This is a genomic window from Streptomyces sp. NPDC053673 (assembly GCF_055585225.1).
The window spans coordinates 1-50183 of record NZ_JBVJKN010000042.1; the positions used below are offsets into that span (position 1 = coordinate 1).

Sequence of the window (50183 nt, forward strand, 5' to 3'; positions counted from 1 at the left end):
TTGCGATGCTTCCCCTCGGCCCTGCGGGCCTGGGGAGACCCCATGCACCGGACGACGCTCCTCGACGGGCAGACATTGCCGGTCGCGGCACTAGGCCCCGGACCGCCCCGCTCTCGGGGTGCCGCCGCGCCCGGACGCGGCGACCTCGCTGCCGGGCCTCCGGCCCGCGCCGCGCCCGCGCTCCCGGTCTCACCCTCCTGACCTGCGGGTTTCTTCTTTCTAGAAAAACTTCCAGCCAGGTGTGACGTTTTTCGGCTGAACGACGCAGTAGTAAGTGAGCCGACTGGTCATCGGCCGTGCCAGAGCCGGGGTTCCCCCCGTACCTACGGCTCGGCGCACACAGGCGCGGGCGGGGCACGTTCCCCCGGTCCCGCCCGCGCCTCCTCACTCGCCCTGGGTCACCAGTGGACGACGACCTTGTCGCCGACCTTCACCTGGTCGAAGACCGACGCGAGCTTGCTCTTGTCCCGGACGTTGACGCAGCCGTGCGAGGCGCCGTTGTAGCCGCGGGCTGCGAAGTCCGCGGAGTAGTGCACCGCCTGGCCGCCGCTGAAGAACATCGCGTACGGCATCGGCGTGTGATAGATCGTCGACTCCCACTTCTTGGCCTTCCAGCCCACGCTGAACGTTCCTTCACGGGTCGGCGTGTTCTCCGAGCCGAAACGCACGTCCATCGCCGCGACGACCCTGCCGTCGATCATCCAGGCGAGCGTCCTGCTCTCCTTGCTGATGCACAGCACCCGGCCCGTCATGCAGCGCGCGTCGGGCTTGTCCAGTGTGTTCGTCGTCGGCGGATGCAGCTCGGCCGCGGTCGGCCGGCTGGTCATGGCGGTGAGCGCCTGCCAGGTGACCTCGTCGACCGTGCCGGTCCTGGGCAGCCCTCGCTTCGACTGGAAGCTGCTGACCGCCTTCGACGTCATCGACCCGTAGAACGCGGTGGGGCTGCGGTGGAAGTAGCCGATCTGCCGGAGCCGTGCCTGCAATTCGCGGACCTGCTCGTTCTCCGTCCCCTCCGCCATCAGCACCTTCGGCGGCTTCGAGGGGCTGGGCTTCGCCGTGGCCGGGGAGGCGCTCGGCTTGTCGTCCGTCACCGGAGTGGCCTCGGAGCCAGGGGCCTTGGAGGACGCGCCCGAGGCGGCCGGTGACGCGGCGGCCCCGCTGCCCGTCGCCTGAGCGGTGCAGCCGGTGACCAGGGCCACGGCCACGGCGGCCATGAGCGATCTGTGCAAGACGGACGTACGGTGCATAGGTGCCCCCCGGGCGGTCGTGTGTGAGTAGGGATGCTTCCCGGGAGCGCTTGGTTGCGAACGGTGGAGCATCCTGTGAGGAAGGTCCCGGCGTGCGGTGCTCCATCGGCCGCACGGCCGCCGGTACAGTCCGTCGCGAGGGTCATTACTGGGAAGTAACTTCAGCAGCAGCTCCAGCGGGAGGCACAGCATATGGCGCGCGAGTCGGAGTCGGGACTGCCCATCGAGCCGGTTTACGGACCGGGGTCCCTGAAGGGGTGGGAACCGGCCGAGAAGCTGGGGGAGCCCGGCGCATACCCCTTTACGCGCGGTGTCTATCCGTCCATGTACACGGGCCGTCCCTGGACCATGCGTCAGTACGCCGGCTTCGGTACCGCCGTCGAGTCCAACGCCCGCTACAGGCAGCTCATCGCCAACGGCACGATGGGCCTGTCCGTCGCCTTCGACCTGCCGACCCAGATGGGCCACGACTCGGACGCCCCGATCTCGCACGGCGAGGTCGGCAAGGTCGGTGTCGCCATCGACTCGATCGACGACATGCGGGTGCTGTTCGGCGGGATCCCGCTGGACAAGGTCTCCACGTCGATGACGATCAACGCCCCCGCCGCGCTGCTGCTGCTCCTCTACCAACTCGTCGGCGAGGAACAGGGCGTCCCGGCGGACAAGCTGACCGGCACCATCCAGAACGACGTGCTCAAGGAGTACATCGCCCGCGGCACCTACATCTTCCCGCCCAAGCCCTCGCTGCGGCTGATCGCCGACATCTTCAAGTACTGCAAGGCCGAGATCCCGAAGTGGAACACGATCTCGATCTCCGGCTATCACATGGCGGAGGCCGGGGCCTCGCCCGCGCAGGAGATCGCATTCACCCTTGCGGACGGTATCGAGTACGTCCGAACGGCCGTGGCGGCGGGGATGGACGTGGATGACTTCGCGCCCCGGCTGTCCTTCTTCTTCGTCGCGCGTACGACGATCCTGGAGGAGGTTGCGAAGTTCCGTGCAGCGCGCCGGATCTGGGCGCGCGTGATGCGGGACGAGTTCGGCGCCAAGAACCCCAAGTCGCTGATGCTGCGCTTCCACACCCAGACCGCCGGCGTGCAGCTCACCGCCCAGCAGCCCGAGGTGAACCTGGTCCGCGTCGCCGTCCAGGGCCTCGCGGCCGTCCTCGGCGGCACCCAGTCGCTGCACACCAACTCCTTCGACGAGGCCATCGCGCTGCCGACCGACAAGTCGGCCCGGCTCGCCCTGCGCACCCAGCAGGTCCTCGCCTACGAGACCGACGTCACCGCGACCGTCGACCCGTTCGCCGGCTCGTACGTCGTCGAGAACATGACGGACGGCGTGGAGGCCGCGGCGCTGGAGCTGATGGCGAAGGTGGAGGAGCTGGGCGGAGCGGTCAACGCCATCGAGCGCGGCTTCCAGAAGGACGAGATCGAGCGCAACGCGTACCGCATCGCGCAGGAGACGGACAGCGGCGAGCGTGTCGTCGTCGGTGTGAACCGCTTCACCCTCGACGAGGAGGAGCCGTACGAGCCGCTCCGCGTCGACCCCGCGATCGAGGCGCAGCAGGCCGATCGGCTGACGAAGCTGCGTGCGGAGCGCGACGGGGCGGCCGTCGAAACGGCGCTCGCCGAGCTGAAGAAGGCCGCCGGGGGCGCGGACAACGTGCTCTACCCGATGAAGGAGGCGCTGCGGGCGCGGGCCACCGTCGGCGAGGTGTGCAACGCGCTGCGCGAGGTGTGGGGGACGTACGTCCCGGGCGGCGCGTTCTGAGCGCGCGCCGGTGGGTGGATACCCGTACGAGTGATCATGGGAGGAATGCGCGCGGCGGGGGATACGCTCGTGGAGAGTGCTTCCCGAAAGGAGGGTGCCGTGGCTGTGATGATGCACGAGACGTCGCTTGCTGATGCTGCCGATCGCCTCTGGGACGAGTTGCCCGGGCACCGGGTGGAGATCCTCAACGGGAGCATTGTTGTGACACCGCCGCCGGATGGGGCGCACCAGGAGACGCTGTCGTGGCTCATCGAGGAGTTCTACCGAGCCGGTGCGCGAAAGGCGGGTGTCAAGTACCTGCAGGGCATCGGCCTGTGGCTGCCCACAGGACCGGATGACTACGCGGTACCCGATCTGTCACTCGTCGACGTCGACTACAAGGACGCGCTCGTCGAGAAGAACTGCTACGCGCCGCACGTCTTCCGCCTGGTCCTGGAAGTGACGTCCACCAATTGGTCGAATGACGTGATCATCAAGGTGGAGACCTACGCCAGAGCCGAGATTCCGGTGTACGTGGTCGTGGACCGCAAGCACGACCGGGTCCTGGTGCACACCGACCCGGACGGCGACGAGTACCGCGTCTGCGCGACGTACAAACGCGGCATGTCCGTTCCCTTGCCCGACTCGGTCGGCGTCGCGCTGAAGGTGTCCGCCGACCGGCTGCTCGACGGCGACGACTAGGGCGTGTTTCAGAAGTCCCGCCTGCCCCGCGACGCCTGGCACGCACACTCGCGGTGTTGTCGGAGTCGCCCAAGTACGTCCAGTACGAGGGCGATCTCCCCCAGCTACCGCTGGGAGGTGCCCCCACCGCCTTGCGATTGCACGCACCAGACGCCGCGAGGCCCGCCCTTCGGGCGGACGGCGCTACTTCTGAAACACGCCCTAACCCGTGACCTTCGCGAGGTAGTCGCCGAGCCCCGCCCCTTGCTCGCCCGCCCAGCCGACGTAGCCGTCGGGGCGGATGAGGAAGAGGCCCTTGCCGTACGCCTCGTACGGCTCGGTCCGGTGGATGTGCACCGGGCCGGGCAGCGGCGGAAGCTCCGCGTCCGTACCCACCGCGAGCAGCGTGAAGTGCGGCCCGCGGAAGACGTCGAAGAGCCGGGAGCCGTCCGCGAGGAGGCCGTCCGGGGCGCGGTCGCCCGCCGTGAGCGCGCCCGCGGAGCCGGTGGCGAGCGGGCCGCCGCGGTAGCCGAGCCCGAGCTGACGCGTGGTGCTGCCGCGCTTCGCCTCGCCCCGGTGGATGCGGGTGGACAGGCCGAGCATGTCCGCCGCGATGGGCCTGCGCTCCTCCTCGTAGGTGTCGAGCAGTGCGGTCGGTGCACCCTCGCGCAGCACCTGGCCGAGCTTCCAGCCCAGGTTGTAGGCGTCCTGGATGCTGGTGTTGAGGCCCTGGCCGCCGGCGGGGGAGTGGACGTGGGCGGCGTCTCCGGCCAGGAAGATCCGGCCGTCGCGGAACCGCTCGGCGAGGGCCGCGCGCGGACGGAAGTCCGAGGCCCAGCGCACTTCGGTGACCTGGTCCGCCGTCAGATGGGTGCGCTCGGCGACCAGGGCGCGTACCGACTCCGCATCGGTGTCCGGTGTGCCCGTGACGAACTGCGCGACGAGCTGGAAGTCCTCGGTGCCGGGCAGCGGGCAGATCGCCGTGTAGCCGCCCTCCCCGCCGAACATGTGCCAGTTGTCCCGGTCGAGATCCGGGATGCGGACGTCCGTTACCAGCATCGGCGAGGGGTCGACGCTCTCGCCGTCCATGCCGATGCCGAGGACCGCGCGCACCGTGCTGCGACCGCCGTCCGCGGCGACGGCGTACCGCGCGCGGACGACCGTGCCGGACCGCAGCCGCGCCGTGACTCCGTCGACGTCCTGCGCGATCCCGATGACCTCCTGGCCGAAGGCCACATCGCCGCCGAGCTCGCGGAGCCGGGCGAGCAGGATCTCCTGGGTGCGCCACTGCGGCAGCAGCCACGGCTCCCCGTACGGCTCGGCGTCCGTCGGCTCGGCCCGGTCGAACATGTCGTGCTCCTCCAGGCGCTCGCCGTCCTTCCAGAGCAGGCCCAGCGGCGCCCGTCCGCCCGCCGCGAGGACCGGGCCGACGACACCGAGATCGTCGAAGACCTCCATCGTGCGGGGCTGGAGCCCCTTGCCCCGTGAGCCGGGGAACAGGCCGTCCGCCTTCTCGACGACGAGCGCGCCGACGCCGCGGCGGGCGAGGTCGACGGCGAGGGCGAGGCCAGTGGGGCCGGCGCCGACGATGAGGACGTCCATTTCCTTAACGCTGTTAAGTTCCATGTCGGGAGAGTGCCCTTAACGGCGTTAAACTGTCAAGGTGGGACCAACGAAGATCGACCGCGCGAGGGTCGCGGACACGGCGCTCCGACTGCTGAACGAGGTGGGTCTGGAAGGGCTGACGCTGCGCGCCATCGCCAACGAGCTGGACGTCAAGGCGCCAGCCCTGTACTGGCACTTCAAGGACAAACAGGCGCTGCTCGACGAGATGGCGACGGAGATGCTCAGGCGGATGTCCGCCGAGCTGACCGAGTCGCTGTCGGGGGACTGGCGCGAGAGCCTCACCTCGGCGATGCGCGGATTGCGCGCGCATCTGCTGCGCTACCGCGACGGAGCGAAGGTCTACAGCGGCACGCACTTCACCGACACAAGTTATGTGGCGCCCATGGAGGCGCATCTGCGGGCCCTGACCGAGGCGGGCTTCACGCCGGCGGCGGCCGCGCGGGCGTGGTTCACCGCGTACAGCTACACGATCGGCCATGTGATCGAGGAGCAGGCGATGGGCCCGGGGCCGGTCAATGGGCCCGAGGGCTATGACCTGGAGGCCCGGGCCGAACGTCTGGCCGGCCATCCGCTCGCCGTGGACGCCGGTTTCGAGATCTTCGCCCACCGCGACGAGGGCTTCGAGACGGGCCTGGCGGCGGTGGTGGCGGGGATCGGAGCGGTGTTTCTTCCGTAGGTCCTGTCAGGGCGGTCTTGTCGGGGCCGCGACGCTCCCCCAGGGCTTCGCCTGGGTGGAGGTGCCCCCGGTGGAGCCAGGGGGAGTACCCCCAGCTACGGCACTTTGCTGCGTTGTCGGAGGCGCCCGAGTGCGCCGGTACGAGGCGCATTCCCCCAGCTGCCGCTGGGAGGCGCCCCCACCGCCTTGCGATGCGTCCCCTCGGCCCTCCGGGCCTGGACGAGTAGGTCCTGACTCCCGTCGTCCGCCCGGAGCGCGGAGCAGGCGGGAGACAGGACCCACTCGTCCAGGGGGACCCCAGGCATCCGACGCCGCGGCCTGTTGGCGTCGAGGAGATCGCGGAGCGGGGTCCGGGGGCGGAGCCCCGGTTGCCTCAGCCCAGCGCCGCGCGCTTCAGTCGCCGCACGCGACGCGCGACCCGGCGGACCGTCGCGTTGCGGGGCACCGGGACGCCCCCCGGCAGGCCCAGCACCGTCAGACGGCGGCGCTTGAAGTAGCGCCAGGTGCCCGGCGAGAGGTGGGCCGCCAGATACGTCTCCGCCGGCTTGCGGAGATCCGCGCGGATCTTCGGCTGCATCGCGAAGCCGACCGCCCGGACGAGCCCCTGGAGCTCGTCGTCCACGGCGCGCGGCGCCCCCGACGCCCGGGCCTCCAGATCCGGCACCAGCGCGTCGACGATCGTGAGCGGTACCCGGTTGCTGTTCTGGTACGGGGTGAGCCGGTCGAGCAGCGGCTCGGTGCCGATCCTCGCCACCGGGATGCCGTAGAACGTGCTCGCCGTCAGCAGCGCCGTCGAGAAACAGCCCACCACCAGCGCGGGCTTGACCTCCTGGTACAGCACCTCGGCCAGCAACGGCTGCTCCAGCACGGTCAGTTCCGCACCCAGCCGCACCGCCTCCTGCTCCAGCGCCCGCGACCAGGCCGCCGGGGCCACCGGATGCGGTTTGAAGACGAGGCGCCGGTGGCCGAGCGCGACCGCGCCCCGCACCATCCGCAGGTGCAGCGTCTCCTCCTCCTCGGCGGTGAGGATGTCCAGCGCCGCGAGGTACTGCCCGAGCAACAGTGCCGCAGGCGCGCCGACGGCGGACCCGTTCGAGCCGCCGGGTACGGGCAACTCGCCCGTACCCTCGGCCAGTTCCTCGACGACCTTGGTGAACGCCTCCGCGGGCACCAGCCGCGGCTTCGCCCCGAACTCCGCCAGCAGCAGCGGCTCCAGTCCGGGCACCAGATCCAGATGCAGCAGCCTGCGCACCCGCTCGCCGACCAGCGGGTCGATCTTGTTCCGCGTCGGGCCGTAGCTCATCAGCCCGTCCGCGTACACATCGAGCCGCGCGTCCGGGAACAGCTGGGCGACCGCCAGTGCCGGGCTGACCTGGATGGACTCCACAGCCAGCTCGATCCGGTCGTCGCCGAGACCCCACAGCGTCCGCAGATGCCGCTCCAGCATCGGGACATCGTCCGGCCGCGGTGTCCAGCCGCTCGGGTGGAGCGGGTCGATCGCCTCGTTCCAGGACAGCACGCCGTCGAACCGTCCGCGAAGCTGCTCGAAGCCCGGCATCTCGTCGAGCGCGGGCGTCGTCTCCGGTACCGCCGCGTTGTTGCTGACCAGCAGCAGCCGTCGGTCCGCCGGCTCGAAGCAGCCACTGTCGAGCGCCGCGGCCAGCGTGGTCGCGCCGTACAGGGTGGAAGCGAAGAAGATCTGAGTCGTACGCATCAGGCCGCCGCCCCCGTCGCGCCGGAGCCGGCCGGTGCCACCATGGTCCGGCGGCGCAGCCTGCGCAGCCGGGACGCCCGCTCGGCGTCCATCGAGCCGAGCGCGTCCTTCAGAATGTCCTGCGGCATCCGCCGCAGCGCCGCCGCACTCAGCGAACGCAATTTCCGGGCCACGGCGGGTTCGTACCTCTCAGCTGATCCCAAGTGATGGGAAATAAGGGCACAGTATGTTCGGACGGCTTTTGGCAACAGTCGGTCGGAATCCGGGTCCTTTGCCGTTTCTTCGATCACCTGGTCGAAAGCCCTGATGAAATCGAGCTGCCGGATGTCGCCGATCTGTGTCAGCGACGCGGCGACACCGCGCCGGTAGAAGATCCCGAGCAGGCTCACCGCGGCGAAGGACTCCGCCCCGCGGTGCAGCCGCCAGATCCACGGCCGGTCCTCGGCCGTCCGCAGCCCGTCCGTGAAGTGCAGCAGGCCCTGGTCGAGGAGCTTGCGCCGGTAGATGCCGGCCCAGGCCATCGGATAGTCGACGGAGGTGGTGCGGTCGGCCGGCAGGATCGCGTCACGCGGCCGCAGCACCTCGCCCCGGCGGCCCACCGGCACCCGGAAGACCTTGCGGTCGCGGGCCGTGCACTGGACATGGTCGGTGCGGACGAAGTCGCAGCCCAGGTCCTCGATGGCGGAGAGCAGCCGCTCGTAGTGGCCGGGCGCCAGCCAGTCGTCGCCGTCGAGGAAGGTGAGGTACTCGCCGCGGGCCGCGTCCAGCCCGGTGTTCCGGGCGGTGGCCAGCCCGGCGTTCTGTTCGTGTCTGATCAGCACCGCGCCCGGAAGTTCGCGTTCCGCGCGCTCCAGGATCCCCGGCGTCCCGTCGGTCGAGCAGTCGTCGACGAGCAGGAATTCGAAGTCCTCACGGGCGTTCGCGCGCAGACTCCTGAGAGTGTCGGGTGCATATGACTGCACGTTGTAGAACGGCACGATGACGGAGAGCTTGACCACCCGTCGGACACTAAGCGCGAGCCCGGCATTCATTCTGGCCGCGGGAGGGACAGCGGGTGAACAGGGTGCGGCGGATTTGTTAACCGGTCCGATCCATAGGCTTTATCTCGATTCGTCGACCCGCTGTTAACCATTTGTTGCTGTCCAGTTGGGCCGCCAAACCGAATGCCTTTCTAACGTCCTCGGCGTGCCATCAAGTACCAGCCAGTCGCTGCGCGTCGCCGTGCTCGCCGACTCCGACACCCGATGGAAATGGGGTGCGCTCACCGCGCGCCGGATAGCCGCGGAGGAGGCACCGGACGGCCCGGCCGAACACGCCGTGCTGACGGGCTTTCTGCTGCGGGGCCGGGCGACGCCCACCGCGCGCCAGCTCGCCGAGGTCGGGGTCGCAGCCGACTCCCTGCGCGAAGTCACCGGCGCCGAGTTCCTGCGCGCGATACGCGACGAGGGGTACGACATGGTCGTCCTCGCCCTCGTCGGCGGCGCCGTGCAGGCGATGCTGCACGGACTGGCCGCCCTGCGGTTGCCGCGCAGGCCCGTGCTGGTCACCGGCTATGTCGGCGTCGTCTACGAGAAGCTCGCCGACGGACTGCTGCTGCGCCACGGGGCGGACATCGTCCTCGCCAACTCCCGCCACGACGCGGACCGTTTCCGTGCGGTGTACGAGGGTGTGGGCGCCGATGCCTCCTCGGTCACCGAGGCGGCACTGCCCTTCCTCGGCGGCGCACCGTACGAGCGGCAGGAGGGGCGGGACACGGTCGTCTTCGCCGTCCAGCCGTCCGTACCGGAGAGCCGCGCCGACCGCACGTATCTGCTGCGGCGGCTCGTCGAGCACGCCCGGCTCCACCCCTCCCGCGAGGTCCTGCTCAAGCTGCGCTCCAAGCCCGGCGAGCACACCACGCACCTGGAGGAACTGCCCTACCAGAAGCTCGCCGACAAGCTCCCCGGCGGACTTCCGCCCAACTTCAGCCTCGTGTACGGGCACATGGGAGAGGTCCTCGACCGCACCGACCTGCTGGTCACCGTCTCCTCCACGGCTGCGCTCGAGTCCCTCCACCGGCGCATCCCCACCGCGGTCCTCACCGACCTCGGGGTGCGCGAAGCACTCGGCAACCACCACTTCCTCGGCTCCGGACTGCTCACCTCCTGGGACCACCTCGACGGCGGCCACCGGCCGCAGCCGGACGAGGACTGGCTGGCCCGGCAGGGCGTCGCCGCGGACGGGGCGTACGAGACGGCCTTCGACGAGGCACGCAAGCGGGTCGCGGAGCTGCTGCGGCAGCCGGACCTCCCGCCCCTCAGCCCCTACTACACCCCCGCCACCGCGCCCGGCTATCTGCCGGGCATCCTCGCCCGCCACCACCTCGCCGCGGACGGCACCCCGCTGCCCGGCGCGGCCCCGGCGAAGGAACTCACCGGCGTGCGCCGCATGGTGCGCGACACGGTGCGGGGGGCGGCGCGCGGCGCGTACCGCCACGGCGTGCAGCGCGTCGCCCCTGTCATCCGCCGCATGGGCGAACTGTGAACCCCCTGAAGGCACCGAAGGAGCCCCACCCCATGACCACCGTCCTCGCCGTGATCCCCGCCAGGGGCGGCTCCAAGGGCGTGCCCGGCAAGAACCTCGCCGCGGTCGGCGGTATCCCGCTCGTCGCCCGCGCCGTCCGGGCCTGCACGGGCGCCCGCCTGGTCACGCACGTGGTGGTCTCCACCGACGACGCGGCGATCGCGGACGCGGCCCGCGCTGCGGGAGCCGCCGTCGGCGCAGCCGACAGAGTGCAGTGTGTGCAGCGGCCGGCGGCCATCGCCGGCGACACCGCGACCAGTGAGTCCGCCGTGCTCCACGCGATGGACGTCCACGAGGCGATCCACGGCCGCCCGGTCGACGTGGTCCTCCTCGTCCAGTGCACCAGCCCCTTCATCACCAGCGACGACATCGACGGGGTCGCCTCCGCGGTCGTGGAGGACGGCGCGGACACGGCGGTGACCGTCGCCCCCTTCCACGCCTTCGTCTGGCGCCGCACCCCCGCCGCGCTGCCCGTCGGGGTCCCGGCCCAGCCGCATCCGGCGGAGCAGGCCGCCGCGGCCCCCGTCGAGGACGGCCAGGGCGTCAACCACGACAAGTCGTACCGCCCCCGCCGCCAGGACCGGCCCGAGGACTTCGTCGAGACCGGTGCCGCGTACGCGATGGAGGCCGGCGGCTTCCGTACGCACGGACACCGCTTCTTCGGGCGGACCGCGCTCGTCGAGACCGACCCCGCACGGGTCCTGGAGATCGACGATCCGCACGATCTCGCCCGGGCCCGCGCGCTCGCGCCGCTGCTCGACCCTTTCCGGCCGGTCGGGCCGGATCAGGGAGCGGGGTCTGGTGCGTGCAGCTGCAAGGCGGAGGAGGCTGTGACATCAGCGGCTGACGCCGCGGGCGACGCGGTGGGGGTACCTCCCGTGCCCGAAGGGCTACGGGGGAGTCGGCGACCGACGACTGGGGGCACCTCCCGGGCCCACAGGGCCCAGGGGGAGCAGCAGATGTGCGTGCCAGGGCACGCGAGCCCGGCAGGATCGGCCGGACAGGGGCGAGACCCGGCGCCCGTACCCACCAGGGAGGACGTCGACGCCGTCGTCCTCGACTTCGACGGCACCCAGACCGACGACCGCGTCCTCATCGACGCGGACGGCCGCGAACTGGTCGCCGTCCACCGCGGCGACGGCCTCGGCATCGCGGCGCTGCGCCGCTCCGGGCTGAAGCTGCTGATCCTCTCCACCGAACAGAACCCCGTTGTCGCGGCACGCGCGCGCAAGCTGAACATCCCCGTGCTGCACGGCATCGACCGCAAGGACCTCGCCCTCAAGCAGTGGTGCGAGGAGCACGCGGTCGCGCCCGAGCGGGTCCTCTACGCCGGTAACGACGTCAACGACCTGCCCTGCTTCGGGCTCGTCGGCTGGCCCGTCGCCGTCGCGAGCGCGCACGACTCGGTGCGCGCCGCCGCCCGCGCCGTCACCGCCACACCCGGTGGCGCCGGCGCGATCCGGGAGATCGCCACCTGGCTTCTCGGTCCCACCCTCACCACCCCCGCCCTGTAAGCCGAACCCGTAAGGAACCCCACATGAACTCCCGTCTGCGCACCCTCGGCAGCAAGACCGCGGGCCCCGGCCACCCCGTCTACGTGACCGGCGAGATCGGCATCAACCACAACGGCGACCTGAACAACGCGTTCGCGCTGATCGACGCCGCCGCCGACGCCGGCTGTGACGCGGTCAAGTTCCAGAAGCGCACCCCGGAGATCTGCACCCCGCGCGACCAGTGGGACATCGAGCGTGACACGCCCTGGGGCCGGATGACGTACATCGACTACCGCCACCGCGTGGAGTTCGGCGAGGACGAGTACCTCCAGATCGACGAGCACTGCAAGAAGCGGGGCATCGACTGGTTCGCCTCCCCGTGGGACACCGAGGCCGTCGCCTTCCTGGAGAAGTTCGACGTCCCGGCCCACAAGGTCGCTTCCGCCTCCCTCACGGACGACGAGCTGCTGGGCGCCCTGCGCGCCACCGGCAAGACGGTCATCCTCTCCACCGGTATGTCGACGCCGAAGCAGATCCGGCACGCGGTCGAGGTGCTCGGCAGCGACAACATCCTGCTCTGCCACGCCACGTCGACGTACCCGGCCAAGGCCGAGGAGCTCAACCTTCGCGTCATCAACACCCTGCAGGCCGAGTACCCGAACGTCCCGATCGGCTACTCCGGCCACGAGACCGGCCTGCAGACCACCCTCGCCGCCGTCGCCCTCGGCGCCGCGTTCGTCGAGCGCCACATCACCCTCGACCGCGCCATGTGGGGCTCCGATCAGGCCGCCTCCGTCGAGCCGGGCGGTCTGCAGCGCCTCGTCCGCGACATCCGCACCATCGAGACCGCTCTCGGTGACGGCGTCAAGAAGGTGTACGACTCCGAGCTCGCCCCGATGAAGAAGCTCCGCCGCGTCGCGGGCGTCGTCGCCGAGGCCGGAGCCGAGCAGACCGAGCCGGTCGCGGTCTGACGACCATGGATCTCGCCTTCGTCGAGAGCCCGGTCCAGCTGCTGAACGTCCTGGAGTGGGCACACACCCCCGCGCTGTCCGGTGTCCCGGCGCAGCCGGGACCGGCGTCCACGCGCACCCGGTCGGGGCGTGCCGCCGACCTGACGGTCGTCGTCCTGTCGCCCACCGACCCCATGTCGCGGGGCCAGCTTCGCCGGATGGCAGAGCTGGCCCGCGACGAAGGGTTCGCGGTGCGCTGGCAGGAGGCCCGTGGCGGTGCGGACGCGGTCGTGCGGACGGTGCGTGATCTGGGCCCGGCGCTGCGCCGGGCCGAGCGGATCGTCATAGGCGACCCGTTCTCCCGTTACGTACAGCTCCTGCTGACCCTGGTGCGCACCCGGCAGCTGACGGTGGTCGACGACGGCACCGCGACCATGGAGTTCGTCGCGCAGCTCGCGCGCGGCGAACGGCTGGTCCGCTGGCACCGGCGTGGCCGCCGCGGCCCGCGTGAGCTCGTGCTCGCGCCGGTCTCGGCGGCCGCCCGGCGCCGGCTCACGCCGTCGCGCTCCCGTGAGGTCGAGGTCTTCACCGCGATGCCCGTGGACGCCCCGGAGGGCATCACGGTCACCGCCAACCAGTTCCGCTGGACCCGTTCCCGGTTCGGCCCGCCCCGCATCACCCGGGGCGCCGACCTCGTCGGCACCTCGCTGGTGGAGACGGGGGTGGTCGACCCGGAGCAGTACGTCGAGGCCGTCGGCGCGCTCGCCAGGACGCATGGCGCCACCCGCTACTTCGCCCACCGGCGCGAGACCCCGGACAAGCTCCACCGGCTGGCCGCCGAGACCGGCCTGGAGATCGTCCGTCCCGATCTGCCCCTGGAGCTGATCGCCCGGCGCGGCCCGATCGGGCGTACCGTGCTGAGTTTTCCTTCGACCGTCGTGCACACCCTGCCGCTCGCCCTCGCCGGGACCGGTGTGACGGTCGCGGTCTGCGACATCGCGCCGGAGTGGCTCAAGGACACCGCGTCCCCGCGCGCACAGGGGTTCCTCGCGGGGGTCACCGGCACCGCCAGGGACGTCCACCGGCTGGCGGCTCCCGCCTGACAGGCCGCCCTCCGGGCCTGTTCGGTGGACGTAGGGCCTGTCGTCCGGATCTTGCCGGGCTCGCGTGCCCTGGCGCGCGCATCTGCTGCGTTGTCGTCGGTCGCCGACGCTCCGCGTCGACTTCCTCCTCCGCCTTGCAGCTGCACGCGCCAGACCCCGCTCCCTGATCCGGCCTGATCCAAACGACAGGCCCTTGCCGGCCCCTCGTCCGGGCGTCTGAGCGCGACAGGACGCCCAGCTGTCCATATCGTGGTCAGGAAGAGGGTGAGCTTACCCACACCGACGGACAGCCATGCGTCGTCAGACGCGTTTTCTATCCCCTATCGGGCTGAACTTTTGTTGATCTCGAGTTAGTTGGGCCTTAAAGGGGCCTACTCTTCAACGGGTGAACCAGTTGATGTCCCGCGAGCCCGACGCCGGCGTACCCGGCGAAGCTGTGGTGCCTGGCGACTACGCGCTGCCCGGCACGCTGCCCGACGCCCTGCGTGCCGAACTCATCGCCTTCCGCCGGGACTTGCACATGCACCCGGAGCTCGGGAACCAGGAGTTCCGCACCACCGCCGCGCTCAACGCGCGGCTGGAGGCCGCCGGGCTGCAACCGCAGGTGCTCTCGACCGGGACCGGGCTCATCTGTGACATCGGCACCCCGGACCGGGGCCGGCCCATGCTCGCGATCCGCGCCGACATCGACGCCCTGCCCATTCCGGACACGAAGACGGGCGTGCCGTACCGCTCGACCGTGCCCGACCGGGCCCACGCCTGCGGTCATGACGTGCACACGACGACGGTGCTCGGCGCCGGACTGGTCCTCGCCGACCTCGACCGGCAGGGGCTGCTGCCCCATGCCGTCCGGCTGATCTTCCAGCCCGCCGAGGAGGTCCTGCCCGGCGGCGCGGCCGACGCCATCGAGTCCGGCGCGCTGGACGGTGTGGGCCGGATCATCGCCGTGCACTGCGATCCCCGTGTGGACGCGGGCCGGATCGGGCTGCGCCCCGGCCCCATCACCTCCGCCTGCGACCGGCTGGAGATCACCCTCGACGGCCCCGGCGGTCACACCGCCCGTCCGCATCTGACCACCGACCTCGTCACGGCCGCCGCCAAGATCGTCACCGAGGTCCCGGCGCTGCTGTCCCGCCGTGTCGACACCCGCTCCGGCCTGGCCCTGACCTGGGGGCGTATCGAATCGGGCCACGCCTGCAACGTCATCCCGCAGCACGCCGAGCTCTCCGGCACCGTCCGCTGCCTGGACCTGCCCGCCTGGCGCGACGCCCCGGACCTCGTGCACGCCGCGGTCGACGAGATCGCCACGCTGCACCGGGCCAAGTCCCAGATCAACTACATCCGCGGGGTCCCGCCGGTGGTCAACGACCTCGTGATCACCGAGCTGCTGCGGGACGCCCAGTCCGCACGCCGCGGACTGCATGCGATCGAGGACACCGAGCAGAGCCTCGGCGGCGAGGACTTCTCCTGGTATCTGGAGCACGTCCCGGGTGCCATGGCACGTCTCGGGGTACGTCCCCCGGGGTCGGGCGCGAAGCTCGATCTGCACCGCGGGGACTTCGACGTGGACGAGGAGGCCATCAAGGTTGGTGTCGAGTTGTTCACCGCGGCCGCCCTGCTGGACGACCACCGTTCGTAATCGGACAGTTCATCTTACGTTCGTCCTTCGCGACGATCCGATAACGGCTGTCGAACACGTCTTTACCTGACATCTACGCGCGTTACGATCGCCGCTAAACCAGCGCCGGAAGTGGCGCTTTCGGTCAGGTTTAAAGGAGCCCCTCCGTGCGCCGGATCACCAGGATCGCCACCGTGGGCATCGCGTCCGCGGCTCTCGCACTGTCCGCCACCGCGTGTGGCGGCAAGAAGTCGTCCGAGGCTGGCTCGGACAGCGGCACCAAGGCCGCCCTCGCCTACGACATCGGTGGCCGTGGCGACCAGTCGTTCAACGACGCCGCCTACGCCGGCCTGGAGAAGGCCAAGAAGGACCTCGATGTCAACGGCACCGAGGCCGAGCCCAGCGAGGGCGAGGGCGACCCGGACAAGGTCCAGCGCCTGACCTCGCTCGCCCGTGCCGGCAACAACCCGGTGATCGGTGTCGGCTTCGCCTACGCCCCGGCCATCGCCGAGGTCGCGCCGAAGTTCCCGAACACCACCTTCGGCCTCATCGACGACACCTCCAAGACCGGCAAGAACATCGCCAACCTGGTCTTCAACGAAGAGCAGGGCTCCTACCTGGCCGGTGTCGCCGCCGCCAAGGTGACGAAGTCCAAGACCGTCGGCTTCATCGGCGGCGTCGAGACCCCGCTGATCAAGAAGTTCGAGGCGGGCTTCGTCCAGGGCGTCAAGGACACCAACAAGAACGTCAACGTCAAGGTCCAGTACCTGACCCAGCCGCCGGACTTCGGTGGCTTCTCCAAGCCGGACCTGGGCAAGGCCGCCGCGCAGGGGCAGATCGACGCGGGCGCCGACGTGATCTACGCCGCCGCCGGTCTCGCCGGCTCGGGCTCGATCGAGGCCGCCGCCAAGGCCAAGAAGTGGGCCATCGGCGTCGACTCGGACCAGTACAACCAGAAGGGTCTCACGGCCTACAAGGAGTCCATCCTCACCTCGGTGACCAAGGACGTCACGGGCGCGGTCTACAACCTGATCAAGTCGGTCAAGGACGGCAAGCCGCAGTCCGGTGAGATCCGCTACGGCCTGGACAAGAACGGTGTGGGCCTGGCCACCTCCAACCCGGCCTACACCAAGATGACCGACGTCGTCGCGGCGGTCGAGAAGGCCAAGGCCGACATCATCGCCGGTAAGATCAAGGTCAAGCTCGCTCCGTAACCGAGCGGCGGAACCGACGGTCCACGGGGCCGGAGGAGCGGTGCGCAACCGCCCCTCCGGACCCCGGACCGGGTTTCGGCCATCGGTTTTTGTTCTTCGACATCGCTACGCGCGTAGAACCCCCTCCGGCGCGATAACTTCGCCCCACCCCCTGCCCGCGACAGCCCGCCCTCACGTCTGTCTTCTCGCTCCTTTCCCGCCAAGGAGAGTGCGTCATCAACGCGTCCAGTCCGTCATCGCCGCCGGCTGCTGCCGTAGAACTGCGCGGCATCACCAAGCGCTTCCCCGGCGTCGTCGCCAACCACGACATCGACATCACCATCCGCAAGGGCACGGTCCATGCCCTCGTCGGTGAGAACGGGGCAGGCAAGTCGACCCTGATGAAGATCCTCTACGGCATGCAGAAGCCGGACGAGGGCACCATCACCATCGATGGCAACCAGGTCAGCTTCCACAGCCCGGCAGACGCCATCGCGACCGGCATCGGCATGGTCCACCAGCACTTCATGCTGGCCGACAACCTCACCGTGCTGGAAAACGTCGTGCTCGGCGGCGAGAAGCTGTACGGCATCGGCGCCAAGGCCAGGAACAAGATCAAGGAGATCTCGGACGCGTACGGGCTGAACGTCCGCCCGGACGCCCTGGTCGAGCAGCTCGGCGTCGCCGACCGCCAGCGCGTGGAGATCCTCAAGGTCCTCTACCGGGGCGCCCGCACGCTGATCCTCGACGAGCCGACCGCCGTGCTGGTCCCGCAGGAGGTCGACGCGCTCTTCGACAACCTGCGCGAGCTCAAGGCCGAGGGCCTCACCGTCATCTTCATCTCCCACAAGCTGGGCGAAGTGCTGTCGGTCGCCGACGACATCACGGTCATCCGGCGCGGTACGACGGTGGGCACCGCCGACCCGCGCACCACCACGCCGAAGCAGCTCGCCGAGCTCATGGTCGGCAGCGAGCTGCCCTCGCCGGAGACCCGCGAGTCGACGGTCACCGACGTGCCGATGCTCGACGTCGACAAGCTGCGGCTGACCGCGACCGACCCCGACGGCGTCGTCCGCGAGGTCCTCGACGGCATCACCTTCACCATCCACAAGGGTGAGGTCATGGGCATCGCGGGCGTCGAGGGCAACGGCCAGACCGAGCTCATCGAGGCCCTGATGGGCATGCGGGACCCGGACGGCGGTGTGATCACCCTCGACGGCACCGACATCTCGCACGCGCCGACCCGCAAGCGTCGCGAGGACGGCATCGGCTACATCCCCGAGGACCGCCACCGGCACGGTCTGCTCCTGGAGTCCCCGCTCTGGGAGAACCGCATCCTCGGCCATGTCACCGAGCGGCCCAACAGCAAGCGCGGCCTGCTCGACCTCAAGGCCGCCCGCCGGGACACCGAGCGCATCGTCCGCGAGTACGACGTGCGCACCCCCGGCATCGAGGTCACCGCGGCCTCCCTCTCCGGCGGCAACCAGCAGAAGCTGATCGTCGGCCGCGAGATGAGCCACGCGCCCAAGCTGCTCATCGCCGCCCACCCCACCCGCGGTGTGGACGTCGGCGCGCAGTCGCAGATCTGGGACCAGATCCGCGAGGCACGCCGGGAGGGCCTGGCGGTGCTGCTGATCTCGGCCGACCTGGACGAGCTCATCGGGCTCTCCGACACCCTGCGGGTCATGTACCGCGGCCGGCTGGTCGCGGACGCCGACCCCGCCACGATCACCCCGGAGGAGCTGGGCTCGGCCATGACCGGCGCCGCCACCGGCCACCTTGAGCACAACGAGCACCCTGGGAACGGTGAGGGCCGATGAAGAAGTTCGACAAGGACCGGCTGCTCCTGGGCATCGCCGGCCCGGCGCTCGCCCTGATCGTCGCCTTCCTGCTCACCACGGTGGTGCTGGTTCTCTCGGGCCTCAGCCCGTTCGAGCCGTACACGCTGATGGTCGAGCAGGTCGAGTTCACCGACGTCCAGGTGCTCATCATCAACCAGACCGGCATCTACTACCTCGCCGCGCTCGCCGTTGCCATCGGCTTCCGGATGAACCTGTTCAACATCGGCGTCGACGGCCAGTACCGCCTCGCGGTCATGCTCTCGGCCGTCGTCGGTGCCGCGGTCGAGCTTCCCGGTCCGCTGCACATCCTGCTGATCGTGTTCGTGGCCATGGCCGTGGGCGCGATCTGGGCCGGTATCGCGGGCATCCTGAAGACCACCCGCGGGGTGAGCGAGGTCGTCTCCACGATCATGCTGAACGCGATCGCGACCAGCATGATCGCGTGGATGATCCTGCCCGCCAACTTCGGCGTGCAGCCGAAGGGCTCCAACGACCTGACCACCGGTGTGATCGCCGAGTCCGGCTGGTTCCCCGGTCTGGAGCTCGAAGGCGGCAGCATCTACGGCTTCACCTTCGTCGCCTTCGGGCTCGGCATCGTCTACTGGTTCGTGCTCAACCGCACCCGCTTCGGCTTCGACCTGCGGGCCACCGGCGCCAGCCAGTCCGCCGCCCAGGCGAGCGGTGTCAGTGCCAAGAAGATGGTCATGACCGCCATGCTGATCTCCGGCGCGGTCGCCGGTCTCTCGGGCATGCCGATGCTGCTGGGCCAGACCCACACCTACAGCCTGAGTTTCCCTGTCGGTGTCGGCTTCACGGCCATCACCATCGCCCTGCTGGGCCGTAACAGCCCCGTCGGCATCTTCTTCGCCGCCCTGCTCATCTCCTTCCTGGAGAAGACCGCCGAAGGCCTCGGCATCGCGGGGTACCCGAAGGAGATCGCCATCATCATGCAGGGCCTGATCGTGATCGCTGTCGTCGTGTCGTACGAACTCGTCCGCCAGTACGGGCTCCGCCGCCAGCAGCAGAAGGTCGGCGAGGAGCTTGCCGCCCAGGCCCGCAAGAACAAGGAAGGGGCCGTCCTGTGAGCGAGTCCACGAGCACTGTTTCGGCCGCGGCGACCGCGCCGAAGAAGGGCGGCGGACGCCGCAAGCTGTCACTGCCCGTGATCATGCTGATGATCGCCGGCGGCCTCGCGCTGTTCTCGCTGGTGCGTGTGATCAGCGGCGCCAACGACCTCACCTCCGTCGGGCAGGTCTCCGGCGCCCTCCAGCTGGCCGTGCCGATCGGCCTCGCCGGTCTCGGCGGTCTGTGGGCCGAGCGGGCCGGTGTGGTCAACATCGGTCTCGAGGGCATGATGATCCTGGGTACCTGGTTCGGTGCCTGGGCGGGCTACCAGTGGGGCCCGTGGACCGGTGTCCTGCTGGGCATCGTCGGCGGCGCGATCGGCGGCCTGCTGCACGCGATCATGACGGTGACGTTCAACGTCAACCACATCGTCTCCGGTGTGGCCGTCAACATCCTCGCCGTCGGCGTCACCCGTTATCTGTCGGACTTCACCTTCGCCGAGGCCGAGGGCGGCTCCTCCAAGCAGTCCCCGCGCATCGACCAGATCACCGACATCACCATCCCGGGTCTGTCGGGCGGGCTCGCCGACCTGCAGGCCAAGCACTGGTTCTTCGTCTCCGACCTCGCGGGCGTGCTCGGCGGCCTCGTCACCAACCTGTCCGTGCTGACCGTCATCGCGATCCTGCTCGTCCCCGCGACCTGGTGGGTCCTGTGGCGCACGGCCTTCGGTCTGCGGCTGCGGTCCTGCGGTGAGAACCCCGTCGCCGCCGAGTCGCTCGGCGTCAACGTCTACAAGTACAAGTACATCGCGGTGATCGTCTCCGGTGCGATGGCCGGTCTCGGCGGTGCCTTCCTGGCCATCGTCTCCACGGGCATCTACCAGGAGGGCCAGACCGGCGGCCGCGGCTACATCGGTCTCGCCGCGATGATCTTCGGTAACTGGATGCCCGGCGGACTCGCGCTCGGCGCCGGGCTCTTCGGCTTCACCGACAGCCTCAAGCTGCGCGGTGGCGCCGAGAACGTCCACGCCATGCTCCTGCTGCTGGCGATCCTGCTGGTGCTCGCGTTCGCCTGGCAGCTCTACAAGAAGAAGCACTGGCAGGCCGGTATCTGCCTGGGCGTGTCCGCCCTGCTGTTCGCCTGGTACTCGCTGACCACCACGCTGCCGAGCCAGTTCGTGGACGCCGCGCCGTACGTCACGACGCTGCTGGTCCTCGCTCTGTCGGCACAACGGCTGCGGATGCCCAAGGCGGACGGCCTGCCGTACAAGAAGGGCCAGGGCAAGTGACCTCCGGCTCCGGCGAACCGGCCGCCGACACCGCCGTCTGGGAGGCCCTGCGGGCCGCGGCGCGGGACGCGATGTCGCACGCGTACGCCCCGTACTCGGGCTACCCGGTCGGCGCGGCGGCCCTCGTCGACGACGGCCGCACGGTCAGCGGCTGCAACGTCGAGAACGCATCGTACGGGCTCTCGCTGTGCGCCGAGTGCGGGCTGGTCTCGCAGCTGCAGGCCACCGGCGGCGGCCGGCTCACGCACTTCACGTGCGTGGACGGGAACGGCGACGTCCTGATGCCGTGCGGACGCTGCCGTCAGCTGCTCTACGAGTTCGGTGGGCCCGGCCTGCGGCTGGAGACGGCGGCGGGGATCCTGCTGCTCTCCGACATGCTTCCCCTGGCCTTCGGCCCGGAGAAGCTCGGCCCGGACAAGCTCGGCTAGACCCGCGGCCCCTCCGCTCCCCCGGCGGAGGGGCCGCCCCATTTTTCGTACCTGGAAGGAACCCGGAAAGACATGGACGCCATCTCCGTCATCCGCACCAAGCGGGACCGTGGCCGGCTCAGCGACGAGCAGATCGACTGGGTCATCGACGCGTACACCCGTGGCGAGGTCGCCGACGAGCAGATGTCGGCGCTGGCGATGGCGATCCTGATCAACGGCATGAACCGTGCGGAGATCGCCCGCTGGACCGCCGCGATGATCGCCTCCGGCGAGCGCATGGACTTCTCCTCGCTGTCCCGCCCGACCGCCGACAAGCACTCCACCGGTGGCGTCGGCGACAAGATCACGCTGCCGCTGGCGCCGCTCGTGGCCGCCTGTGGCGCGGCTGTGCCGCAGCTGAGCGGCCGGGGTCTCGGCCACACCGGCGGCACGCTGGACAAGCTGGAGTCCATCCCCGGCTGGCGTGCGCTGCTGTCCAACGCGGAGATGCTGAACGTCCTCGACACGACCGGCGCCGTCATCTGCGCGGCCGGCGACGGGCTGGCCCCGGCCGACAAGAAGCTCTACGCCCTCCGGGACGTCACCGGCACGGTCGAGGCGATCCCGCTGATCGCTTCCTCGATCATGTCGAAGAAGATCGCCGAGGGTACGGGCTCGCTGGTGCTGGACGTGAAGGTCGGCTCCGGCGCCTTCATGAAGAACATCGAGGACGCCCGCGAGCTCGCCTCCACCATGGTGGGTCTCGGCACCGACCACGGGGTGAAGACCGTGGCCCTGCTCACCGACATGTCCACCCCGCTCGGCCTCACCGCGGGCAACGCCCTGGAGGTCCGTGAGTCCGTCGAGGTCCTGGCGGGCGGCGGCCCCCAGGACGTCATCGACCTCACCGTGGCGCTGGCCCAGGAGATGCTCGCCGCGGCGGGCATCAAGGACGCCGACCCCGCGAAGGCGCTCGCCGACGGCTCCGCCATGGACGTCTGGCGCCGCATGATCGCCGCGCAGGGCGGAGACCCGGACGCCGAGCTCCCCGTCGCCCGCGAGCAGCATGTGATCACCGCCCCGTCCACGGGCGTGCTCACCCGCCTCGACGCCTATGACGTCGGTGTGGCCGCCTGGCGCCTCGGCGCGGGCCGCGCCCGCAAGGAGGACCCGGTCCAGGCGGGCGCCGGCATCGAGATCCACGCCAAGCCCGGCGAGCCGGTGACCGCGGGCCAGCGTCTGCTGACCCTGCACACGGACACCCCGGAGAAGTTCGAGTACGCCGTCAAGTCCCTTGAGGGGGCGTACGACATCGCCACGACGGGCTCGGCGTTCACCTCGAACCCGATCGTTCTGGACCGCATCGCCTGACACGGACCGCAGCGGCGGCTTTGTGCATGCGGCCGCGAGCACGCCGATGAGTTCTCGGCGTGCTCACGGTCTGTTCCATGTGGACAGCATGCGGCAGCCGATCGTTCTCGAACTCATCGGCCGGGTCACCCCGGCCGATGTGCCACTGCTGTGCACCCGGCTGGAGGCGCGGATCACCGACGCCGACGCCGGCGGCGGTGAGGTGATCTGCGACGTCGGCGGACTGACCACCGCCGATCTCGGCGCCGTCAATGCCGTTGCCCGGCTGCGGCTCACCGCCCGGCGCCTCGGTAGGACCGTACGGCTGAGGAACGCCCGTCCCGAGCTCCTCGCGCTCCTCGATTTCCTCGGGCTCACCGACGACGACCCGGACGCCGACCCCGACCGGCCCCCGGACGGGGGCCGGGGCGGCCCCGACCCTGACCCGGCCCGGCCGTCGGCGCTCGACCGGGCCCGCTGACCGGCGGCGGACGGGCGGCCCTGCCCCGGCTCAGGCCTCTGCGGCGCCCTCCGGGCCGAGCCGCTGCGGCAGCTCGAAGAGCGGGAACCAGCGCTTGGTGTCCAGGAAGAAGTCCATTCCGCTGATCCGGCCGTCCGCGATCTCCAGGACGATGAGCGCCCACGGCTCGAATCCCTCGCCGCTCTGGCTCGGGTGGTAGTGCGCGAACGCCGGTGAGCCGTTCGCCACGGTCGGGACCAGCTTCGAGCCGCGGCAGACCTCGCCGACGCCGAGCATCCAGCCCACGATGTCGTCGTGGCCGCGCAGCCACAGGTCGTACGGCGGCATGGACATCGTCGCGTCCTCGTGGAGCAGCGCGGTGAGCGCCTTCATGTCGTACTCCTCGAAGGCGGCGACATAGCGCTCCAGCAGCTTCTGCTGCTCCTCGTCGAGCGGGTCCGCAGGGTCCGATGCCGCGGGCCCGGACTCGGCGAGGGTGGCGCGGGCGCGCTGCAGCGCACTGTTGACCGAGGCGACCGACGTGCCCAGCAGCTCGGCGACCTCCGCGGCCTTCCACGCCAGCACCTCGCGCAGGATCAGCACGGCGCGCTGCTTGGGCGGCAGATGCTGCAGCGCGGCGACGAACGCCAGCCGGATCGACTCCCGCTCGACCGTCGTATCGGCCGGGTCGGCCACCGACGGCAGCACCCGCCCGTCCGGAACCGGCTCCAGCCAGGTGATCTCCGGACGGGCGTTGAGCTGGGCCTGGGCGACCGGGGTGGCGGCGCTCAGATCCATCGGCCGGGCCCGGCGATTGCCCGCGTTCAGCATGTCCAGGCAGACGTTCGTCGCGATGCGGTACAGCCACGAGCGCAGCGACGATCTCCCCTCGAACTTCTCGATGCTCCGCCAGGCCCGCACCATCGTGTCCTGGACGGCGTCCTCCGCCTCGAAGGCCGAGCCCAGCATGCGGTAGCAGTAGCCGGTGAGCTCCCTGCGGAAGCCCTCCAGCCGGGATTCGAGGTCCTGCGTCGTAGCCAGATCACTCATCGGGTCCACCCCTGTCGCCCATCCGCACCAGCCCTTCGGCACCGCCATTTGAACGCTACAGGAGGGGAGTCAACCTCTCGGCCGTAAACGACCGAGCTTGCTGACTCGGTCGTTCACACCTTGTCGCGCTCCCGACTGCCCCTTACGACAGGGCGGTCACGGGTCGCATCTACCGGACCTGGTTATGCCAGGTCTGGTACGGGTGCGTTGACGAGCACCCACGCCGGGCGGGCGCGGTTGCGCACGTTGATCCCGGCGACGTGGTCGGCGGGCCCAGCGAGGCCGCATCGACGACAGAGGAAGTGGTCCCGGGTGGGGCGGTTGCCCCGCTCGGTGTGCCCGCAGCGTGGGCAGCGCTGCGAGGTATGGGCCGGGTCCACCTCGATTACCTGAACCCCTGTGCGGCGGGCCTTGTAGGCGATGAACGTGCCGAGTTGGTGGAACGGCCAGGAGGAGAGGCGCGCCCGCTGGTCGCTGGAGAGCCGGACCCGGTCGCGTATCCCACTCAGTTCTTCCAGTGCGATGCCACGACCGGTGCGTTCTGCGACGGCCACGATCTCCTTGCTGATCTTGTGATCGATGTGGCTGGCGTGCCGGGCCTCGCGGCGGACACGCTTCCTCAGCCGACGGCTTCCAGCGCCACGGCCTGCTCGGGCGTGGGCAGCAGCTTCACCTGCACGACCAGCTTCACGAGCTACCACGCTACGCGCGCGCACCTATCCGTACAGCCACGTGTCAACATGTCACCCGCGCGAGTGACATCACCCCGGGAGTGAGCATTCCGGCGCGATGCTGCGGCGCTCCGCGCTACACAGGATGCGATTGCACCCCGGCCTGAAGGCCTGGGGTTCCTAAGAACCCGCAGCTGACAACGGGCTCAGGTTCCGGGCTTGCGCCCGTAGACGAAGACGTCCTCCCCGTTCCTGAGCAGGTTCCAGTAGGCCTTCGCGTCCGCCGGACGCATATTGACGCAGCCCCCGGAGCCCGGCGGGTTGTACATCGACTTGGTGACCGAGTGGAAGGCGATCCCGCGGTCGAAGAACTGCGAGTACGGCATCCACACCCGGTAGATCGTCGACCAGTGGTTGACGCTGCGGTAGTAGATCTTCTTCGAGCCGGTACGGGTCTCCGCGCCGTCCCGCCCGGTCCGTACCGGCACCGGCCCGTACTTCAGCCGCGCGCCGTCCTGGATCCAGCTGAGCTGCCTGGTCAGGTCGACACACGCGATACGGCCCCTGTTGGTCGGACACGTACCCGCCCGGTTCGGGTTGGTGCCCGCCGCGCGCTGGGCCAGGATCGTGCTCATCGTGCGCCAGGTGACCGGCCCGGCGTAGCCGATCGTCGGGGTGATCCCGTGCCAGCGCTGGAACGTCTGGATCGCCTTGCAGTCGGCGGGCGACTGCCGCCCGTCGACCGGGCGGCCCATGAACTTCTCGACCTGCTTCTGGTACGGCCCCGTCGCCGTCGTGCAGGACGCCGCCTGTGCGGGGGCGGCGCCGAGTGCGAGGGCCAGGGGCACCACCAGACCGGTGATGCCGAGGGCTACGCCGCCCCGTCTCCGTACGTTCCTTGTGTGTCTTGCACGATCCACGGTCACCAACTCCCCAGTACGCGCAGTGCGGTTGCTCTGCACTTTGGACGCGTACGGGGGAGTGGCGGTTGTAGGCGGGAGGGCACGGATCTGCACAGTTTCGCGGGGAGATCGCCACAGCCGCCCCAGGAGCCTCAGTGGCGCGCGGCCGCCACGGTGAGCACCAGCCGGCGCTCCTGCGCACGGGCCGCGTACGACCCGTACAGGGTGATCGACACGACCCCGAGCACCGCCAGCAGCCCCAGCAGGACCGTGCCCGCCCAGCCGCCGGAGTGGAAGGCGATCGCGCCGAGCGTGCCGCCCGCGCTGCTGCCCAGGTAGTAAGCCGACTGGTACAGCGCGGAGGCCTGCGCCCGGCCGGTCTTCGCTGTGCGGCTCACCGAGGAGGAGGCGACCGCGTGGCCGGCGAAGAAGCCCGCCGTGATCAGCACCAGACCGAGCAGGACCGAGGCCAGCGAGTCCGCGAGGGAGAACAGCAGGCCCGCCGTCGTCGTCCCGACCGCGAGATACAGTGCGCCGCGCCGCCCGAGGCGGCCGACCAGCTTCCCGGCCGCCGCGGACGAGACCGTGCCGACCAGGTAGACGAGGAAGATCGAGCCGACCACGCCCTGGGGGAGGCTGAAGGGTGCCTCCACCAGCCGGTACCCGATCACCGTGTAGACCGCGCCGAACACGGTCATGAAGAGCGCGCCGATCCCGTACAGCCGCATCAGCAGCGGGTCGGAGAGGTGACCGCGGACGGTCTTCGCCAGCTCGCGCGGATCCAGCGAACCCGGAACGAAGTGACGTGCCTTCGGCACCAGCACCCGGAAGGCGACCGCGCACACGACGGCCATCAGGCCGACCGCGGCGAGCGCCGCCCGCCAGCCCCACAGCTGGGCGACCCAGCCGGTCACGATCCGGCCGCTCATGCCGCCGATGCTGTTGCCCGCCACGAACAGACCGATCGCGGCGATGAGCGCCTTCGGCCGTACCTCCTCCGCGAGGAACGCCATCGCGGAGGCCGGGATCCCGGCCAGTGCGGCGCCCTGCACCGCGCGCAGCGCGACCAGCCACTCCAGGTTCGGCGCGACCGGCACCAGCATTCCGACCACGGCCGCGACCGTGAGCGACACCGTCATCAGCCGTACCCGCCCGAACCGCTCGGACAGCGCGCTCAGCGGGAGCACGCACAGGGCCAGGGCGGCGGTCGCCGCGGAGACCGTCCAGCTGGCCGCGCTCGCGGTCGCGCCGAACTCGGCGGAGACGGCGGGCAGCAGGGCCTGGGTCGAGTAGAGGAGAGCGAAGGTCGCGACGCCCGCGGCGAAGAGCGCGAAGCTCATGCGGCGGTAACCGGGGAGGCCGGGGGCGAGCTGACGGGACGACGAGGTGAGGGCACCCACGGTGGTGGGCGCCCCGGTACTGGCGGAAGGCATACCTCGAAGGTAGGCACCCCTTCCTGATGCGTCCAATGCATGGAACGGCTTTAATCGTTCCCATGGCGCATGACTACAGCTCACAGGCTCGCGTGTCACTGAACAGTTACGAAGAAGACATGCCTCTGCTGCTTGCGCCGCGCCTCGCGTACTTCGCGGGTGTCGCCCGCCACGAGCATGTGACCCGGGCCGCGCAGGAGCTCGCCGTTCCCCAGTCGACGCTCTCGCGCGCGATGGTCCGCCTCGAACAGGACCTGGGCGTGGCACTGTTCACCCGCAAGGGCCGCACGGTGTCGCTGACGGCGGCGGGCCGTACGTTCCTCACCTCCGTCGAGCGGGCCCTCGCCGAGGTCGAACGGGCCGCGGAGTCGGTACGGGCCGACGCCGACCCGTCCGCGGGCAAGGTCGCCTTCGGCTTTCTGCACACGATGGGCTCCGAGACCGTGCCCGAGCTCATCCGCGCCTTCCGCGTCGACCATCCCCGGGTCCGCTTCACACTCGTCCAGAACTACGGCGAGGCGATGATCGAGCGACTCCGCGCCGGCGAACTCGACCTGTGTCTCACCTCGCCGGTCCCCGACGCCCCCGATCTGGTCGCCCGCCGCCTCGACGAACAGCGGCTGCGACTCGTGGTCCCCGACGACCACCGCCTCGCCACGCGCAAGCGCGTCCGTCTCGCCGAGGCCGCCGACGAGACCTTCGTGACCCTCGAACCCGGCTACGGCCTGCGCCGCATCACCGACGCCCTGTGCGCCGAAGCCGGCTTCTCCCCGCGCGTCGCCTTCGAGGGTGAGGAGGCCGAGACGCTGCGGGGCCTCGTCGCCGCGGGCCTCGGCGTCGCCCTGCTGCCGCCGCCCGCCGTACCCCGTCCGGGGGTCGTCGAACTGACGGTGACCGCGCCGCGCGCGGTGCGCGAGATCGGCGTCGCCTGGCTCGACGGCCATCCGGACACGGCGCCGGTGACGGCCTTCAAGAAGTTCCTGCTGTCACGGCGGGGGAATCTGCTGCCGGACTGAGGCGCCTGCGGTGGGCTCCTTCCTGCCCCTCCCCGGCTGTGTCGATCTGCGGCTCCGCCGCGTGGGGGGCAGGGCCCGGACCCCGTACGGCCTTCGGCCGTGTCCTCAATCGCGGACGGGCTGATTCCCGGGGCTCCGACGAAGCCCGCGCCTCAACCGCCGCCGGGGCTTCTTCGGAGCCCGTTGGGGCGCCCCCGGGGCGAAGCTCTGGAGGAGATTGAGGACGGACACCCGGGCTGCGCCGACGGGACCCGGCGCGTACCGAGCCCCGCCGGTGACCGAGGCGCGGAGTGATCGGGCTCGGGGGTGCGGGGGCGGAGCCCCCGAATCCTCAGTGCCGCATCGCTCTTCCGAAGCCCGCTGCCAGCGGCATCCGCAGTCCCAGCGGCGGTGGCGCCGCCAGCGCGTCCGCGACCGGGCGGGCGTATGCGCGGGAAAAGAGCGAGCCGAGGACGAAGTCGGCGGCCAGGGCCAGGACTTCTTCCTGGTACTGGCGCAGGGAGTGGCCGTCCGAATGGACCTCGAAGCGGCATGTGTCACGGTTGGACTTCTTCGCGCGCTCGGCCAGCCGGTACGACAGCTCCGGGTCGGTCCTGGCGTCGTTCGTGCCGTGGACGATCAGGACCTGACGCCCGGCGAGCTGTTTCACCGGTTCGGGTTGCGCCGCGACATCGTCCTCCGGCAGCCAAGGGGCCAGCGCGAGTACGGAGTTGACGGCGCCGTGCCCGGCGGCGTGCAGCGCGGCGCGGCCGCCCATGCCGTGCCCGGCCAGACACACCGGGACATCGCCGTACCGCCGCCCCGCTTCGTCCGCCGCCCAGGACGCGTCGGCCGCGAGGCGCGCGTCCGGGCCGTTCCAGCCGCGTCCGCGGTAGCGCACGACGTGTGCGACGAGACCGTCCCGGCGTCCCGCCCGGGCCAGCGAACGCGCCAGGGGCAGCGTCGCGGCGTGCGACACCGTGGACGGTCCGCGGGCCGACTCCGGCTCGCCGTCCGGCAGCAGCAGCACCACGCCGCTCACGGCGCCACCGTGCCCGCCCGCCGGCCGGACCGCGCGGCCGAGCCTGGCCAGTGCCGTAGGCATCTCCTGCCGCTCCCCTCGCGACGCGTTCGCCTCCACCCGGGTGCCCGCCGGTCCGGCCGCGCCGGCCGTACGCCCCCACCGCTGGAACAGTGCGTGGTGTGCCATGGCAGAACAGTCTCAGAAGTGCGGGTGTACTCCACCCGTCCGCACGGTCACTGTTACGTATCGACGGGCGGTTCGTGCAGATGCCCTCTACGCGCGTAGGGACTAGAGTGCGAAAATGACGAGCCAGACCACCCATGTGTCTTCCCGGAGAGCCGCCCCCGGACCCGAGGGGCCGACCGTGGACCAGATCCGCCGTGCCCCGAAGGTGCTCCTCCACGATCACCTCGACGGCGGGCTGCGCCCCGGCACGATCATCGAGCTCGCCCGCGAGACGGGCTACGACGCACTCCCCGAGGCCGAGCCCGACAAGCTCGGCATCTGGTTCCACGAGGCCGCCGACTCCGGCTCGTTGGAGCGATACCTGGAAACGTTCGCGCACACCTGCGCCGTCATGCAGACCCGCGAGGCCCTGAAGCGCGTGGCCGTCGAATGCGCCGAGGACCTCGCCGAGGACGGTGTCGTCTACGCCGAGGTGCGGTACGCGCCCGAGCAGCACCTCGAAGCGGGCCTGACCCTCGAAGAGGTCGTCGAGGCCGTCAACGACGGCTTCCGCGAAGGCGAGCGCCGGGCCCGCGAGAGCGGTCACCGCATCCGCGTCGGCGCCATGCTCACCGCGATGCGGCACGCCGCCCGCGCCCTGGAGATCGCCGAACTCGCCAACCGCTACCGGGACTCGGGCGTCGTCGGCTTCGACATCGCGGGTGCCGAGGCGGGCTTCCCGCCCACCCGCCACCTCGACGCGTTCGAGTTCCTGAAGCGGGAGAACAACCACTTCACGATTCACGCGGGAGAGGCCTTCGGCCTGCCGTCGATCTGGCAGGCCCTCCAGTGGTGCGGCGCCGACCGGCTCGGCCACGGCGTGCGCATCATCGACGACATCGAGGTCGCGGACGACGGCACGGTCAAACTCGGGCGCCTCGCCGCGTACGTACGCGACAAGCGCATTCCCCTGGAGATGTGCCCGACGTCCAATCTGCAGACGGGCGCGGCTTCCTCGTACGAGGAGCACCCCATCGGACTGCTGCGCCGGCTGCACTTCCGGACCACCGTCAACACCGACAACCGGCTGATGAGCAACACGAGCATGAGCCGTGAGTTCGAGCTGCTCACCGAGGCGTTCGGCTACACGCTCGACGACATGCAGTGGTTCACGGTCAATGCGATGAAGTCCGCGTTCATTCCTTTCGATGAACGCCTTGCGATGATCAATGACGTGATCAAGCCGGGCTATGCCGAGCTGAAATCCGAATGGCTGTTCCAGCAGACCGCCACGACCAGGGGATCCGCGCCCGACGAGGGGTGAGCAGGGGGTCGTGGAAGTGGCCGGGAGCGTCAACTCCCGGTCCCGTTCCCCGGATCCCTGATCGATTGCGGGGCGGAGGGCGCGCTTCGCGGGCCTGCCCTTCCCCGTGTGACGCCCGTGCGGGATGCACGAAAGGAAGGGGCGCACACCCGGAATCGGGTGTGCGCCCCTCTGCGCTGTTCGCGCGCCGTCACCAGGCGGTCGACGCGGTCTTCTCCTCCGGCAGCAGCAGCCACAGCGCCAGGTAGAGCAGGAACTGCGGGCCGGGCAGCAGACACGACACCAGGAAGATCACGCGCATCGTGGTCGCGGAGGTGCCGAAGCGCCGTGCCAGCGCTGCGCACACTCCGCCGATCATGCGTCCGTCACGGGGGCGGGCAAGTGCGGCCATGGAGGGCTCCTTCACGAGCGTCCTGGGGAGCCGCTCCACCGGGCTCCCGATGACTCCATACTCGCCCGGGGCAACGGGGCAAAGCGTCGCTCTACGGGGCGATCCCGACCCTGGGAATCGTCGGGGTCGGCCCCTGAGGCGCCTCATCCCGGAGCAGGGGTCCCCGCTCCTTCCTGGGACGTGCAGACCTCCCGCCGCGCCTGCGCCGCAGCCGGGCACGGCCCGCAGGGACGACCGCGAGATGGGCCAGCGCCACGCCCGCCGTGTTCAGCAGCAGCGAGTCCACGTCGACGACCTGCCCCGGCACCCCGGTCTGCAGCAGTTCGATGCCGAGTGACAGCAGCGCCCCCGCCGCGACCGTACGGGTCAGCGAGGCCCACGGGGCGACAGTGAGCCGGCCGCTCGCCATCGGCAGCAGTATGCCGATGGGAGCCAGCAGGAGGAGTCCCTCACCGATACGGCGGGCCGCCTGCACCGGGCCCAGCGCCAGATCCGCTCTGATGCCCGCCAGCGGCTCCAGATTCGCAGCCGTCACCCACGGCACATCCAACGGGCGGAGCGTCAGCCACCCCACGAGTGCCAGATGTGCGAGGAGGAGGACGGCCCCCGCCACGCGGAAGTGGATGGCGGCACTGCCGCCCGAACCTTGACGCTGCACGCCCCCCAAGACGCGTTGACCGGCAGCATCGGTTCCGCCGGATGCCGGAGGGTGTCAGGAAGGGCTCGGAGACGGCAGCGGGCCCACCGTCGGCAGCGCCGTGTCGGGGCGTTCTTTGGCCGTCCGGGTGCAGCGGTAACCGTGCGGCGCGTACTCCCCGGGGCCGCCCAGGATCACCGACCCGCCCGCGGCCGCCGCCTCGCTCTCCGCGAAGGTGCACACGATCTGCGCCAGCGCCGCCGACGGCAGATCCTCGGGCTGGCGGCTCAGCCGCAGCGTGCCCTCAGGATCGCTCTCACGCGGCGGTGAGACGGTCAGCGGGCCCCGCACAAGCGTGGTGAACCCGGCCTCCCGCTCGGTCTGCGACGGCTCCTCCAGCAGCTCCCCGAGGAGCGCCTGAGCGACCCGCACCCGGGTGCCGGCCTTCTCCTCGGCGATCGTGACCGTACGGTCCACCGCCTGCAGCGCCGACGCGCACACCAGATACACCCGCACCGGCACCTGCGGCTGCGTCTGGGTGGCCGTCTCCTTGCCGGACAGCGTGCACGGCACCCGCGACGGCGCCGGCCCGGCGTCGACCGGCACCGTGGTCGTCCGGATCCCGCAGCCCGCGGCGGCGGCCGCGACCGTGACCGCACCCACGAGCGCCAGAGCCGTGCGACGGATCCGCGACGCGGCGGAACCCCGGTCGCGTGCCACGGCCGGCCCGCCTGCCACGACCGGGCCCCCGGCCATGCCCAGGGGCGCCCGGTGCGCCTGCCCGTTCCGTACGGTCACTGCGCGTCGCCTGCCTCTCCCCGCTCGTCGTCCTGCCCCCGGCCGCCCCGGCCGCGAGCGTCCGGGGTGATGTCCGACGCGTCCCGGGGCAGCCGCAGGACGAACACCGCACCGCCGTCGCCGTCCGTGGAATTCGCCGCCGAGATCCCGCCGCCGTGGATCAGCGCGTTCTCCATCGCGATCGACAGCCCCAGGCCGCTGCCCTCGGACCGCGGCCGCGAGGCGCTCGCCTTGTAGAAGCGGTCGAAGACGTGCGGCAGGACGTCCTCGGGGATACCGGGCCCGTGGTCCCGTACCTCGATGACCAGCTCCTCGCCCTCCATCCGCACGGCCACCCGCACCGGCGAGCCGCCGTGCTTCAGCGCGTTGCCGATGAGGTTCGCCAGTATGACGTCGAGGCGGCGCGGATCGAGGCGGGCCATGATGCCGCGCTCCGCGTCCAGCTCGACCGCGTCCAGCCAGGCCCTGGCGTCGATACAGGCGGTGACCTGGTCGGCGACATCGACGTCGTCGAGGACGAGCCGCGCCGTACCCGCGTCGAAGCGGGTCACCTCCATCAGGTTCTCCACCAGGTCGTTGAGGCGCCGGGTCTCGCTCACCACCAGCGCCACGGCGGGCGCGATCATCGGGTCGAGGCTCTCCTGCTCGTCCTCCAGGACCTCCGTCACGGCGGTCAGCGCGGTCAGCGGCGTACGCAGCTCGTGCGACATGTCGGCGACGAACCGGCGGCTGGACTCCTCCCGCGCGCGCATGTCCGCGACCTTCTTCTCCAGCGACTCCGCCGCGTTGTTGAAGGTCCGTGACAGCTCGGCCAGCTCATCCGTGCCGGAGACCTGCAGCCGCGTGTCCAGCTGGCCCTCGCCGAGCTGCCGGGCCGCCTGACCCAGGCGCTGCACGGGCTTGAGTACGGTCCTCGCGGCGGCCTGCGCGAGCAGCGCCGAGCCGAGGAGCGCCAGGGCCGTGGCGATCCCCAGCGACCAGGCGAGCGAGTTCAGATCCTGCCGCTCCTGGTCGAGGGACTTGAACATGTACCCCGTCGGCCCGCCGCCCGCGACTCTCGTACCGCCCACCAGGTAGGGCGTGTTGCCGCGCGTGGTACGCACCCAGAACAGATGCTGCCGCTCGCTCACCGCGTCCCGCAGCGACGCCGGTACGTCGTCGAGCGTGAACGTGTCCGGGTCGGACGCCCCGACGATCGGCTTGCCCGCCGCCCGCTCGCCGAGCAGCAGCACGCTGTAGCCGGCGTTGCCGCTCGCCATCTGCTCCGCGGTCGTCTGCAGTTCGCTCTCCGTCGGGCGCGCCGGCATGGACGCGGCCCGGTTCTGCATCTCCCGCCGGAAGTCGCCGAGCGCCGCGTCCTGCGTGCGCGTCAGCACGGCCTCGCGGTTCAGCCAGTACGCGATCCCCGAAGCGGACACGGCGGCGGTCAGCGCGACCATGCCGAACACGACGACAAGCCGCAGTCGGAGGCTGGTCCAGCCAAGTCCGGCGAGTATCACCCGCTTTGCGGCGCTCGTCTTCGCAGCATCACTCACTGAGGAGCGTCCAGTCTGTAGCCCACTCCTCTGACCGTGCGGATCAGCGTCGGCGAGGACGGTACGTCCTCCACCTTCGCCCGCAGCCGCTGCACGCACGCGTCCACGAGACGCGAGTCACCCAGGTAGTCGTGTTCCCACACCAGGCGGAGCAGCTGCTGGCGCGACAGGGCCTGGCCGGGACGGCGGCTCAGCTCCAGCAGGAGACGCAGCTCCGTCGGCGTGAGCTGCAGATCCTCGCCGTTCTTGGTGACCGTCATCGCGGAGCGGTCGATCACCAGTGAGCCGAAGGCCGCCGAGTCCGTGGACTCACGCTCACCCCGCCGCAGCACCGCCCGGATCCGGGCATCCAGCACGCGCCCCTGCACCGGCTTGACGACATAGTCGTCGGCCCCGGACTCCAGGCCGACGACGACGTCGATGTCGTCGCTGCGCGCGGTCAGCAGAATGATCGGCAGCTGGTCGGTGCGCCTGATCCGCCGGCACACCTCGAAACCGTCGATGCCGGGCAGCATCACATCCAGCACGATCAGATCCGGCCGCTGCTCACGGAGCAGTTTCAGGCCGTCCTCGCCCGTCGCCGCGGTGGCCACACGGTGGCCCTGGCGTGACAGCGAGAGTTCGAGGGCCGTGCGGATGGCGTCGTCGTCCTCGATCAGCAACAGGAAAGGCACAGAGGCCATTCTGGCCCATGGGGCCCTGGGAGTTCGACAGTCGGTGCCGTCCGGCTCGACTCCTCCCTCTCTCCGCCCCTCTTCCCGTCTCTCTCCCCACCCCTGTGACAGGCCTGTGACAGTCGGCGGACACCGGTGTGAAGTCCCCTCGGCAAGCTCTTTCTGCACAGGGACCGAAGCACAACTCCAATCGGCGGGAGGCGCGAGATGAACGCACTGCACAGCACCACCTCAAGCGCAGTTGTCACGCGTCTCCACGACGTCGTGCGGAACACCGAGAAGTCCGGCGCCGTGAACGGGCGGGGGTGCGTTCGCGGCGCCGGGCGTCAGCACAAGCCGTCGTACATGACGGTCGTTGACGCGAAGACCGAGGGTGAGCACAGCGAACACTCCGAGGCCGCGGACGCCGAAGCGGCGTTCACCGCCTACGTGCAGGAGCGCCGCGCCTCGCTGTACGCGACCGCGTACCACCTGACCGGTGACCGGTACGAGGCGGAGGACCTGCTGCAGAGCGCGCTGTTCTCGACGTACCGGGCCTGGGACCGGATCAGCGACAAGGCGGCGGTCGGCGGCTATCTGCGCCGCACCATGACGAATCTGCACATCAGCGCCTGGCGCCGGCGCAAGATCGACGAGTACCCGACCGAGGAGCTCCCGGAGACGGTGGGCGACACGGACGCGATGCGCGGCACGGAGCTGCGGGCGGTGCTGTGGCAGGCCCTCGCCCGGCTGCCGGAGCCCCAGCGCACCATGCTGGTGCTGCGCTACTACGAGGGTCGTACGGATCCGGAGATCGCGGAGATCCTGGACATCAGTGTCGGCACGGTGAAGTCGAGCATCTGGCGGTCGCTCCGCCGGCTGCGTGAGGACGAGGCCCTCAGCTTCGGCTGTGACGAGGAAGAGTCCTTCGGCCAGCTGGTGGCCTGAAGGCGGCGGGGGGACCACGGGGGGAACGGGGATCACGGGGGATCCACGGGGGGATACGAAGCGGGGCCGGACAAGACCGGGGGGGGCTTGTCCGGCCCCGCTTCACGTCCGGGTCCGAGCCCGCGCCCGGGACCGAGAGCCCCGGGGCCGTCCCGCCGTCGCGGGGGTGTGTGGCACCCCCGCGTACCCGCTACGCCGCTTCGCTCGTCGCGGGCATCCGGCGGCAGCGGCCCGCCGCCGCGGCCGCGAGCCGGCCGAGCGCCTCGTCCTTGCCGCAGGGGTGGGCGCCGAGGGCTGCCTGACGGGCCACGATGCCGCGCTCGGCGCGCATCAGGCGCCAGCCGCGCCGCACCAGGAAGGCGACGGACTTCCGGCCTTCGCGCAGATCACGGAGGAACCGGCGGCGGAAGGTGGTCGAGGGGCGGCCGCGCAGGCACAGTGCGTCGGCGAGCACGCCGAGCTCCTGGCAGCGGCTCACGATGTCGGCGGCGAAGATGCCTTCGGCGACGAACAGCGGAGTGCGGTCGATGTCGATGGTTTCCCGGCCCGTCCGGGAGCTGGTGGCGATGTCGTACACGGGTACGGTCGTCCGTCCCGTGCGGCACAGCTCCGTGACGGCCGCGACCGCGGCGTCGGCGTCCCAGGAGCCGGGGGAGTCCCAGTCGATGTCCGCGCTGTCCGGGATCAGCGGGAGGGTGGGGTCGTCGCCCTCCTTGTAGAAGTCGTCGAGGCGCAGCACCGGGAGGCCGGAGCGAGCGGCGAGGGACGACTTGCCGGAGCCGGAGGGCCCGGCGAGCAGGACGACGCGTGTCGGCAGGGGTTGGGAACTCACGGGACACCAGTGTGAGGCATTGACCCGTGCAGGGGACCCCCGGGAGGTCCGGTTGGTATCCAGCATCACATGAGAACTACGCTGCGTGCTTTCCCGGTTACTCGTCAGACAGGATTCTCATGGCACGTCACAAATTGCTCAGGGCGGCCGGTCTCACCCTCACGGCGGTGGGCGCGGCACTCGGCGGTGGGGCCGGCGCGGCCCAGGCGGCGTCGGTGGGCGACGTCGAACCGGCGGCGTCCGCGCAGGCCCTGGCGGACACGGTCGGCTACGTGAGCGCGCCGGTCCAGCACATTCCGCTGAATCCGCTCGCGAACACGGGGGTGGATCCGCTGAACAACGGCGTCGGCACCCAGGTCGCCGACTTCCAGCCGGTCGACTCGCGGTCACTCACCGGCTCTCTGGCGACCGCGCAGGACGTCCCGGCCGCCGGTCCGCTGCTGGGCGGCGTCATCCCGGGGTGAGCGGGCCCACCACAATGGCGACGGGCCCGCGGGGAGCTCCCCGCGGGCCCGTCGGCGCACATCAGTACGCGGAGCCGGACGCGCCCAGCGAACCCGTCGGGTGCCAGACCGTCTTCGTCTCCAGGAACGCGGTCATCCGGTGCGTGCCCGGGTCCGCCGACCAGTCCTCGGCGCGCGGGCGCAGCACCCGCTTGAGGTTGTCAGCGGCCGCGACCTCCAGCTCCTTGGCGAGCTGCTCGTCGGCGCCCGTCAGGTCGATCGCGTTGACGTCCTGGTGGGCGGCGAGCGGAGCCGCGATCTCGGCCGTGCGGCCGGACAGGATGTTGACGACGCCGCCGGGGAGGTCGGACGTGGCCAGCACCTCGCCGAGCGACAGCGCGGGCAGCGGGGCCTTCTCACTGGCGATCAGCACGACCGTGTTGCCGGTCGCGATCGCCGGGGCGATCACGGAGACCAGGCCCAGGAACGACGACTCCTGCGGGGCCAGGACCGTGACCACACCGGTCGGTTCGGGCGTGGACAGGTTGAAGAACGGGCCGGCGACCGGGTTCGCCCCGCCCACGATCTGGCCGATCTTGTCGGTCCAGCCCGCGTACCAGACCCAGCGGTCGATCGCGGCGTCGACGACCGCACCGGCCTTGGACTTGGACAGCCCTTCGGCCTCGGCGACCTCGCGGACGAACTGGCCCCTGCGGCCCTCCAGCATCTCGGCGATGCGGTAGAGAATCTGGCCGCGGTTGTACGCCGTCGCTCCCGACCAGGCGCCGAACGCCTTGCGGGCCGCGACGACCGCGTCACGGGCGTCCTTGCGGGACGCCAGCGGGGCGTTGGCCAGCCAGTTGCCCTTTGAATCGGTCACCTCGTACACCCGGCCGCTCTCACTCCGGGGGAACTTGCCCCCGACGTACAGCTTGTAGGTCTTGAAGACGGACAGACGCGTCGACTCAGACATCGAGGTAGGCCTCCAGACCGTGGCGGCCGCCCTCGCGGCCGAAGCCCGACTCCTTGTAACCGCCGAAGGGCGAGGTCGGGTCGAACTTGTTGAAGGTGTTGGCCCACACCACACCCGCGCGGAGCTTGTTCGCCACCGCGAGGATGCGGGAGCCCTTCTCCGTCCAGATGCCCGCCGACAGGCCGTACTGGCTGTTGTTGGCCTTGGCGACGGCCTCGTCCGGCGTACGGAACGTCAGCACCGACAGCACCGGGCCGAAGATCTCGTCGCGGGCGATGGTGTGTGCCTGCGTGACGTTCGTGAACAGCGTCGGGGCGAACCAGTAGCCGGAGGAGGGCAGCTCGCACGGCGTGGACCAGCGCTCGGCGCCCTCGGCCTCGCCGGTCTCGGCGAGGGCCGTGATCCGGGCCAGCTGCTCGGCCGAGTTGATCGCGCCGATGTCGGTGTTCTTGTCCAGCGGGTCGCCGAGGCGCAGGGTCGCCAGACGGCGCTTGAGCGAGTCGAGCAGCTCGTCCTGGATCGACTCCTGGACCAGCAGACGCGAACCGGCGCAGCAGACCTGGCCCTGGTTGAAGAAGATGCCGCCGACGATGCCCTCGACGGCCTGGTCGATGGGGGCGTCGTCGAAGACGATGTTGGCGCCCTTGCCGCCCAGCTCCAGGGTGAGCTTCTTCTTCGTGCCCGCGACCGTACGAGCGATCTCTTTGCCCACGGCGGTGGAACCGGTGAAAGCGACCTTGTCGACGTCGGGGTGGGCGACGAGAGCCGCACCTGCGTCTCCGTAACCGGGGACGATGTTGACGACACCCTTGGGCAGGCCTGCCTGCCGGCAGATGTCCGCGAAGAAGAGCGCGGACAGCGGGGTCGTCTCGGCCGGCTTCAGCACCACCGTGTTGCCGGTGGCGAGCGCCGGGGCGATCTTCCAGGCCAGCATCAGCAGCGGGAAGTTCCACGGGATGACCTGGCCGGCCACGCCCAGCGGGCGCGGATTTGGACCGTAGCCCGCGTGGTCGAGCTTGTCGGCCCAGCCCGCGTAGTAGAAGAAGTGCGCCGCGACCAGCGGGAGGTCCGCGTCGCGGGTCTCCTTGATCGGCTTTCCGTTGTCCAGGGTCTCCAGGACGGCCAGTTCGCGCGAGCGCTCCTGGATGATCCGGGCGATCCGGAAGAGGTACTTGGCGCGCTCGGAGCCCGGCAGCGCGGACCACTTCTCGAAGGCCTTGCGAGCGGCCTTCACGGCCCGGTCGACATCCTCGGCGCCGGCCTGGGCGACCTCGGACAGGACCTCCTCGGTGGACGGGGAGACCGTCTTGAAGACCTTGCCGTCGGCGGCGTCGGTGAACTCGCCGTCGATGAAGAGGCCGTACGACGGGGCGATGTCGACGACCGACCGCGACTCGGGTGCGGGTGCGTATTCAAATACCATCGTGATCAGTCCACCGTCACGTAGTCGGGGCCGGAGTAGCGGCCGGTCGCCAGCTTCTGGCGCTGCATCAGCAGGTCGTTCAGCAGGCTGGACGCGCCGAAGCGGAACCAGTGGTTGTCCAGCCAGTCCGCGCCCGCGGTCTCGTTGACCAGCACCAGGAACTTGATGGCGTCCTTGCTGGTGCGAATGCCGCCGGCGGGCTTCACGCCCACCTGTACTCCAGTCTGCGCCCGGAAGTCGCGGACGGCTTCGAGCATGAGCAGGGTGTTCGCCGGCGTGGCGTTGACCGCGACCTTTCCGGTCGACGTCTTGATGAAGTCGGCCCCGGCGATCATGCCGAGCCAGGAAGCGCGGCGGATGTTGTCGTACGTGGAGAGCTCGCCGGTCTCGAAGATGACCTTCAGGCGGGCCGCGCCCGCGGCCTCCTTCACGGCGCGGATCTCCTCGAACACCTTCAGGTACTTGCCGGCCAGGAAGGCGCCGCGGTCGATCACCATGTCGATCTCGTCCGCGCCCGCGGCGACGGCGTCACGGGTGTCCGCGAGCTTCACGTCGAGGGCGGCGCGGCCGGCCGGGAAGGCGGTGGCGACGGAGGCGACCTTGACGTCGGCGCCGCCCAGGGCGGCCTTCGCGGTGGCCACCATGTCGGGGTAGACACAGACGGCTGCCGTCTGCGGGGACGTACGGTCGGTCGGGTCGGGATTGACGGCCTTGGCGGCGAGCGCCCGGACCTTGCCCGGGGTGTCCGCGCCTTCCAGCGTCGTCAGGTCGATCATCGAGATGGCCAGGTCGATGGCGTACGCCTTGGCCGTCGTCTTGATCGAGCGGGTGCCGAGAGACGCGGCGCGCGCTTCCAGGCCGACAGTGTCGACCCCGGGCAGCCCGTGCAGGAAGCGGCGCAGTGCGCTGTCGGACGTGGTCACGTCAGCGAATGCAGGTGCAATGGTGGGCATGGTCACCAGACGAGCATATCTACGCGCGTAGCAACCTGTACAGAGGGCCGCCGGGACTCGTCATTCGGTGCGCCGGGCGCATGGGGCAGAATCGGGAGCATGACGAGTCCCGAGCAGCCGCCCTCCGAGCCGGCCTACGCCGACCGTGTCTACCGTTCGCCCATGGCGCTCGTGGGCGGAGTGCTGCTGCTCGCGCTCACCGTCTGGATCGGCGGCGACGCGGTGGTCCGGGGCGAGGGGCGCACGCCCTGGCTCGGTCTGACGGGGCTGCTGGTGCTGGTGCCGGTGATCGTCGCGTTCACCCTGCGGCCCGCCGTGTTCGCGGGCGAGGACAGGCTCCGGATCAGGAACCCGTTCCGCACGATCACCCTGCCCTGGGCGTCCGTCGCGGATGTGCGCGCCGGGTACTCCAGCGAGGTCACCACGCAGGAGGGCGCGAAGTATCAGCTGTGGGCCGTGCCGGTCTCGCTGCGGCAGCGCAAGCAGGCCGCACGCCGTCAGGCGATGGCGGCCCGGGGTGACCGTGGCCGCCGTGCGCCCGTGAACGCCGCGGTCGACCCCGCCGTCGACACCGACGCCGGCGGCGCGTCCTGGCAGGCGCCCGCCGACCGGACGATCGCCGAACTGCGCGAGCTGGCCGAGCACGGCGCCACGCGTCCGAGCGCCAAGGGCGAGCCGCAGGTGCGCTGGGCGTACGAGATCCTCGGCCCGGCCGTCGTGGGTGCGGTCGCTTTCGCGGTACTGCTCGCCGTCGCGTGAGCCGCTTTGCCCGGCCGTGCCGGGCGAACCTGACCGCTTCGCCGGCCGCGTGCGGCCGGACACGGGAATCCATCCAGCCACCTCAGCCGGACCCGACACCCGCGTTCACGGTTCTTACGGCGGCCCCTTCCACACCAGCAGCATGTACGCCCCGAACCACGCCGACGACAGCGCGGCCCCGCCCAGCACCAGCAGCACCACCGGTCGCCGTGCCCGTCCCACCGCCGCCGCTATCGGCAGCAACAGCGGGAAGGCGGGCATGAGGAACCTGGCGCGCGGGAAGTAGACGCCGCCGCTGCCGAGGACGACGAGCAGCATCACGCCCGTGAAGACGAGCAGCACCAGCGGCTGCCGGTCCGTCAGGCACAGCAGATACAGCCCGGTGGACACGATCAGCACCAGCGACACGACCACCATCAGCAGCTGCGGGGTGGCGTCGTACACGACGTTCTTCCGGATCTCGGCCAGGGTGACCGTCCCGCCGTCCCACTCGTTGCGCCACAGCTTCTGTACGGCGAGGTAGCCGTCCCAGCGCCCGACCCGCAGGCCCACCCAGGCGACGTAACCGCCCCACCCCAGCGGCGCGATCAGCGCGCCCGCGAGCGCCCGGCGGTCCCGGGTCCGTACGAAGGCCACCAGCCCGGCCACCGCGACCGCCGCCGCGATCGCGACGCCCGTCGGCCGGGTCAGACCGGCCAGCGCAGCCAGCGGGCCCGCCCACAGCCAGCGGCCGCTGAGCGCCGCGTACAGGGACCACGCCGCGAGCGCCGTGAACAGCGACTCGGTGTAGCCCATCCACTGGACGATCGCGACGGGCAGCGCGCCCCACAGGACGGTGAGCACGGTTCCCGTACGCCGCCCGTGCAGCTGGTCGCCGACCGCGAAGATCCCCCACGCGGCGACCAGCGACGAGACCATCGCGATCACGAGCGCGACGGAGGCACGGCTGCCCGGAGTCACCCCCGCGACGGCCTTCACCAGCACCGGATAGAGCGGGAAGAACGCCAGATTGTTCGCGTCGAACGCGGTGCCGAGCTCGTGCGCGTACCCGTGGTCGGCGATCCCCAGATACCAGTTGGAGTCCCATGACGTGGCCAGCGCCGGCCAGACGCCGTGCCCCTTGAGATGCGTCCACCGGGCGAGCACGAGCAGCCCGGTCAGCCGTACCGCCAGATAGCCGACCAGTGCCGGCGCGGCTCGGCCCAGCGCTTGGAGCAACCGGTGATCCGCTCCCGGTACGCCGCCGCCTCCCGGGACGGGTGGCCGACGGGAGGCGGGGACAGCGGCTCGGTGTGTGGCGGTCGGGGGCACTGCGGCAGCTCCAGTGACTCGGCATGCGCTACCGGGTCACCTTGGCCCGTGGCTCCGCCGAGGGCACGGGCCGCTGCGTCAACTGCCGTACGGGAATCACCCGCACGGGGATCGGCGCGCCGGGCCCGTGCCGCTGTTCCGCCGGGCCCGTACCGCCGTACCGCCGTACCGCCGTACCGCCGTACCGCCGTACCGCCGTACCGCCGTACCGCCGTAACGTCAGATGCCTGCCGCCTCCGCCAGGTCGCGCTTGACCGCCGCGAGAACGTCCGCCGCACGGCCCCGGGCAGCCGCCAGCTCGCTCGCTTCGGCGACCGGGACCACGACCTCCAGGTAGCACTTGAGCTTGGGCTCCGTGCCGCTCGGGCGGACGATGACGCGCGCCTTGTACTCGCCCTCCAGGTAGTACCGCAGACCGTCCGTCGGCGGCAGCTGCTCGGTGCCCTTCGTCAGATCCTCCGCCGAGACGACCTGCAGCCCGGCCAGCAGGACGGGCGGCTGCTCGCGCAGCCGGCGCATCGCGTCCGCGATGATGCTCAGGTCCTCCACGCGCGCCGACAACTGGTCGGTGGCGTGCAGCCCGTGCTCGATCGCGAGATCGTCCAGCAGGTCCGAAAGCGTACGGCGGTGCTCCTTGAGCTCCGAGGCCAGCTCGGCGACGAGCAGCGCGGCGGTGATGCCGTCCTTGTCGCGTACGCCGCCGGGGTCGACGCAGTAGCCGAGAGCCTCCTCGTATCCGTACCGCAGGCCCTCGACGCGCGCGATCCACTTGAAGCCGGTCAGCGTCTCCTCGTAACCGAGCCCGGCGGCCGCCGCGATACGCCCGAGCAGCGACGACGACACGATCGACTCGGCGAACGTGCCCCGTGCGCCCTTGTGCACGAGATGCGCGGCGAGCAGCGCGCCGACCTCGTCACCGCGCAGCATCCGCCAGCCCCCGGCGACGCTGTCGTCGGGTACGGCGACGGCGCAGCGGTCCGCGTCCGGGTCATTGGCGATGACGATGTCCGGCTGGGCCTCGCGGGCCGTCGCGAAGGCGAGGTCCATCGCGCCCGGCTCCTCCGGGTTGGGGAAGGCGACCGTCGGGAACGCGGGATCGGGCTCGGCCTGCTCCTCGACGAGCACCGGAGCGGGGAAACCGGCCCGCTCCCACGCCGCCAGCACCACGTCCTTGCCGACGCCGTGCATGGCCGTGTAGACGACGCGGGCGGTCCGGGGGGAGCGGGGGCTCAGGACGGCGTCCGTACGCTCCAGATAGGCCTGCAGAACCTCGTCCCCGAGGGTCTCCCAGCCGTCGCCCGGGCGCGGTACGTCGTGCAGGCTGCCCACCGCCTCGATCTGCGCGGCGATCTCGCCGTCGGCCGGCGGCACGATCTGCGAGCCGTCGCCGAGGTAGACCTTGTAGCCGTTGTCGCGCGGCGGGTTGTGGCTGGCTGTGACCTCGACGCCGGCGACGGCGCCCAGGTGCCGTATGGCGTACGCGAGGACGGGGGTCGGCAGCGGGCGCGGCAGCACGGCGGCACGCAGGCCGGCGCCGGTCATGACGGCGGCGGTGTCGCGGGCGAAGTCCGCGGACTTGTAGCGGGCGTCGTAGCCGATGACGACGAGGCCGCCGGTGTGGCCCTGGGCCTTCAGGTACGCCGCGAGTCCCGCGGCGGCGCGGATGACCACGGCGCGGTTCATCCGCATCGGCCCGGCGCCGAGCTCCCCGCGCAGCCCGGCCGTCCCGAACTGCAGCGTTCCGGCGAACCGGGCGGCCAGCTCTGCCGTGTCCTGAGCCTCGACGAGCTTGCTCAGCTCGTCCCGGGTCTCCGCATCGGGGTCCTCGGCCAGCCAAGCCTGGGCCCGCGCGATCAGGTCCTGCGCCACGGTGTGCCTCTCTGATGTCGTTGTGAGCGTCATGGGCGTCATGGGCACCATGAGGGTCATGGGCGTCACGAGGGTCATGAGCGTCTGCGTGCCCGGTTACGCCTACCCGCTCCGGGCCCGGGGTGCGTGCCTGCCTGCGGGCTTGTGGGCGCAAGCCACTGGGCACGGCAACGAGCTGCCGCAGGGGCGGGGCGCGGGCCCGGTTCCGGGAAGGGGCGGGGTGGGGGAAACCGCCACCGGCCGCCTCATGCGCCCCGCGCCGCGGGGGGCCGGGGCGTCAGCCCCTGACCATGAGATCCGCTTGATCCGCTGGATCCGCTTGATCCGTCAGATCCGCGCCAGGACCTTGGTCAGCAGCTCACCCATCCGCGCCGCCGAGTCGCGCCCCGCCTGGAGCACTTCCTCGTGGTTCAGGGGCTCGCCCGACAGACCCGCGGCCAGGTTCGTGACGAGGGAGATGCCCAGCACCTCGGCACCGGCCTCGCGGGCGGCGATCGCCTCGAGAACCGTGGACATGCCGACCAGGTCGCCACCCATCACACGGACCATGTTGATCTCGGCCGGAGTCTCGTAGTGCGGGCCGGGGAACTGGACGTACACGCCCTCCTCCAGCGACGCGTCGATCTCCTTGCACAGCGACCGCAGCCGCGGCGAGTACAGATCGGTAAGGTCCACGAAGTTCGCGCCGATGATCGGGGACGCCGCGGTCAGGTTGATGTGGTCACTGATCAGGACCGGCTGGCCGGGGCGCATGCCCGCGCGCAGGCCGCCACAGCCGTTGGTGAGGACGACGGTCTTGCAGCCCGCGGCGACGGCGGTGCGCACACCGTGCGCGACGGCGGCGACGCCGCGGCCCTCGTAGTAGTGCGTACGGCCGAGGAAGACGAGCGCGCGCTTGTCGCCGATCTTGTACGAGCGGACCTTGCCGCCGTGACCCTCGACCGCCGGCGGCGGGAAGCCGGGCAGCTCGGTGACCGGGAACTCGGCCTCGGGCGCACCGAGGGCGTCGACGGCCGGCGCCCAGCCGGAGCCCATCACCAGGGCGACGTCGTGGGTCTCGGCGCCCGTGAGCTCGCGCAGGCGTGCGGCGGCGTCGGTGGCCGCGGCGTGGGGGTCCGGGTGGGTAACAGAAACGTTCACAAGAAGAGGGTAGCCCGAGAAACCCTACGCGCGTAGATGACGATGCTCACGACTCCGTGACCCTTCCCTCGTCGTAAAGCACAAGAGCGATCCCAAGAGCGATCCCAAGAGTGATCCGCGGGAGCGACGCACGGGACCGACCCGCGAGACCGACGCAGGAGAGCGGCGGCGGCACTGGAGCGATGCGCAGGAGTGGGCGCGGGGGAGCCCGCGCGCTCGCGTCAGCAGGGACGCTTGCGCAGCTCCATCACATAGTCGTGCGGGGCCCCCGCCGACTCGGCCGCGTCGGCCAGCTCACCCAGATAGCGGGCCGAGGGCAGCCCGCCCTCATAGCCGTTCAGTACGTACACCCAGGCGGGCTCCTCGCCGTCCAGGGTGTGCACCCGCACGCGCATCCGCCGGTAGATGTCCAGACCGACACCCTCCCAGCGGTCCATGGAGTCCTCGTCCAGCGGGGCGATGTCGTACAGCGCGACGAAGACCTGGGAACGCGGGGCCTCCACGATCGTGGCCAGCGCGCCTTCCCAGCCCATCTGCTCGCCGCCGAACGTCAGCCGCCAGCCGTTGAGCCAGCCCGTGCTGCGCAGCGGGGAGTGCGGAGCGCGGCGGGTCATCAGCCGCGCGTCGAGGTTGCCGGCGTACGCGGCGTAGAGCGACATGGGATCGAGGGTACGGGAGGGGAAGCGGTGACCGCCCGTCCCGATCCGCGGGGCCTAGTGCCGCGACCGGCAATGTTTGCCCGTCGAGGAGCGTCGTCCGGTGCGTGCCATCGCAAGGCGGCCGGAAGTCCTTGTAGCGGAGCTACCAGGGCTTTTGGCCAACGCAGCGAGGGTGCGTGCCGGGCTGCGCGACAGGGCAAAGCTTGCCGGGAGGGGCACTAGGTCACAGGCAGGTACGAAGGCCCCGGCGCGAAGCAGGTTGAAGCGTGCGGGACAATGGGTCCGACGGACCACCCGGCAGAGCGAGAGCGCGAGGCGTAACCCCAGTGACCCGGATCGTGATCATCGGTGGCGGACCCGGCGGATACGAGGCGGCCCTGGTGGGCGCCCAGCTCGGCGCGGAGGTGACCGTCGTCGACTGCGACGGCCTCGGCGGAGCGTCCGTACTCACCGACTGCGTACCCTCGAAGACCCTGATCGCCACCGCCGAGGTGATGACGAACTTCGACTCCTCGCACGAGGAGCTGGGCATCATCGTCGCGGACGACACCCCGCACATCGAGCAGGCCGCCCGGATCGTCGGCGTGGACCTCGGCAAGGTCAACCGACGCGTGAAGCGGCTCGCGCTCGCGCAGTCCCACGACATCACGGCGTCGGTCACCCGGGCCGGCGCCCGCGTCCTGCGCGGCCGCGGCCGGCTCCAGGGCCGGCAGGCCATGGACGGCTCCCGCCAGGTCGTCGTCACCGCCGCGGACGGCACCGAGGAGACTCTCACCGCCGACGCCGTACTGATCGCGACCGGCGGTCACCCGCGCGAGATCCCCGACGCGCAGCCCGACGGCGAGCGCATCCTGAACTGGACCCAGGTGTACGACCTCAATGAGCTCCCCGAAGAGCTGATCGTGGTCGGCTCCGGTGTCACCGGCGCCGAGTTCGCCGGCGCGTACCAGGCGCTGGGCTCCCGGGTCACCCTCGTCTCCTCCCGCGACCGCGTGCTCCCGGGTGAGGACCCCGACGCCGCCGCGGTCCTGGAGGACGTGTTCCGGCGCCGCGGCATGAACGTCATGGCCCGCTCCCGCGCCCAGTCCGCGAAGCGCGTGGGCGACCGCGTCGAGGTCACTCTGGCGGACGGCCGGGTCATCTCCGGTACGCACTGCCTGATGGCCGTCGGCGCGGTCCCCAACTCCGCGGGCATGGGCCTGGAGGAGGCCGGCGTCCGCCTCAAGGAATCCGGCCACATCTGGACCGACAAGGTGTCCCGCACCTCGGCGCCCGGGGTGTACGCGGCCGGCGACGTCACCGGCGTCTTCGCCCTCGCCTCCGTGGCGGCGATGCAGGGACGTATCGCCATGTACCACTTCCTGGGCGACGCGGTGGCCCCGCTGAACCTGAAGACGGTCTCCTCGAACGTCTTCACCGACCCCGAGATCGCGACCGTCGGCTACACCCAGGCGGACGTCGACGGCGGCGTCATCGACGCCCGGGTCGTCAAGCTGCCGCTGCTGCGCAACCCGCGCGCCAAGATGCAGGGCATCCGGGACGGCTTCGTGAAGATCTTCTGCCGCCCCGGCACCGGCATCGTGGTCGGTGGAGTGGTCGTCTCGCCGCGCGCATCGGAACTGATCCACCCCATCTCGATCGCGGTCGACAACAACCTGACGGTCGAACAGATCGCAAAGGCTTTCACCGTGTACCCGTCGCTGTCGGGCTCGATCGCGGAAGTCGCACGTCAGTTGCACACGCGCAAGGCGGCGGGCGAGGCGTAACGCCTGAGGGGCGGTCGCGGCCTGCGGCCGGCCGGGGCAATCCCGGCAACCCGGGAGGTTCGCGGGAGGTCTCCATACCACTTGGGGGACCTCTCCGTGCGCAACTTCCCTTATTCGGCGCAAAGTGCTGAAAGGTATCGGCTGCTGGGGTTACTGTCAGTTTCGTGTTCGCTGCAGAACGTCGTCAATTGATCCTCGAAATGGTGCGTGCCAACGGGGCCGTGTCGCTCCGTGAGCTCGCCCGTGTCGTCCAGACCTCCGAAGTAACCGTACGGCGGGACGTGCGGGCACTGGAGGCAGAAGGACTCCTCGACCGCCGGCATGGCGGTGCGGTACTGCCGGGCGGGTTCACGCGAGAGTCCGGCTTCCCGCAGAAATCCCATCTCGCGACCGCGGAGAAGACGGCCATCGCCGACGCAGCCGCGAGCCTGGTCGAAGAGGGCGAGGCCATCGTGGTCGGCGCGGGGACGACCACGCAGGAGCTGGCCCGCCGGCTCGCGCGGGTACCCGGGCTCACCGTGGTCACCAACTCCCTGCTGGTGGCCCAGGCGTTGGCACACGCCAACCGGGTCGAGGTCGTCATGACCGGCGGCACGCTGCGTGGCTCGAACTATGCGCTCGTCGGCAGCGGGGCCGAGCAGTCGCTGCAGGGCCTGCGGGTCTCCCGGGCCTTCCTCTCCGGCAGCGGGCTGACCGCCGAGCGCGGGCTGTCCACGTCCAACATGCTGTCGGCGAGCGTGGACCGTGCGCTGGTCCAGGCGGCGGCGGAGGTCGTGGTGCTGGCCGACCATACGAAGCTGGGCACCGACACGATGTTCCAGACGGTGCCCACGGACGTGATCACCCGTCTGGTGACCGATGAGCCGCCCCCGCACGACGACCGCGCGCTGACGGAGCTCCAGGCCTTGGCGGACCAGGGCGTCCAGGTCGCGGTGGCCGGAACGGCCGTCGACACGGGCCGCCCACGTCGCGAGGTCCCCCTCCCGGGCCAGCGCCGCACCCACCCGGGCCCGTCCCTCCGCCCGGCCGCGGCCCTGGCGGCGGACCAGCCCGACCGCCCCCGCGTGGCGGACCTCCGCCGCCGCTGACCCAGGGCGGGGCCGAATCGGACCCCCCACTGCCCGCACTCGGCATCCGAGCCGGACCTGGGCCGAAGCGGACCCACCCCCCACGGTCCGCAGTCGGGAGACGGGCCCGGGGCGGGGCCGTGCAGGGTCGGCCCCGCAGGGACCGGCGGAAGTACCGGACGATCCCGCGGTACCGGGCAACACGCCGGTCCCGAGGAGTCGAGCCCGGAGGGGCCCCGCACCGCCACTCACCGGCGCACCCCGAGCCCGTCTGGGGGTCCCCCCACGCCGCAGGGCGTAGGGGGAGTTTGAGGACGGACACACCCGGACGCCGCCACGGCACCGGGCAACACAGGCCGCCCGGACCGCGCCGGGCACACCGTCACCGCACCCCCGCCGGAAGCGCACCGCACCGGGCAACCCCGACAACCCGCAACCCCGCCGGAAGCGCACCGCACCGGGCAACCCCGACAACCCGCAACCCCGACAACGCGCCACCTCCGGAGGGGCTACGCCTTCAGCCCCCGCAACGTCAGCATCAGCAAGCGGTCCGCGAGTTCCGGGTCGTCCGGATCCTGCTCCGCGGCCAGCGCGATCGCGTTTGTCAGCTGCATGAGGTCACCGATCGAGACGTCGTCCCGCACGGCCCCGGCAGCCTGCGCACGCGACAACAGACGGGCCCCCGCCTCCCGTAGCGGCACGCTGCACTGCGACAGCGCCGAACTCGCGTCGTGCGACGCCGACATGAGCGCTCGCGCGACGCCGCGATACTCACCCGCATGAGTGACGATGGCACGCAGCCACTCCACCAGCGCCCCGCACGGCTGCTCCGCCGAAGCCAGCTCCCTCGACCGCTCCAGCAGCGTTTCGAGCGCCTCCTGGAAGACCGCGTTCATCAGGGCGTGCCGGTTCGGGAAGTGCCGGTACAGCGTCCCGATCCCCACCCCCGCCCGCCTCGCGACGTCCTCGAGCGACGCGTCCGTGCCGTGCTCGGCGAACGCCGCACGCGCCTCGACGAGCAGCCGCTCGTAGTTGCGGCGCGCATCGGCTCGCATCGGCCGTGGCGCGCCGCCTGCCGCGCTCGCTCCCGTACCGGCTGCCGTACCCGCTGCCGCACCAGCCGCCGTACTCGTCGTCATGGCATCCAGCATGCCATCGGCGGTCCGGAGGACTCCTCCGGACGCACGTGGGGCCCGCCGGGTGATACCGGCGGGCCCCACACGTACACGTACGTACCTCAGTACGTCACCGCGTCACCGCGTCACGACGTCAGTCCTTGATCTCGCAGATCACCGCGCCGGACGTCAGCGACGCACCCACTTCCGCGTTGAGCCCCTTGACGGTGCCGGAGCGGTGGGCGTTGAGCGGCTGTTCCATCTTCATCGCTTCGAGGACGACGACGAGGTCGCCCTCGTTGACCTGCTGGCCCTCCTCGA

46 protein-coding genes are annotated in these 50183 nt (G+C 70.9%); 22 read left to right on the top strand and 24 right to left on the bottom strand.

Annotation, left to right across the window (positions count from 1 at the left end):
* Window positions 1-398 precede the first annotated feature (398 nt).
* A complete protein-coding gene (locus ACZ6ZQ_RS34220; RefSeq protein ID WP_469772412.1) occupies window positions 399-1214 on the bottom strand; it encodes a L,D-transpeptidase family protein in 816 nt (271 codons plus the stop codon).
* 225 nt (window positions 1215-1439) lie between these two features.
* Here ACZ6ZQ_RS34220 and ACZ6ZQ_RS34225 point away from each other — a divergent pair, with 225 nt between their 5' ends.
* Complete coding sequence (locus ACZ6ZQ_RS34225; RefSeq protein ID WP_469772413.1) at window positions 1440-3020, top strand: acyl-CoA mutase large subunit family protein; 1581 nt, start codon at window positions 1440-1442, stop codon at window positions 3018-3020.
* A gap of 108 nt (window positions 3021-3128) precedes the next feature.
* The gene (locus ACZ6ZQ_RS34230) at window positions 3129-3701 is read left to right on the top strand and encodes a Uma2 family endonuclease (protein ID WP_469772445.1); all 573 of its coding nucleotides are present in this window, start codon (window positions 3129-3131) and stop codon (window positions 3699-3701) included.
* Between the two features lie 201 nt (window positions 3702-3902).
* Here the strand turns inward: ACZ6ZQ_RS34230 and ACZ6ZQ_RS34235 are convergent, their stop codons facing one another.
* The gene (locus ACZ6ZQ_RS34235; RefSeq protein ID WP_469772414.1) at window positions 3903-5306 is read right to left on the bottom strand and encodes an FAD-dependent oxidoreductase; all 1404 of its coding nucleotides are present in this window, start codon (window positions 5304-5306) and stop codon (window positions 3903-3905) included.
* 37 nt (window positions 5307-5343) lie between these two features.
* Here ACZ6ZQ_RS34235 and ACZ6ZQ_RS34240 point away from each other — a divergent pair, with 37 nt between their 5' ends.
* Complete coding sequence (locus tag ACZ6ZQ_RS34240; RefSeq protein ID WP_469772415.1) at window positions 5344-5982, top strand: TetR/AcrR family transcriptional regulator C-terminal domain-containing protein; 639 nt, start codon at window positions 5344-5346, stop codon at window positions 5980-5982.
* A gap of 373 nt (window positions 5983-6355) precedes the next feature.
* On the opposite strand, the gene ACZ6ZQ_RS34245 is transcribed toward ACZ6ZQ_RS34240, so the two are convergent.
* Together ACZ6ZQ_RS34245 and ACZ6ZQ_RS34250 are read right to left on the bottom strand one after the other, a co-directional pair.
* Window positions 6356-7696: an alpha-2,8-polysialyltransferase family protein gene (locus tag ACZ6ZQ_RS34245; protein ID WP_469772416.1), complete on the bottom strand. Its 1341-nt coding sequence runs from the start codon at window positions 7694-7696 to the stop codon at window positions 6356-6358.
* Complete coding sequence (locus ACZ6ZQ_RS34250) at window positions 7696-8694, bottom strand: glycosyltransferase family 2 protein (protein ID WP_469772417.1); 999 nt, start codon at window positions 8692-8694, stop codon at window positions 7696-7698. Before ACZ6ZQ_RS34250 ends, ACZ6ZQ_RS34245 begins: the two co-directional genes overlap by 1 nt.
* A gap of 187 nt (window positions 8695-8881) precedes the next feature.
* Here ACZ6ZQ_RS34250 and ACZ6ZQ_RS34255 point away from each other — a divergent pair, with 187 nt between their 5' ends.
* The 12 genes from ACZ6ZQ_RS34255 (at window position 8882) to ACZ6ZQ_RS34310 (ending at window position 23047) form a co-directional block, all read left to right on the top strand.
* Window positions 8882-10219: a DUF6716 putative glycosyltransferase gene (locus ACZ6ZQ_RS34255; RefSeq protein ID WP_469772418.1), complete on the top strand. Its 1338-nt coding sequence runs from the start codon at window positions 8882-8884 to the stop codon at window positions 10217-10219.
* Window positions 10220-10251: 32 nt separating this feature from the next.
* A complete protein-coding gene (locus ACZ6ZQ_RS34260) occupies window positions 10252-11772 on the top strand; it encodes a cytidylyltransferase domain-containing protein (RefSeq protein ID WP_469772419.1) in 1521 nt (506 codons plus the stop codon).
* Between the two features lie 23 nt (window positions 11773-11795).
* A complete protein-coding gene (locus ACZ6ZQ_RS34265) occupies window positions 11796-12722 on the top strand; it encodes an N-acetylneuraminate synthase family protein (protein WP_469772420.1) in 927 nt (308 codons plus the stop codon).
* A gap of 5 nt (window positions 12723-12727) precedes the next feature.
* Complete coding sequence (locus ACZ6ZQ_RS34270; RefSeq protein WP_469772421.1) at window positions 12728-13804, top strand: hypothetical protein; 1077 nt, start codon at window positions 12728-12730, stop codon at window positions 13802-13804.
* 397 nt (window positions 13805-14201) lie between these two features.
* Complete coding sequence (locus ACZ6ZQ_RS34275) at window positions 14202-15443, top strand: amidohydrolase (RefSeq protein WP_469772446.1); 1242 nt, start codon at window positions 14202-14204, stop codon at window positions 15441-15443.
* Window positions 15444-15589: 146 nt separating this feature from the next.
* The gene (locus ACZ6ZQ_RS34280; RefSeq protein WP_469772422.1) at window positions 15590-16636 is read left to right on the top strand and encodes a BMP family lipoprotein; all 1047 of its coding nucleotides are present in this window, start codon (window positions 15590-15592) and stop codon (window positions 16634-16636) included.
* A gap of 215 nt (window positions 16637-16851) precedes the next feature.
* A complete protein-coding gene (locus ACZ6ZQ_RS34285; RefSeq protein WP_469772447.1) occupies window positions 16852-18435 on the top strand; it encodes an ABC transporter ATP-binding protein in 1584 nt (527 codons plus the stop codon).
* Window positions 18432-19541: an ABC transporter permease gene (locus ACZ6ZQ_RS34290; RefSeq protein ID WP_469772423.1), complete on the top strand. Its 1110-nt coding sequence runs from the start codon at window positions 18432-18434 to the stop codon at window positions 19539-19541. The genes ACZ6ZQ_RS34285 and ACZ6ZQ_RS34290 overlap by 4 nt, the downstream gene beginning before the upstream one ends.
* Window positions 19538-20809: an ABC transporter permease gene (locus ACZ6ZQ_RS34295; RefSeq protein WP_469772424.1), complete on the top strand. Its 1272-nt coding sequence runs from the start codon at window positions 19538-19540 to the stop codon at window positions 20807-20809. The genes ACZ6ZQ_RS34290 and ACZ6ZQ_RS34295 overlap by 4 nt, the downstream gene beginning before the upstream one ends.
* Complete coding sequence (locus ACZ6ZQ_RS34300; RefSeq protein ID WP_469772425.1) at window positions 20806-21237, top strand: cytidine deaminase; 432 nt, start codon at window positions 20806-20808, stop codon at window positions 21235-21237. Before ACZ6ZQ_RS34295 ends, ACZ6ZQ_RS34300 begins: the two co-directional genes overlap by 4 nt.
* A 72-nt stretch (window positions 21238-21309) precedes the next feature.
* Window positions 21310-22587 carry a thymidine phosphorylase gene (locus tag ACZ6ZQ_RS34305; protein WP_469772426.1) on the top strand — a complete coding sequence of 426 codons (1278 nt, stop codon included), beginning with the start codon at window positions 21310-21312 and terminating at the stop codon, window positions 22585-22587.
* An 88-nt stretch (window positions 22588-22675) separates the two neighbouring features.
* A complete protein-coding gene (locus ACZ6ZQ_RS34310; RefSeq protein WP_469772427.1) occupies window positions 22676-23047 on the top strand; it encodes an STAS domain-containing protein in 372 nt (123 codons plus the stop codon).
* Window positions 23048-23077: 30 nt separating this feature from the next.
* Here ACZ6ZQ_RS34310 and ACZ6ZQ_RS34315 read toward each other — a convergent pair whose 3' ends face one another.
* From ACZ6ZQ_RS34315 to ACZ6ZQ_RS34330, 4 genes are all read right to left on the bottom strand, one after another.
* A complete protein-coding gene (locus ACZ6ZQ_RS34315) occupies window positions 23078-24076 on the bottom strand; it encodes a sigma-70 family RNA polymerase sigma factor (RefSeq protein WP_469772428.1) in 999 nt (332 codons plus the stop codon).
* Between the two features lie 182 nt (window positions 24077-24258).
* Window positions 24259-24792 carry an RNA-guided endonuclease TnpB family protein gene (locus tag ACZ6ZQ_RS34320; RefSeq protein ID WP_469772429.1) on the bottom strand — a complete coding sequence of 178 codons (534 nt, stop codon included), beginning with the start codon at window positions 24790-24792 and terminating at the stop codon, window positions 24259-24261.
* Between the two features lie 161 nt (window positions 24793-24953).
* Entirely contained in the window at window positions 24954-25610 is a 657-nt protein-coding gene (locus tag ACZ6ZQ_RS34325; RefSeq protein WP_469772448.1) for a L,D-transpeptidase family protein, read from the bottom strand.
* Between the two features lie 191 nt (window positions 25611-25801).
* Window positions 25802-27082 carry an MFS transporter gene (locus ACZ6ZQ_RS34330; RefSeq protein ID WP_469772430.1) on the bottom strand — a complete coding sequence of 427 codons (1281 nt, stop codon included), beginning with the start codon at window positions 27080-27082 and terminating at the stop codon, window positions 25802-25804.
* A gap of 62 nt (window positions 27083-27144) precedes the next feature.
* On the opposite strand from ACZ6ZQ_RS34330, the gene ACZ6ZQ_RS34335 reads away from it, so the two are divergent.
* On the top strand, window positions 27145-28098 hold the full coding sequence (locus tag ACZ6ZQ_RS34335; protein WP_469772431.1) for a LysR family transcriptional regulator: 954 nt from the start codon (window positions 27145-27147) through the stop codon (window positions 28096-28098).
* Between the two features lie 331 nt (window positions 28099-28429).
* On the opposite strand, the gene ACZ6ZQ_RS34340 is transcribed toward ACZ6ZQ_RS34335, so the two are convergent.
* Window positions 28430-29110: an alpha/beta fold hydrolase gene (locus ACZ6ZQ_RS34340; protein WP_469772449.1), complete on the bottom strand. Its 681-nt coding sequence runs from the start codon at window positions 29108-29110 to the stop codon at window positions 28430-28432.
* A 292-nt stretch (window positions 29111-29402) separates the two neighbouring features.
* Between ACZ6ZQ_RS34340 and ACZ6ZQ_RS34345 the strand changes: the two genes are divergently transcribed.
* Window positions 29403-30590, top strand: a complete 1188-nt coding sequence (locus ACZ6ZQ_RS34345; RefSeq protein WP_469772432.1) for an adenosine deaminase — start codon at window positions 29403-29405, stop codon at window positions 30588-30590.
* A gap of 190 nt (window positions 30591-30780) precedes the next feature.
* Here the strand turns inward: ACZ6ZQ_RS34345 and ACZ6ZQ_RS34350 are convergent, their stop codons facing one another.
* The 5 genes from ACZ6ZQ_RS34350 to afsQ1 all read right to left on the bottom strand — a co-directional run bounded on the left by ACZ6ZQ_RS34350 (window position 30781) and on the right by afsQ1 (window position 34625).
* On the bottom strand, window positions 30781-30981 hold the full coding sequence (locus tag ACZ6ZQ_RS34350) for a PspC domain-containing protein (protein WP_453668235.1): 201 nt from the start codon (window positions 30979-30981) through the stop codon (window positions 30781-30783).
* A gap of 91 nt (window positions 30982-31072) precedes the next feature.
* Window positions 31073-31639, bottom strand: a complete 567-nt coding sequence (locus tag ACZ6ZQ_RS34355) for a VanZ family protein (protein ID WP_469772433.1) — start codon at window positions 31637-31639, stop codon at window positions 31073-31075.
* Between the two features lie 54 nt (window positions 31640-31693).
* Window positions 31694-32374, bottom strand: a complete 681-nt coding sequence (locus ACZ6ZQ_RS34360; protein ID WP_469772450.1) for a hypothetical protein — start codon at window positions 32372-32374, stop codon at window positions 31694-31696.
* Window positions 32375-32412: 38 nt separating this feature from the next.
* On the bottom strand, window positions 32413-33951 hold the full coding sequence (locus tag ACZ6ZQ_RS34365; protein ID WP_469772434.1) for an ATP-binding protein: 1539 nt from the start codon (window positions 33949-33951) through the stop codon (window positions 32413-32415).
* Window positions 33948-34625 (bottom strand): two-component system response regulator AfsQ1, encoded by a 678-nt coding sequence (afsQ1, locus tag ACZ6ZQ_RS34370; RefSeq protein WP_338672405.1) that lies wholly within the window; start codon window positions 34623-34625, stop codon window positions 33948-33950. The genes ACZ6ZQ_RS34365 and afsQ1 overlap by 4 nt, the downstream gene beginning before the upstream one ends.
* A 207-nt stretch (window positions 34626-34832) precedes the next feature.
* Here afsQ1 and ACZ6ZQ_RS34375 point away from each other — a divergent pair, with 207 nt between their 5' ends.
* The gene (locus ACZ6ZQ_RS34375; protein WP_469772435.1) at window positions 34833-35552 is read left to right on the top strand and encodes a SigE family RNA polymerase sigma factor; all 720 of its coding nucleotides are present in this window, start codon (window positions 34833-34835) and stop codon (window positions 35550-35552) included.
* Window positions 35553-35742: 190 nt separating this feature from the next.
* Here ACZ6ZQ_RS34375 and ACZ6ZQ_RS34380 read toward each other — a convergent pair whose 3' ends face one another.
* Window positions 35743-36450, bottom strand: coding sequence for a uridine kinase (locus ACZ6ZQ_RS34380; protein ID WP_469772436.1), 708 nt, complete (start codon window positions 36448-36450; stop codon window positions 35743-35745).
* Window positions 36451-36503: 53 nt separating this feature from the next.
* Here ACZ6ZQ_RS34380 and ACZ6ZQ_RS34385 point away from each other — a divergent pair, with 53 nt between their 5' ends.
* Window positions 36504-36848, top strand: a complete 345-nt coding sequence (locus tag ACZ6ZQ_RS34385; RefSeq protein WP_469772437.1) for a hypothetical protein — start codon at window positions 36504-36506, stop codon at window positions 36846-36848.
* Between the two features lie 61 nt (window positions 36849-36909).
* On the opposite strand, the gene ACZ6ZQ_RS34390 is transcribed toward ACZ6ZQ_RS34385, so the two are convergent.
* From ACZ6ZQ_RS34390 to deoC, 3 genes are read right to left on the bottom strand one after another with little or no spacing between them, the layout of a single operon-like run.
* Window positions 36910-37800 carry an aldehyde dehydrogenase family protein gene (locus ACZ6ZQ_RS34390; RefSeq protein ID WP_469772438.1) on the bottom strand — a complete coding sequence of 297 codons (891 nt, stop codon included), beginning with the start codon at window positions 37798-37800 and terminating at the stop codon, window positions 36910-36912.
* Window positions 37793-39229, bottom strand: a complete 1437-nt coding sequence (locus tag ACZ6ZQ_RS34395) for an aldehyde dehydrogenase family protein (RefSeq protein ID WP_469772451.1) — start codon at window positions 39227-39229, stop codon at window positions 37793-37795. The genes ACZ6ZQ_RS34390 and ACZ6ZQ_RS34395 overlap by 8 nt, the downstream gene beginning before the upstream one ends.
* Window positions 39229-40176 (bottom strand): deoxyribose-phosphate aldolase, encoded by a 948-nt coding sequence (deoC, locus tag ACZ6ZQ_RS34400; protein WP_469772452.1) that lies wholly within the window; start codon window positions 40174-40176, stop codon window positions 39229-39231. The genes ACZ6ZQ_RS34395 and deoC overlap by 1 nt, the downstream gene beginning before the upstream one ends.
* A gap of 99 nt (window positions 40177-40275) precedes the next feature.
* Between deoC and ACZ6ZQ_RS34405 the strand changes: the two genes are divergently transcribed.
* Window positions 40276-40935 (top strand): PH domain-containing protein, encoded by a 660-nt coding sequence (locus ACZ6ZQ_RS34405; protein WP_469772439.1) that lies wholly within the window; start codon window positions 40276-40278, stop codon window positions 40933-40935.
* A 114-nt stretch (window positions 40936-41049) separates the two neighbouring features.
* Here ACZ6ZQ_RS34405 and ACZ6ZQ_RS34410 read toward each other — a convergent pair whose 3' ends face one another.
* From ACZ6ZQ_RS34410 to ACZ6ZQ_RS34425, 4 genes are all read right to left on the bottom strand, one after another.
* Window positions 41050-42246, bottom strand: a complete 1197-nt coding sequence (locus ACZ6ZQ_RS34410; protein WP_469772440.1) for a mannosyltransferase family protein — start codon at window positions 42244-42246, stop codon at window positions 41050-41052.
* Window positions 42247-42465: 219 nt separating this feature from the next.
* Entirely contained in the window at window positions 42466-44115 is a 1650-nt protein-coding gene (locus ACZ6ZQ_RS34415) for a phospho-sugar mutase (RefSeq protein ID WP_469772453.1), read from the bottom strand.
* Between the two features lie 327 nt (window positions 44116-44442).
* Entirely contained in the window at window positions 44443-45255 is an 813-nt protein-coding gene (locus ACZ6ZQ_RS34420) for a purine-nucleoside phosphorylase (protein WP_469772441.1), read from the bottom strand.
* Between the two features lie 221 nt (window positions 45256-45476).
* Window positions 45477-45914 (bottom strand): gamma-glutamylcyclotransferase family protein, encoded by a 438-nt coding sequence (locus ACZ6ZQ_RS34425; RefSeq protein ID WP_469772442.1) that lies wholly within the window; start codon window positions 45912-45914, stop codon window positions 45477-45479.
* A gap of 326 nt (window positions 45915-46240) precedes the next feature.
* Between ACZ6ZQ_RS34425 and ACZ6ZQ_RS34430 the strand changes: the two genes are divergently transcribed.
* Together ACZ6ZQ_RS34430 and ACZ6ZQ_RS34435 are read left to right on the top strand one after the other, a co-directional pair.
* Complete coding sequence (locus tag ACZ6ZQ_RS34430; protein WP_469772443.1) at window positions 46241-47680, top strand: NAD(P)H-quinone dehydrogenase; 1440 nt, start codon at window positions 46241-46243, stop codon at window positions 47678-47680.
* A 164-nt stretch (window positions 47681-47844) separates the two neighbouring features.
* Window positions 47845-48768 carry a DeoR/GlpR family DNA-binding transcription regulator gene (locus ACZ6ZQ_RS34435; RefSeq protein WP_469772444.1) on the top strand — a complete coding sequence of 308 codons (924 nt, stop codon included), beginning with the start codon at window positions 47845-47847 and terminating at the stop codon, window positions 48766-48768.
* Window positions 48769-49256: 488 nt separating this feature from the next.
* Here the strand turns inward: ACZ6ZQ_RS34435 and ACZ6ZQ_RS34440 are convergent, their stop codons facing one another.
* Both ACZ6ZQ_RS34440 and ACZ6ZQ_RS34445 read right to left on the bottom strand, forming a co-directional pair.
* Window positions 49257-49802, bottom strand: a complete 546-nt coding sequence (locus tag ACZ6ZQ_RS34440; RefSeq protein ID WP_469772454.1) for a TetR/AcrR family transcriptional regulator — start codon at window positions 49800-49802, stop codon at window positions 49257-49259.
* 214 nt (window positions 49803-50016) lie between these two features.
* Window positions 50017-50183, bottom strand: a 167-nt coding sequence (locus ACZ6ZQ_RS34445; protein WP_469772455.1) for an acyl-CoA carboxylase biotin carboxyl carrier protein subunit, incomplete at its 5' end; no start/stop codon positions are given.

Excerpts from the sequence above, each read along its gene's own strand:
- ACZ6ZQ_RS34220 (WP_469772412.1), bottom strand. The coding sequence starts at position 1,214 with ATGGCCGCCGTGGCCGTGGCCCTGGTCACCGGCTGCACCGCTCAGGCG.
- ACZ6ZQ_RS34225 (WP_469772413.1), top strand. The coding sequence starts at position 1,440 with ATGGCGCGCGAGTCGGAGTCGGGACTGCCCATCGAGCCGGTTTACGGA.
- ACZ6ZQ_RS34230 (WP_469772445.1), top strand. The coding sequence starts at position 3,129 with ATGATGCACGAGACGTCGCTTGCTGATGCTGCCGATCGCCTCTGGGAC.
- ACZ6ZQ_RS34235 (WP_469772414.1), bottom strand. The coding sequence starts at position 5,306 with ATGGAACTTAACAGCGTTAAGGAAATGGACGTCCTCATCGTCGGCGCC.
- ACZ6ZQ_RS34245 (WP_469772416.1), bottom strand. The coding sequence starts at position 7,696 with ATGCGTACGACTCAGATCTTCTTCGCTTCCACCCTGTACGGCGCGACC.
- ACZ6ZQ_RS34260 (WP_469772419.1), top strand. The coding sequence starts at position 10,252 with ATGACCACCGTCCTCGCCGTGATCCCCGCCAGGGGCGGCTCCAAGGGC.
- ACZ6ZQ_RS34265 (WP_469772420.1), top strand. The coding sequence starts at position 11,796 with ATGAACTCCCGTCTGCGCACCCTCGGCAGCAAGACCGCGGGCCCCGGC.
- ACZ6ZQ_RS34270 (WP_469772421.1), top strand. The coding sequence starts at position 12,728 with ATGGATCTCGCCTTCGTCGAGAGCCCGGTCCAGCTGCTGAACGTCCTG.
- ACZ6ZQ_RS34275 (WP_469772446.1), top strand. The coding sequence starts at position 14,202 with ATGTCCCGCGAGCCCGACGCCGGCGTACCCGGCGAAGCTGTGGTGCCT.
- ACZ6ZQ_RS34290 (WP_469772423.1), top strand. The coding sequence starts at position 18,432 with ATGAAGAAGTTCGACAAGGACCGGCTGCTCCTGGGCATCGCCGGCCCG.
- ACZ6ZQ_RS34305 (WP_469772426.1), top strand. The coding sequence starts at position 21,310 with ATGGACGCCATCTCCGTCATCCGCACCAAGCGGGACCGTGGCCGGCTC.
- ACZ6ZQ_RS34310 (WP_469772427.1), top strand. The coding sequence starts at position 22,676 with ATGCGGCAGCCGATCGTTCTCGAACTCATCGGCCGGGTCACCCCGGCC.
- ACZ6ZQ_RS34315 (WP_469772428.1), bottom strand. The coding sequence starts at position 24,076 with ATGAGTGATCTGGCTACGACGCAGGACCTCGAATCCCGGCTGGAGGGC.
- ACZ6ZQ_RS34330 (WP_469772430.1), bottom strand. The coding sequence starts at position 27,082 with ATGCCTTCCGCCAGTACCGGGGCGCCCACCACCGTGGGTGCCCTCACC.
- ACZ6ZQ_RS34335 (WP_469772431.1), top strand. The coding sequence starts at position 27,145 with ATGGCGCATGACTACAGCTCACAGGCTCGCGTGTCACTGAACAGTTAC.
- ACZ6ZQ_RS34345 (WP_469772432.1), top strand. The coding sequence starts at position 29,403 with ATGACGAGCCAGACCACCCATGTGTCTTCCCGGAGAGCCGCCCCCGGA.
- ACZ6ZQ_RS34350 (WP_453668235.1), bottom strand. The coding sequence starts at position 30,981 with ATGGCCGCACTTGCCCGCCCCCGTGACGGACGCATGATCGGCGGAGTG.
- ACZ6ZQ_RS34360 (WP_469772450.1), bottom strand. The coding sequence starts at position 32,374 with ATGGCCGGGGGCCCGGTCGTGGCAGGCGGGCCGGCCGTGGCACGCGAC.
- ACZ6ZQ_RS34375 (WP_469772435.1), top strand. The coding sequence starts at position 34,833 with ATGAACGCACTGCACAGCACCACCTCAAGCGCAGTTGTCACGCGTCTC.
- ACZ6ZQ_RS34380 (WP_469772436.1), bottom strand. The coding sequence starts at position 36,450 with ATGCTGGATACCAACCGGACCTCCCGGGGGTCCCCTGCACGGGTCAAT.
- ACZ6ZQ_RS34385 (WP_469772437.1), top strand. The coding sequence starts at position 36,504 with ATGGCACGTCACAAATTGCTCAGGGCGGCCGGTCTCACCCTCACGGCG.
- ACZ6ZQ_RS34390 (WP_469772438.1), bottom strand. The coding sequence starts at position 37,800 with ATGTCTGAGTCGACGCGTCTGTCCGTCTTCAAGACCTACAAGCTGTAC.
- deoC (WP_469772452.1), bottom strand. The coding sequence starts at position 40,176 with ATGCCCACCATTGCACCTGCATTCGCTGACGTGACCACGTCCGACAGC.
- ACZ6ZQ_RS34405 (WP_469772439.1), top strand. The coding sequence starts at position 40,276 with ATGACGAGTCCCGAGCAGCCGCCCTCCGAGCCGGCCTACGCCGACCGT.
- ACZ6ZQ_RS34425 (WP_469772442.1), bottom strand. The coding sequence starts at position 45,914 with ATGTCGCTCTACGCCGCGTACGCCGGCAACCTCGACGCGCGGCTGATG.
- ACZ6ZQ_RS34440 (WP_469772454.1), bottom strand. The coding sequence starts at position 49,802 with ATGCGAGCCGATGCGCGCCGCAACTACGAGCGGCTGCTCGTCGAGGCG.